The organism is Helicobacter valdiviensis, assembly GCF_003245365.1.
Taxonomy (GTDB): Bacteria; Campylobacterota; Campylobacteria; order Campylobacterales; family Helicobacteraceae; genus Helicobacter_D; species Helicobacter_D valdiviensis.
In genome coordinates, this window is record NZ_NBIU01000005.1 from 1 (window position 1) to 57,671 (window position 57,671).

A 57,671-nucleotide genomic window follows, 5' to 3' on the forward strand; every position below is an offset into this window, starting at 1 on the left:
AATATTCTAAGTAAAACCCGCTTAACTTATGCTTAAAACTATTAAAATTAGTCTTTGGAAGATAAAGCGGGTAAGGAGGCTAAAAGATTATTTTTTAGCTTTTACTTCTTATCTTTTAAAAAGGAATTTTAAACTTTGTAACCCTTTATGATAAAAGGGTTACAAAGTTTAAAAACTTTTCTTTCTTTAATCTTGTTTTAAAACAAAATCTTCTTATTTAATGCAAGTGTAAATAATATTAATATTAATAATTTTAGTCTTGTTGTTTTTTAGATTGCTTTGCTACGCTTGCAATGACAAGGTAATAATATTGGATTGCTTCGTTGCTTTGTTCTTTGTAACGACAGAGGGGAAGAGTCTTACAATGACATTCTGCTTTATCATTGCAAAGCCTTTAGACTGAAACAATCTAAGAAAACAACCAAGAGTTTAAATTAAATCCTCATATAAATCTTTCCATTGTGGAATTATATTGTTTATTAGTTCTAGTTTTCTTTTATGGTTTCTTGCTTTTAGTTGTTTTCTCTTTGTATTATATTTTAAACATCATAAATTTCATAATATCCTAGTTTGTTAATTTTATATTTATTGGCAAAGCTTTCTATTAATTTGTTTTTGTATTTGTAAATTCTTTTATTAAGTTATCTGTTATACCTATGTATAGAGTTCCATTAAAATTATTAAAGAGAATATAGACATAATATTACTTATTTAATTTTAGCTTTTTTGGGGTTTTTGGATTGTTACGGCGATTACATCGCCTTGTAATGACAGGGGGGTAACTCGCAATGAGGAGGTAATAATATTGGATTGCCACGCAAAGTTTAAAAATTTTCTTTCTTTAATCTTGTTTTTTAAATAAATTCTTCTTGTTTAGTAAAAATATAAATAGTATTAATAGTTTTTTATCTATGAAGTAGAATAATAAAATTAAGTAGAGTTATGCAATCTATGAGAATGCTTAGGGGTTTTGGTGATTCTTTTTAGATTGCTTCATCGCTAGTGCTCCTCGCAATGAAATAGGGGAACTTACAATAACAAGGGGGGGAGAGCCTTGCAATAACACTTCACTTTATTATATTGTCGTCCTCCGCTTTCTTATAATGGCACATATTGACATCTTTACTTTATTATATTAGGTAAAGCGAAATATCGCTGATTTAGAAAATCTTCTTTTAAATTCTTATCTTATAGATTTATTTAAGAAAACTCCCTTTAAGGATTTTCTTTTGGAAATATTTTGGCTAAAGCCTTAGAACAATAATAGAGTGTATTGAGTATTTTTAGTTTGCTTTAAAGTTAAAATTCTTTCTGATAAAAGAAGCTTCTTTGGTAATATTAAAGGGCAGATAAGCAGTTTGAAACACAATAAATTACTAAAAAAATATACTTACTTTTTAATAACTATATTAGAGAATGATAGCTTCACCCCCTAAAAACCTTAAGTAAAAAATATTGTAAAATTATTTCACAATAACTAAAAGAAATAAAACGATTAAAATATTAGTGTAGTTGAAAATTACAAGCTACCTTTTAGGCTAAAATTGTATAATCCTTATTAAGACTAATTAGCAGGATAATTTATGTTTCCCATTAAAAATAAACTACATTTAATCGGTAGTGTTTTAGCAATTTCAAGCAATAAAGATTATATTTTGTGTATGGATAATCTTTATAATGTTTGTGTGTTTAATAAAAATAATATGACTTTAGAAGATAATATGAAGCTTTCTAAAAGTGCAGAACCTATGCATTATTTTAGTAAAAGCGTAGCAATTTCAAATCATAATTCTAAAGTAGCAGTAGGTATTTCTAAAACCCCTAAAGCTATTGTCTTAAATGCACATAAAACAATTGCCCCTATTGCTACGCTTACTTGGCAAAAATTAGAGATTTCTACGATAATTTTTTCTAAAAATGATAGCTATTTGGCAACAGGAGGAGAAGATGGGAGAGTTCTTATTTATGAGGGGGATAGCTTCCAACTTCTTTTAAGCCTTCCTCCTTTTCCAGATTATATTTCTACAATTTGCTTTAGTGAAGATGAAAGTTTGGTGTTTGCTTCATGTTTTCATAAAAGTGCCATAATTTTTGATGTAGAGAAGAATAATTTAATATGTGAATTTGAGCTGGATTCTATTATTGAAGATGCGTTTTTTTATGAAGAGAATAAAAAGCTTTTTGGAGTGTGTAAAGATGGAAGTATTTTTATATATGATATCTTAGAAAAAAAAATAAATTTGCAAAACCAAGTTTGCAAAGTTTGGCTTACTACTACACAACGGATTAATGAGGATTATGCGATTGTGGGTGCTAAAGATGCACTTTTGAGAATAATTAGATTAAATGATGGAATGCTTATAGAAACTATTTTGCTTGACAATCCTGGAGTTAGTTCCATACATAAAGAGGAGAATTTGCTCTATGTGGGTGGGAGTGATGGTAGTTTGCAGATAGCAGATTTAGATAAAGCAAAAGATGCTATGGAAGAAGTTTTGGAGAAAAATGACTTAAAGGCTGCTATGGAATTGATTTTGAAAGAAAATATTTTTTTAAAGATTAGTAAAGATTATATTCATAAAGTAGAAACTTTATGGAAAGATACTTTAAAAGAAGCCATAGAACTGCTTGCTAAAGATAGAATGGAAGAAGCTTCCAATCTTGTCGCTCCTTTTATGCTAGATAGACACAAAAAGGAAGAGTTTGATTATTATTGGCAACAAAAGGAGAATGTTGCAAAGTTTAATGATGCAATTTTGGAAAAAAATTACCAAGAGGCTTATAAGCTTGCAGAATTACACCCTTATTTAAAAGAAAGTTTAGCCTATGCAAATATAGAAGAACTTTGGGAAAAGTCATTTGAAGTTTCTAAAAGACTTTTAGCGCAAAATGCAGAACTTAATACTCCCAAGGCTCAAGAGCTTTTACGCCCTTTTATGCAGGTTAAAGGTAAAAAGGAAACCGTAATGATGCTTTTACGCAATGTGGATAAATATGTGCAAGCTGATAAAGAATATAAAGCAAAAAATTTTGTAGAATATTTTAAACTATGCGAGAGATTTCAGTTTTTAAAAGAAACTACTCTTTTTCAAAGTGCGCTTTTTATAGGGGAACAAATTATGCAAAAAGTAGCCCTTTTGGAAGATAGTGGGGATTATGTTAGAGCACTTGAAGTTTGTAAAATTCTTTCTTCTATGCCTCCTTTTAGGCAAATTGCAAACGATAAGACAGAACGCATTAAAATTAAGCAGGAGTTTTTAAACGCTATTAAAGAGCATAAATTAGCACAAGCATTTATTTTAGCAGAAGAGCATCCAGAATTTAAGGGATTAAAAGAAGGTAAAGCACTTTATGAAAATTTTAAGAATAAAACTAAGATTGCATTGGGTTATGCTAATGCAGGAGATGGAAAGGCTACGCTAGATTGTTTAAAAGAATATTTGTATATTGATTTATGGAAAGATAAAATTGCTTCTATTTTAAAAATTGCTTATTTGAATGAGTTTTTAGCACATTCTCCTAAAAAAGAAGCTCAAAATAAAGAGGAAGAAAATATTTCTTGGGAAGAGACCTTTGGCTATTATATTGAACGCTATGGTAAGGATGAAGAGTTGAAAAAAGTGGCACAAGAGATGGGATTAGAGGCAATTATAGATAAAATTCCATTAGATGGGAATGCAAAAGGCTATTTAACTGCTATAATTGCAGATTCATTAATTTCAATAGATAACCAACCCTTACAGGAACATAAACAAGAATAAAGGTGAAAACTATGGAAACACTAAAGAAGCGTTTTCCAACCAAACAAATATATGTAGGTGGCGTAGCAATAGGTGGAGATGCACCTATTTCAGTGCAAAGTATGACTTTTTCAAAAACTGCAGATCTTAAAGCTACAAAAGAGCAGATTGATAAGTTGCAACTCGCTGGTTGTGATATCGTGCGTGTAGCTGTGAGTGATGAAGAAGATGCTCATGCACTAAAAGAGTTAAAAGAGCAAATTTCTTTGCCATTAGTGGCTGATATTCATTTTCGCTATAAGCTTGCACTTATAGCTGCACAAAGTGTAGATTGCATTAGAATAAATCCTGGAAATATAGGTTCTAAAGAAAAGATAAAAGCAGTAGTAGAAGCTTGTAAAGAGAGGAATATCCCCATACGCATAGGAGTAAATGCAGGAAGTTTAGAGAAACAATTTGAGAATAAATATGGTGCAACTCCTAAAGGAATGATAGAATCAGCACTTTATAATATTAAGCTTTTGGAAGATTTTGGCTTTAGTGAAATAAAAGTTTCTCTTAAAGCAAGTGATGTAGAACGCACTATGAGTGCTTATAGGGGTTTAAGAGAGCTTGTTAGATATCCTTTTCATTTAGGGGTTACAGAAGCAGGGGATTTAGAATCTTCTATGATTAAAAGTTCTATGGCACTTGGTGGGCTTTTGATGGAGGGGATAGGCGATACTATGCGTGTGTCTATTACAGGAGAGTTAGAAAAGGAAATAGAAGTTGCGCGTGGAATTTTGCGCTATAGCGGAAGGCAAAAAGAAGGGATTACTTATATTTCTTGCCCAACTTGTGGGAGATTGCAAGCAGATTTAGTCCCTCTTTTAAAAGAGATTAAAGCCAAAATGCCTCCTATTAAAACTCCTATGCAACTTTCTGTGATGGGTTGTGCAGTAAATGCACTAGGAGAGGCAAAACATGCAGATGTTGCCATTGCTTTTGGGAGTGGAGATGGCTTGATTATTAAAAAGGGAGAGATTATTGGTAAATATAAGCAAGAAAATTTGATTGAAGTTTTTATAGATGAGGTGGTAAAAACACAAAAGGAAATGGAAAAAAGTGAAGATTAATGAACTTGATTTAAGTGATTGGAAAAATTGTGATATAAATACAGATTCTTTATGGCTTATTTCAAGTCGTTTGTTATTGGTGCGAAAAAATTAAAGCTTGAAGGAATAGATTATGAAGCCTTATGAAAAAATAGTTCAAAATTTTAGAGATTTTGTATCCAAACATAGTAATGAAGCCTATAGAAATCTAAAAACATTTTTTGAATCTCAAAAACAAGAATTTTATGTGCAAAAAATTAACGAATTATATTTACAAGGGTTTGAAGAACAAGATTGTATCATAAAGGCAAGACAAGGCTGGGTTAGTGTTATAGGTAGAAGCTTAGAACTTGTAATTGAAATTTTGATACAAGATTTTTGCAAGGAACATAACCTAAAAATTACAAATGATAAAATTTTGAAAAGCAACAATTTAGATATTGAGTTAGATTCTGTCAAAAGAGCGTTATTGGTACATTTTGGAGAATATAGTGTTTTACCTGATGGTGATATTATTATTTATAAAATGAACTCTTATAGTCCTAAAATACTTGCAATTTTATCGGTAAAAAATTCTTTTAGAGAAAGATATACAGAAACACCTTACTGGAAACTAAAACTTATGCAATCAGAGCTTACAAAACATATAAAAGTATTTATGATTACACCTGATAATGATGATGAAATTAGTTTTAGTGACAATCCTAAAAAATCTCGTATTGTTATGGAATATGAGCTTGATTGTATATATTTAGCAAAAGATGATTTTCATAGTTCAAACAAAATAAAGGGGATAGAATCTCTGCTTGTTGATTTGGAGAAAGTATGCAAATAAGTGATATGTTAAATACCGCCCCATTTTTTACTTGCAATAATATCGTGCTTTTAAACGAAAATGTATTGCAAAAAGATTGTTTAAAGGAATCTTTTTTTGATTTAGGTATTACTTCTCCACCTTATAATGTTGGCATAGAATATGGCTCTAACAATGATACTTTAAATTATGAAGCATATTTGGAGTTTAGTAAAACTTGGCTTAGTCATTGCTATTTTTGGGCTAAAGATAGGGCAAGATTTTGCCTTAATATCCCTTTGGATAAAAATAAAGGCGGACAACAAAGTATGGGTGCAGATTTAATTAATATTGCAAAAAGTGTTGGCTGGAAATATCATAGCACTATAATTTGGAATGAGGGCAATATTTCAAGACGCACAGCATGGGGGAGTTGGCTTAGTGCTTCAGCTCCTTATGTGATAGCACCAGTAGAACTAATAGTAGTTTTGTATAAAAACGAATGGAAAAAGAAAGCTAAAGGAGAGAGCAATATAAGCAAAGATGAATTTATGGCTTGGACAAATGGATTATGGACTTTTAATGGGGAGTCTAAAAAGAGAATAGGACACCCGGCACCCTTTCCAAGAGAATTACCAAAGCGTTGCATAAAACTATTTTCTTTTATAGAAGATATTGTATTTGACCCATTTAGTGGTAGCGGAACGACACTTATTGAAGCTAATGCAAATAATCGTTTTGGGATAGGTTTAGAGATTGATAAGGAATACTGTATTTTATCTAAACAGAGAATTCAAAATCAAATACAATTGCTTTAATGAATTGCACCAAGAAGTAAATTCAAGCTCTCATCTTTTTTATTTGAAAGCATTGAAGAGACTTTAAAAGCAAAAGATAAGGTCTTAAAAGATTGTATCTTTTGTGATATTTTTGCAGGAACATCAGCGGTAGGAAAGCTATTTAGGTCAAAAGTCAAGCAAATCATCGCCAATGATAAAGAATTTTATAGTTTTGTTTTGGCAAAAAACTATATACAAAACTCAAATTTCTTATCTCGTGCTGATGAACTGATAGAAATGCTAAACCAAACACCACTAATAAAGGATAAAATTTACAAATATTACGCAATAGGTGGTGGGGAAAATAGGCAGTATTTTAGTGATTTTAATGCAATGAAAATTGATAGCATAAGAATGCAAATTAAAATTTGGAAAGAACAAAATTTTATTAATGAAGAAGAATATTATTTCTTATTGGCAAGTTTATTAGAAAGTGCAGATAAAGTCGCAAATACCGCTTCTGTTTATGGAGCTTTTTTAAAACATCTTAAAAAATCAGCCAAGAAAGAGCTTGAGTTAAGCCCTGCTAAATTTGAATGCACTCACACAAAACACATAGTTTTTAACGAAAATGCAAATGATCTCATCAAAAAAATTAAAGGCGATATTCTTTATCTTGATCCGCCCTATAATGCTAGAGAATACGGAGCAAATTATCATGTGCTTAATTCCATTGCAATGTATGATGATTTTATCCCACAAGGAAAAACGGGCTTGAGAGTCTATGAAAAATCTGCTTGGTGTAAGAAAAATTTGGTTTTTGATGCTTTAGAAGATTTGATTAAAAACGCTGATTTTAAATTCATTTTTTTAAGCTATAACGATGAAGGCTTGCTTTCTTTGGATCAAATCAAACAAATTTTTGAAAAATACGGAAAATATGATTTTAAAAGCCAAATTTATCAGCGTTTTAAAGCCGATTCTAGACGCACTCATAAACAAGATAAAACTATAGAATATTTGCATATTTTGGAGCGTTAGAGTATTTTTATTTCATTCTTAAGCAAGTTTTTTTTATAATTGTTTAAAGTTTTAAAATTAGGAGTAAAAATGAAAGTTTTAGTTATTCAAGGACCCAATCTTAATATGTTAGGGATTAGAGATCCTAGAATTTATGGAAATTATAAATTAGAGAATATCCATCAAAATATCAAAGCTCATGCAGAGCAGTTAGCTTTAGAAGTGGATTTTTATCAAAGCAATTATGAGGGAGAGATTGTAGATAAAATTCAAGAGTGTCTTGGACAATATGATGGAATTATCATCAATCCTGCTGCATATTCACACACTTCTATTGCAATTAGAGATGCAATTAGTGCTGTTGGTTTGCCTACCATTGAAGTGCATATTAGCAATATCCACGCAAGAGAAGAGTTTAGACAAAAAAGTTTAACTGCTCCTGTTTGTTCAGGAAGTATTGTGGGATTTGGGCCTTTTGGTTACCATTTAGCATTACAGGGAATTTCACAAATCTTAAATGAAATCAAGGCAATTAGAGAGGCACAAGCAAAACAAGCACAAGAACAACAATAAATGAAAGATTAAAGGGGGGTGGGATGGAAAATTTTATTATTCAAAATGAAAATGCACTGTATTATGAGATAAATTATAGTTGCGATCATGGGCTATTTTTAGCCCTTGGAGATAAGGGATATTTTTTTACCGATGGGCGTTATGAGGTAGAGGCTAAAGAAAATATAAAAAGCAATAAATATGATATTGAAGTGCAAATCACTAAAGATTTAATTAGAAGTGCAAGAAATATTCTAAAAAAATACCATAAATTAAGTGTGATTTACAATCCACAAGATTTTAGCGTTTATGATTTTGAGAAGTTAAAAGCAGATTTAAAAATCAATTTTTTAGCAAAACCTAATTTTCATCAAGAAAAGCGTATGATAAAAACAAAAGATGAAATAGAGTTGCTTCATAAAAGTCAAACTCTAAACAATGAAGCTTTTAAAAAGTTTGCAAAATATATTAGTAAAAAAGGGGAAAATGCTTTAGAGTTTTTTTTGCACTTTAAATCACAAAGTTTTCTAACCCATAAAGGTAAATATGATCTTAGTTTTAATCCTATAGTGGGGATTAATGCAAATGCTGCAAAACCCCATGCACTTCCCTCAAATGATAAGTTAAAAAAGGGAGATTTACTGCTTTTTGATGCAGGAATGAAGTATCAAAGATATTGCTCGGATAAAACAAGGACGGGTTATTTTAGTAAAAATGGACTATCTTTTAAAAAAGAGCAAAAGTTTAAAGATGCTAAAATGCAACAAATTTATGATACCGTCCTAAAAGCACAAGAAACAGCTATACAAGGAATAAAAGTTGGAATGCTTGCAAGTGAGGTAGATATGCTTGCAAGAGAAGTGATAGAAAAAGCAGGTTATGGGAAATATTTTGTCCATAGCACAGGGCATGGGATAGGGCTTGATATTCATGAATTGCCTTTTATTTCTCCAAAATCTAAGGTTGTCTTGGAAGAAGGAATGGTTTTTTCTATTGAGCCTGGGATTTATTTGCCTAAGGAATTTGGTGTAAGGATTGAGGATTTAGTGGTTGTGGAGGCAAATGGAGCTAGAATTTTAGGAGAATAATAGTATTGAAAAGCAAGAACTTTTATGCACTAAAAACCTATCACCAAAGAAAGATTAAAGAAGGTTTTATAGAGTTTAAGCCTAAGATTTTTAAAAAACCTTTTTGTAAAAAGCAAAAAATGTGGAAAAACCTTAGGAGAAGTCAGCTTTTAAGAAATCCACAGCCTTTTATGTTTTATAAAAATCCTAATACTTTTAAAAAGGCAGTTCTCCTAGGAATAGGGGGGAATGTAGGAGAAGTTTTGGTAACTTTTTGGAAACTTTTTAAGAGGTTAAAAGGTAAAAATGCTATAATGCAAGTATCGCCTTTTTTGAAAAATCCTGCGTTTGGCTATACAAAACAAGAGGATTTTTATAATACGCTATTGTGGTTAAGAACACAAAAAGGTTATGTGGATTTTTTCTCCTATATGGCGTATTTAGAGAGAGTTTTTGGGCGTAAGAGGAAGCGTGAGTTTAAAAATGCTCCAAGAACTTTGGATATTGATATTTTAAGTTTTAAAGAAAAAAGGATTAATCTAGCTCATATGCATATTCCGCATAAAGAGTGGGCTAAACGAGAGAGTATAATATTTCCACTAAAGGGTTAAAATGAAATTATTTACTTATCAGGCACAAACCTCCTCATTAGCAATAGCAGAGGCTAAGAAAGAACTAGGAGATGAATTTTCGCTCATTTCTCAAAAGAAATTGCCCGATGGGAATTATGAAATATCTGTTGCCATTGATGAGGCAGAGCTCAAAAAAATAAAGGAGCAACGCCAAAACCAAGAGGCAAAAGCAGATGCATTTGTAGCTAAAAATAATAGTATTGCAGAACGCTTAGAAATCATTGCAGCAAAGGAGTTAGAGAAAAAAAGGGCATTAGCAAATGCGCAAAATTTGCATGCAAGATTGCCAGAAGATGTTTCTTTACAGCTTTCAGATGCGGTGCGTCAGATTTCACAAATTGCAGGGGTAGAGAGTAAAATACCTGCAAAATCTCCTTATCAAGATAAGCAAATAAGCACACTAGCTCCCAAAAAAGAAGAAAAGCAAGAAGAAAATAAAAAAACTATTAAAAGAGATAAAGATGGTGGGGATTTTCGTTCTCTTAAAGGGGAAATTGATAGATTAAATGATAAATTAAAACTTATCCAAAATATGTTTTGGGAAGAGAGGGGGCCAAAGAGTGATGGGCTTATCATTCCTCATGAGTTTGCAGAAATTTATAGAATCACAAAAGCAAGTGGAATGGCAAAGGAACATTTAGAAAAAATTATGCAATTAACCTTAGAACTTATGCCTATTAAAATGCGTGAAAATTCTGTGTTAATTAAGCGTTATTTTAGAGAAGTTTTAAGAAAGATGGTTTATGCAAGGCAAGAAAATCTAAGCTCTAATGCAAAAAGTATTATGATGCTAGTGGGACCTACAGGGGTGGGGAAAACCACAACTTTAGCAAAGCTTGCAGCAAGATACTCTAAAATGCTTAATAAAAATTATAAGGTAGGTGTTATTACCCTTGATACTTATAGGATTGGTGCAGTAGATCAGTTAATGTTTTATGCTAAGAAAATGAAGCTTAGTATTGAAACTGCAGTAGATACAGAAGAGTTTGTGAGTGCGCTAGATTCTCTAAAATATTGCGATTATATTTTAATAGATACTATTGGAAGTTCCCAGCATGATAGGGCAAAATTAGAGTCTTTAAAAAGCTTTGTAAATGCAGATCCTAATGCAAAAATTGATGTAAGCTTGGTAATGAGTGCTACGACAAAATATGAGGATTTAAAAGATATTTACCATACTTTTTCTACTTTGGGTATTGATACGCTTATTTTTACTAAGCTTGATGAAACGCGTGCTTATGGGAATGTATTTTCTTTGATTTATGATACTAAAAAGCCTACAAGCTATTTTTCAATTGGGCAAGAAGTTCCTAATGATTTAAAAGTGGCGAGTAGTGATTTTTTAATTGATTGTCTTTTAGATGGGCTTGTTAAATGAAAAATCAAGCTGCAGCACTTGATAGTCTTATAAGTCAAAAAAAGGTAGATACGAAATTTATCGCTATTACAAGCGGTAAAGGGGGAGTTGGTAAATCTACTTTTAGTGCAAATTTAGGTTATAAGCTTTGGCAACTTGGCTTTAAAGTTGCTATTTTTGATGCAGATATTGGACTTGCAAATTTAGATGTAATGTTTGGGGTTAGGGTGGAAAAAAATCTTTTGCATGTGCTTAAAAATCAAGCAAGGCTAAAGGATATTTTGCTTCCCATAGAACATAATTTTTATTTAATACCAGGAGATTCAGGAAGTGATATTTTTCGCTTTAAGAGTGAATTTATGTTTGAAGCATTGATTGAAGATTCTAAAATTTTAGATGGATTTGATTTTGTGCTTATTGATACAGGAGCAGGTATTGGTGAATATACGCAAACTTTTTTGAAAAATAGTGATGATATTATTGTGCTAACTGTGCCAGATCCAGCAGCTATTACAGATGCATATGCGACGATTAAGCTTGCTTCGCATTATAAAAAGCGTGCTTTTATGATGATTAATATGGCAAAAAACGACAAAGAAGCTTTGATGATTTTTGAGAAAATTCATAAAATTGCTAGTAACAATATTAAAAACATTACTTTAGAATATTTGGGTAAGTTCTCTAAAGATCCTCTCGTTAATCGTTATACAAAAAACCGTTCTATTATTGTAAGAGAGGAGCCAAATTGTTCGTTGTCAATGGAGATTGAAGAGATTGCAAGAAGATTAGCACAAAAAATGGAACGGAATGTGCTAGTAGAAGAAGATAAAAGATTTGGTAAATTCCTCAAAAGGATTTTGGGGCATTTTTAACAAGGAATGTAAATGACGCTAAAAATGGATAATTTTTTAAGCTTTGCAATTGTTAATGGTTTTTTTATAGGGCTTTTACTCTCTTTTTTAAAATTTGATGAGCCTGAAATGATTGTAGCTTGGACGCTAATTGCCACGATTGGTTTTTATTTGATAACCCTTGTTAGTGTTTCCTTTTTTATGCACTTTTTTGATGATAAAAATAAGGCAAATGTTCATAAGTCTTCTTATAATAAGATTTTAGAAGATTATATTGAAGAATTTGATAAGCGTGAGAAAGCCACAAATAAAATTAGGAATTTCCTAAGAACGATGGAAAAAAGTGCCAAGGAAGAAGAGGAAGAGGAAGCTCTTTCTAGGAAATCTTAAGTAGGCTATGATGTTAAACAAAGAAAATCCTTATGCACAAGCTTTAAAAAATCAAAAAGATGATTTAGCAGTAGCTTATCTTCCAGCACTTAGAGCTTTGGCATATCGGCTAAAAGAGCGTTTGCCTTCTTTTATAGAAGTTGCAGATTTAATTTCTGTTGGCACAGAGGAGTTGATAAAGCTTGCAAGAAAATACGATGAGAATTTAAACGATTCTTTTTGGGGCTATGCAAAATCTAGAGTTTATGGAGCTATGCTTGATTATTTAAGAAGTTTAGATTGTCTCTCACGCTATACAAGAACTTTAGTAAAAAAAATTGATTATGAGATTTTAAAGTATTATAATGAATATCAAGAAGAGCCTACCAATGAGTATTTGAGTGAAGTTTTGGAAATAGAGATTGAAAAGATTAAAGAAGCAAGATACGCAAGCGAAATATGTGTGAATTTGCCACTTGATGAGCAGTTGAATTTTTGCCAAGATGAAAAAACTTATGATAAAATAGAAAAAGAAGAATTGGTTAAGATTATAGAACAGATTTTAAGTGCTTCAAGCAAAAATGAACAGCTTGTTGTGCAACTTTATTATTATGAAGAATTAAGTTTTAAAGAAATTGCAGAAGTTTTGGAAGTTAGCGAATCAAGAGTTTGTCAAATCCATAAAGCAATTATTAAAAAAGTAAGAGAATATCTTGCACAAAGGGGATATGATGGCTGATATTTTAAGTCAAGAAGAAATTGATGCTCTTTTAGAGGTTGTAGATGATGAAGGGAGTGATACAGAAGTTTTAGAAAAACCTCAAGTATTACAACAAAGACAAATTACGCTTTATGATTTTAAACGCCCCAATCGTGTAAGTAAGGAGCAATTGCGTGCTTTTAGGGGAATCCATGATAAGATGGCTAGAAGTCTTTCTAGTCAAATTTCTGCAATTATGCGTTCTATTGTAGAAATTCAGCTTCATAGTGTGGATCAAATGACTTATGGGGAATTTTTGATGAGTTTGCCAAGTCCTACAAGCTTTAATGTTTTTTCTATGAAGCCTCTTGATGGAACAGGAGTTTTAGAGATTAATCCAAGCATTGCTTTTCCGATGATTGATAGACTTTTAGGAGGTAAGGGGGATCCTTATGAATCTACGCGAGAATTTAGTGATATTGAGTTAAATCTCTTAGATACAATTTTACGCCAAATGATGCAGAATCTAAAAGAAGCGTGGGCGCCTATTACAGAGATTTTTCCAACTGTGGATGTAAAAGAATCTAGCCCTAATGTTGTGCAAATTGTTGCACAAAATGAAATTGTTATTATGGTTGTTATGGAGATTATCATCGGACATAGCAGTGGAATGATGAATCTTTGCTATCCAGTAATTTCATTAGAATCAGTTCTCTCGCGCCTTGCAAGTCGTGATATTATGCTAAGTGAGACAAATTCTAAGAAATCTCGTAATAAAGAATTACAAGCACTCTTAGGAGGTGCTAAAGTTAATGTTGCAGCAATGCTTGGGGAAACAAAACTAGCAGTAAGAGAGATTTTAGAGCTTGAAGTGGGTGATATTGTAAGGCTTGATAGACCTGCTGATGATACGGTAATTATTAATGTAGATGGTAGAGAGAAGTTTTTAGCAGGTATTGGGCTTCACAGATATAGAAAAACCATTGAAGTTAAAGAAATGATAAAGACTGAAAAAGACCAAGTTAAAGAAATTTTAGAAATGCTAGAAACACAACGCAAAACTAGAGCAAGTGAAATTGAAGATGAATAGGAGTGAAAAATGTTAAGTGATTTTTTAAAACTTGTTGTGCAAGAGAGTGTTGCTACTATAGAGGGGCTTTTGGGGCAAGCGCCTGATGTTGCACATTTAGCAAGCGAAGATGATAAAAGTGATAGTATTAAAGCTCCTATGGCAAGAGTGGATATAGAAGCAGATAATGGGACAAAATTAGCATTTTTTATTCCTCCACAAATTGCAAGTGCATTAGCTGATATGATGCTAGGGGGAGAAGGAGAGCAAAAAGAAGTTTTAGATGGAGATGATTTAGATGCTACAAAAGAGATTGTTTCTAATATTTTTGGGGCAATTTCTACCTCTCTTGGAGCACAAAAAGAATTACCAAAATTAAGCTTTAGTTTAAAACATATTGATTTTTTGTCTAGTGGAGATTTAGGAATAGGTTCTTTTGCACATTTTTATACTTTTGGTTTTACCTTAGGAAGTTTGCAACAGCAGATTTTTTTAGCACTTTCTCGTGAATTCATTGATACTTTAAATCCTAGTGCGACTCCTATTGAAGAACCTCAAGTTTCCCACCATCATGGAGGAGATTCTAAAATAGAGTTGAGTGGTGGGGAAATGAAAAATATGGCAATGCTACTAGATGTAAGATTGCAGGTTAAAGTGCGTATTGGACAAAAGAAAATGCTACTTAAAGATGTGATTGCTATGGATATTGGGAGCGTTGTGGAATTAAACCAACTTGCAAATGATCCTTTAGAAGTTTTAGTAGATGATAAAGTGATTGCAAAAGGTGAAGTTGTGATTGTAGATGGAAACTTTGGGATTCAAATCACAGAAATAGCACCTAAAAAAGATAGAATAGAACAGTTAATGTAACACATAAAAAAATAGGTTATAATTTAGGATAATTTTAAAGCTTAGGAAAATAGATGTATTTTTTAACAATCATTATAGATTTTTTTACAAGTTTGAATGGCATTTTTTATACTATTGCCTATCTAGTGGGAGGAATTCCTTTTGGGCTTTTATATGCAAAAATGGCGGGTGGAGTGGATATAAGAAAAGTAGGTAGTGGTAGCATAGGGGCTACAAATGTGCTAAGAGCACTTAAAGAGGCAAATCCAAAAGTGGCAAAAAAAGTAGCTATTTTAACAATGTTAAGCGATGCACTAAAAGGAGCTATCGTAATTTTAATAGCAAAGGTATTTGGACTAAGTTATGAAGCACAATGGATGTTAGCACTCTTAGCGGTTATTGGGCATTGTTATTCTCCATTTTTGGGCTTTGAGGGAGGTAAAGGCGTGGCTACCATAGTGGGCGTTATTGCTGTATTTTTACCTATTGAAGCCATTAGTGGGCTTGTAGTCTGGTTTTTAGTGGGGAAATTTTTAAAAATTTCGTCTTTAGCTTCATTGGTGGGAGTTTTGTTTGGAGTGGTTTTGAGCTTTTTTATCCATCCAGATATTCCGCATATCCATACGCACACACCACTTGTAATTGCAGCATTTATAGTGTTTTATAAGCATATTCCAAATATTGTGCGACTTATTCAAAGACAAGAGGGCAAGGTTCTCTAAAATAAAATGCAAAAGTTGGTAAAAAAGCTATTTGGAATTTTTGTCCTAAGTGTTATAGGAATCTCTTTTAGCGCTTGTATTAGGCTATTAGAGCCTATTTTATATATACCAGATACACCAAGCTTGATAGCAAACTCACTAAATTCTAAAGCTGCAGGGAGTGTGTGTGAAGGAATATATACACTTTTAGATAAGGATAAAAACCAAGAAGCTTTGCTAAAAGCCTCTAAAATTATGGGTTATAGTAAAGAAGAGTTAGAAAAAATCTTGCAAAAAGCTAATGTTAAATACCAAACCTATCACAAAGGCGTTCTAAGCTATGTAAGACTTAAATATCATCTAGCTTATTTATTAGAAAATTACCAAAAAGAGCCAGAGCTTTTAAAAAAGATTTTACAAGAGAATTATTTTTTAGAAGAAGCAGAGGCTAAAATTATTGCAAAAGAGGGTGCAATTTCTAAACAAGAAGAAGAGATTCTAAAACAAAAAGGATATTTTTTAGATGTTTTAGCACTAAATTCTAAAAATTTAAAAGAAGCTAGAGATAGCCAAGCAACCTATACGACAAGCAATCCCATTAAAAAAATGATACATTTAAAATTGAAACCAAAAGGGGAGAGCCCCTATAAGGAAAGGGAGCTTGAAATGTTATTTTTGGCTAATAGTGAAAATCTCTTAGAATTAGAAAATATAAAAAGTATAAAAATACATTTTGAGCTTCCCAATCCTAACAATATTCATCCTGAGAGTTTAATGTATGGTTTTGTAGATACAACTTCAGTTACTTGCAACATTGATAGAGACTATAATAAAATGCGCTATGAATATCCAACGCTCTTTGGTGTCCAAACCCAGCCTTTAGGGGAAGAAGAAATTTTGGTGCTTTATTTATTTTAACTTTTATGGATAGTTTTGAAATATAAATTGGTTGGTTAGATTTATCTAGTGTTGCTGGGCGTGTGTGGAAAATATGGAGAGGTTTTAGCCACCTATAGTTGTATTTGTTTTAATAATGCAGTTTTTACTCTTTTGGGCGTAAAAATTTAATGAGTTTTATAAAGAATGGCAGATATTAGCTTCTAATAATAAAAAGAAAATTTAAGATGTTGTAGTTGGATTGGTGTGTCTTATGGTAATATGTGCTGTAATTTAAAAACTTTAATTGAATAATTGCTAAATCAAAGACGATTAATAGTGCTATAAAGATATTATTTGCTATTAGATTTCCTTAATGCAGTTAAAAGTGTGAGGGCTATTGTATATTTATTTTAAAACATAAAGTTAGTATTAACAATTTATGAGTAATCACAAAAAGCAAAGCTTTATTAGCCAAGAAATGGAAGATAAATGGCCATATTAAGAATAAAGAGAGTGATAAGAAAAAAAGAGATTAAGAAGCTCATTTAGGCGTTGTGTGAGGAATTTATATGGATTAAAACTCCTTCTAAAATTGCATCAATATCTCCATCTAAAATATCATTGACATTTGTGTAAGCTAGATTGGAACGCAAATCTTTAACTTGTTGGTAGGGCGTTAGCACATAGCTTCTAATTTGATGTCCCCAGCCAATTTCGCTTTTTTCTTGGTTTGAATTTTGCTCTTCTCTTTTTTGTCTCTCTAGCTCATAAAGTTTGGATTTTAGCATTTTTAGGGCTGTGGCTTTGTTTTTGTGTTGGCTTCTATCATTTTGGCATTGCACAACGATTCCAGTGGGTGCGTGGGTAATACGGATTGCTGATTCTGTTTTATTGACATGTTGTCCTCCAGCACCCGAGGCTCGGTAGGTATCTATGCGTAAGTCTTTTTCTTCAATTTCTATATCAATATTATCATCTACTTCGGGAGTTACCATTACAGAAGCAAAGCTTGTGTGGCGGTTAGCATTTGAATCAAAGGGCGAGATTCTAACAAGGCGGTGAATCCCATTTTCTACCTTAGCATATCCATAAGCATTTTCACCTTTAATGATGAAACTTGCATCTTTAATCCCTGCTTCATCGCCTTCTTGATAGTCTAAAAGCTCTACTTTAAATCCCCTTCTTTCTCCCCAACGCAAATACATACGATAAAGCATACTAGCCCAATCTTGCGATTCTGTTCCACCCGCACCTGGAGTTATGGTAAAAATTGCATTATTAGAATCTAGCTCACCATTTAGCATTACTTCAATTTCTGCATTTCTTATTTCATGTTCTAATGCCCCTGCTTCTTCAAATAATAAAGCAAGAGTTTCTTCATCATCTTGTGAAATCTCAAAAAGCTCTTTAGCATCATCTAGTGCATTTTTAGCAGAATTGTATTTGCTAAGTTGTCGCTCAATGCGTTTTTTTTCTTTTTGTAATTCTGCTGCTTTTTTTGCATCTTCCCAAAACTCTTTTTCTTGCTCTTTTGCTTCTATTTCTTCAAATCTAGTTTGTAATTTTTGCGGTTGCATAATTTTTGTAATATTGTCTTGTTTTGTTTGAAGTTCTTTTAAAAGTTTGCTATATTCGTAATGATCCAAAAGTATTCCTTTATTTTAAAGTGTTTGCAAAATTTTGTATTTCTTGCAAGGTATTTTGTGTATTTGTATGTGTGATGCTATACAAATAATTTTCTTTTTTATAGACTTTATCATAATATTCTATTAGTAAAATTTCTGCAACTTTTTCTAAGTTGTTTGCATAGAATGCATTTTTTGCTTCTTCCCAAAAACTTTTTTTCATAAAAGGTGCAATTTTTTGCATAGAAGTTTCAAAAAATTCTTTGCTAATTTTACCATATTGTTTGATAATGCGTTTTATCCTATCTTCTAGTGGAGAGATAATAAGAATTTTTGGAGCTTTATGGTAGGTTTCATAGAGCAAGGTAGGTAAAATCAAGTTTCCTAATTTCTTGCTTTCTCCCTCAACTAACACAAAAGGTGCATTTTCTAGATTCTTTAATCTTGCAAAAAGAAGATCATAAAAATATTTCATACTAGGCTGTTTCCCTAAAACTCCTCCAAAGCTGGAACCAAAATGCTTTGCTAAGCTTTCAATATCCAAAGAATTAGCAAAAGAATGGATAATTTCACTCTTGCCACATCCTGTTTGCCCAACAAGTGTAATAAAGCGATGTTTTAATGGAGAGCTAAGATAGTTTAGCACTTCTGTGCGGTAAGCTTTATACCCTCCTTCTAATAAAACTACTTGATAGCCAATTCTTTTTAACACTTCATAAAAGGAATGGCTTCGCATTCCGCCTCTAGCACAATAGATACCAAAAGGCTTGGCAGGACTTAATAAGTCTTTGAGATTTACAAGATGGTTTGCGATGTTTTGACACACAAAACTTGCACCCATAGCTTTTGCGTTAAAAGAATTTTGCTTATAGATTGTTCCAATTTGTTCGTATTGACTATCTTGTAAAACAGGATAATTGAGTGCGTTTGGAATATGTGAATATGCAAATTCTTTAGGGGATCTTACATCAAGGATTAAACTAAGCTCTAAAGAAAGAAATTCAGCAATATTTGCTATTTTTATCAAAGAAATCTCCAAAAACTTTTTTAGTCCGCTATTTTAGCAAAATTTTTTAATAAATTTTTTCTTAATTTTTTAAATTAATTTATAAAATTAAGTTTTGTTTTGTATAATAGTAAAAAAGAATTGTATCTAAAAATTTATAAAGGAGAGTTATGGAAAATATTTATAAGCTTGAAATTATTACGCGTTCTGAAAAATTAAATGTTTTAAAAGAATCTCTTTATGCAAAAGGCATTAAAGGGATGAGTGTAAGTAATGTGATGGGTGCTGGTAATCAAAAGGGTAAAGTAGAAATTTATCGCGGAAGCGAAACGACTATTGATTTAATCCCTAAGGTAAAAATAGAGATTTTAGCTAAAGAAAGTATGTTAAATCTTATCATTGAGATTTCTAAAAAATGTTTGAATACTGGAAATATGGGTGATGGAAAGATTATTGTGCTTCCAGTTTTAAATGTAATACGCATCCGCACAGGAGAAGAGGGTGAAGATGCTATTTAATAGGAAGAAAAAATGAAATTTTTACTCATTTTTTTAGGTTTATGTAATTTTGCTTTAGGAAATAATAATGAGTTTTCTAGTAGCGATACAGTATTTTTGATTTTTTCTTCTTTATTGGTTATTTTGATGACACCTGCTTTGGGGTTATTTTATGGAGGTATGGTTAGAAAAATCAATGTTTTAAATACATTGGTTGTTTGTATTGTGGTATTCTCTTTAGTGGCGTTGCAATGGGTTGTGATTGGTTATACATTGGCTTTTGGGGAAGATAATTATGGAATAATTGGCGGATTGAATCATATTTTTGCTCTTGGAATGGATGGAAATTATATTGGGGGTGTGCCACAAAAACTTTTTATGTTTTTTCAGATGCTTTTTGCAATAGTGGGTTCGGCAATTATTACGGGTGCATTTGTGGAGAGAATGCGTTTTGGTGCACTTTTGATTTTTGTTTTATTTTGGAGTATTTTTGTCTATGATATTTTAGCGCATTGGGTTTGGGGGGGGGGTGGTTGGCTTATGCAAATAGGCTCACTTGATTTTGCAGGTGGAGGAGTAGTGCATATTGCAGCAGGTGTTGCAGGGCTTGTAGGAGCTATTATGGTGGGTAGGCGAAAGGGTGCAAGAGGTATTTTGCCTCATAGTCTTCCTTTATCTTTTATAGGTGCTGTATTTTTGTGGTTAGGTTGGCTTGGTTTTAATACAGGAAGTGCTTTAAGTGTAAATATGGTAGCTGTAAATGCTTTTATTAATAGTAATTTAGCAGTTGTAGGTGCGGTTTTATCATGGGTTATGATAGAATGGGCAAAGTTTGGAAAACCAACACTTTTAGGAAGCCTTACAGGAATTATTGCAGGGCTTGTAGCTATTACTCCTGCATGTGGGTATGTAAATGCCATTTGTGCGATTTTAATAGGGTTTTTAGCTTCTCCTATTTGTTTTTTTGCAATTAGCACATTAAAAGCAAAGATGGGTTATGATGATACGCTAGACGCTTTTGGCTTGCATGGAGTTGGAGGTATTTGGGGAGGGATTGCTACAGGGTTATTTGCAAGTAGTGAAGTGAATGGAATTATTAGGCAAGAAGGAATTAAAGAGGGGCTTTTTTATAGTGGGGATTTTACACTTTTGATGACACAGATTGTGGCAATTATAGCTTGTTTTTTACTCTCTTTACTTGTAAGCTATGGGATTTTAAAAGTCATTAGTTTTTATACGGTTTTAAGAGTGGAGGATAGTGAAGAGGAAAATGGGCTAGATCAAGCACTGCATGGAGAGAAAGCTTATCGCTAGGAGAAGATTTGCACTTCTTCTTCTAAAAGAATATTGTGTTTTTCTTGGACGCATTTTTTTGCAAGTTCTATTAAGTCTAGCACTTCTAAAAAGCTAGAGTCTCCTAGATTTACTAAAAAATTAGCATGTTTTTGGCTAAACATTAAAGATTTATTTTTGCCAAACTTTTTGCCCTTTAACCCTACGCTTTCAATTAAAAATCCCGCATAATTGTTACTTGGATTTTTAAAGCAACTCCCAAAGCTAGGTTCGCTAGGTTGGTTTTGACGCATAGAGGCAAAAAGTGGAGGCAAGTTTTCATCAAAGCCTTTATCTTTTTTAAAAATTCCTGCAAAAATGAGTGTGTTAATATTGCTTTTGCGGTATTCTAAAGAGAGTTCATCGCTTTTTACAAATTCTAATTGTGGGTTATTTTTTAAGCATAAAATTCCAAGCAAACTAGACTTAATTTCATATTCCTTTAAACCTGCATTCATTTTAATAATACCGCCTATACAACCTGGAAGCCCACGCAAAATTTCAAAACCAGCTAAATTATGCTTTTTAGCATAGGAGTAAAGCTTTCCACTTGGTGTTAGTGCTCCTACTTCTAAATACTCCCCACAATCTTTAATATAATCAAAATCCTTGCTTAAAATAATGAGATTTTTAGCTTGGGGTGAGATTAGGAGATTATTGGCTTTTCCGATAATATTAAGAGGATTTCCACTTTGTAAAAGTGTGTAATAATCTTGTGGATTAGAAATCTCATAAACTTCACAAATTCCACCTACTTTTATGCTAGAGTAGGTTTTAAAATCAATATATTTTTTTTGCATTTAAAAGATAAAAGTAGGCATCATATTAAAAATTCGTATGGTGAAGTCCATAAGCATATTTAGCATCCAAGGCATTGTGAAAATAATCACAATGATAACTGCTAAGATTTTAGGAACAAAAGTTAAAGTCATTTCATTGATTTGTGTGGTGGCTTGGAAAATACTGATAAGCAAACCCACCACTAAACCAACAAGAAGCATAGGAAGCGACAAAATAAGCGTGATTTTATAAGTTTCAATCGCTAAATTCATAAGTTGTGCTTCCACAAATTATCCTTATTGTATATTATCCCAAACCATTGTGGCTTTGCCATCTTTTTCTTCTACAGCACACATACCCATGATGTTGTATCCGCAATCTACATAATGAATCTCACCGCTCACTCCACTTGAAAGAGGAGAAAGAAGATACATAGCAGAGTTTCCTACCTCTTCAATGCTAACATTTTTGCGTAAAGGAGAATTTGCCTCATTCCATTTTAAGATAAATCTAAAATCACCAATACCGCTTGCAGCAAGAGTCCTAATAGGGCCTGCTGAAATTGCATTTACTCTAATTCCTTGTGTTCCAAGATCATGTGCTAAGTATCTTACGCTAGATTCTAAAGCAGCCTTAGCCACACCCATAACATTATAATGGGCTACATGTTTTACGCTTCCTAAATAACTCAAAGTTAAAATAGACGCATTTGGAGCTAAAACTTCTTGTAATTCTCTACATAACTCAATAAAGGAATATACAGAAATTTCCATAGCAATATTAAAAGCTTCCTTGCTAGTGTTTAAAAAGCTTCCATCTAGTGCATCTTTAGGAGCAAAAGCTACACTATGCACTAAAAAATCAAGTTTCCCAAAATCTTTTTTGATTTGTTCTTTTAGGGCGTTAAAATGCTCTTTTTTACTTACATCAAGCTCATAAACATATTGTGCATCTCCAAGCTCTTCGGCAATAGGACGCACTCTTTTTTCTATTTGCTCATTCATATAAGTTAAGCCAATAGTAGCTCCTTGATCTTTACAAGATTTTGCAATCCCATAAGCAATAGATTTATTGTTTGCTACTCCTACGATTAGTCCTTTTTTACCTTGCATTATCATTTTAAACTCCTTGTGAATTTTTTAAAATTTGGCAAAAGTTTTCTAATTTCCAACTAGCACTTCCAATGAGTGCACCATCTACATTGTTTAAGTGGATAATTTCTTGGATATTGTTTGCATTCACGCTTCCGCCATAAAGAAGTGGGATTTTACCTAATTTTTGCTTTAGATTTGTATGGATAAGCTCAATTTCTTCTAAACTAGCACTAATTCCAGTGCCAATAGCCCAAATAGGCTCATAAGCAATAATGAGTTTAGAATAATCTAAGCAAATACCATCAAGCTGTGCTAAAAGATAATCCAAAATTGCTTCTTTGCCTTTTTTTTTGATATTTAGAGGCTCACCAATGCAATAAAAAATTTCATAATCTAAAGCACTAAAATATTGAAATTTTTTAGCACACATTTGTTGATCTTCTTTAAAAATTTCGCGTCTTTCACTATGTCCTACTAAAAGGGTTTTGATTTTGAATTCCTCTAATTGCTCTTCTCCTATTTCCCCACTAAAAGATCCATTTTTTGTAAAATAGGCATTTTGAGCACCGATTTTAAAATGTTTAAAACTATTCTCTAAAAGTGCGCTAGAAGGAGGAAATATTGTAATTTGATGAGAGGTTTTTAAATTGTTTAAAAAACCTTCTAAATTAGTGCAATATTCTTTTGTGCTAAATCTTGTGTGGTTTGTCTTAAAATTACTTGCAATGATTTTCATTTGTCTCCTTTTTCTATACTCTTTAAAAATAACATTTCAATTTCTTTTTCTTCTTCTAATTCTTTAATTTTGTATTCTATTTTTGCAACTTTACTGATTTTGCCTTTAAATTCTGCCTCTTGTTTATCTAATTCTTTTTCTTTGATTTTTTCTTCTAATTTGGAAATTTTTAATTTTGATTCTTTAATAATTTTTTCATCTGTGCAGTATTTTTGATGATTTTTTAATGCGACTTTTAATCCTTCAATTTTGTTTTGTGTATTAGGATAGGATTGTAAAATTTGAATCTTGTTTTGAATGATTTTGGTTTTTTGATCGCAGAGTTCTCCAGCATTTAGCATAAATGGGATACAAGCTAGGGCGGTTAATAAATATTTATGATTTTTTTTCATGAATTTTCCTTTTGATATAAAATTATTCTTGATAATATGCATTTAATCTATAAGAGAGTATTAGTTCTCCTTTTTCTTCTTCAATATGGATAGGGAAAGAGAAACGCAATTTACCTTCTAAAGTTGAAATTTGACTTAGCGAATCATAGAGTGCGTTAATATCTTTTAGTCTGCCACTTACGATGAATTTTTGCACTTTATAAGAGTTTTCTAAAGTGGGTTCCCCATCTTTAACCACATCTACCTGCATAAAGATGGAAGAGAGTTGTTGTTTGATTTTTTGTGCAGTAGGTTTGTTTTTAAACGCATTTAGTGTAGTTTTGTGGGTTTCTTGATAGCTAAGGAGTGCTTTTTGTGCATTTTCCATTTGGGTATTGATTTGTTTTAATACAAAAATTTCGCGTCTATAGTTTGCATTATTTTCTTGAAAATCTTTTAAAGAAGGCATTACAACCCCAATAAAAAGCCCTGCTATTAAAAAGAAGTAGAAAATAAAAAAGAAAGTATTTCTAATCCAGTCAATTTGTGCAAAAAATGCTCTCATTTTTATTGCTCCCTATTAAGTTTGCTGATGGATACAAAATTATACCATCCATTTGGTAATCTATAGAAATCTGCTTTGCTTTGGTGGAAAACAGAACGCAAAGGAACTTCTAATAAAAAAGTATAGATTTGTTTAGAGGGGGTGGTGCCATAAAGAGTTAATTCTTCCTTATTCATTTCTATTTTTCTTAATGTGATTTGTTCGGGTATCATAGAAAAGAGATTATGCACACTTTCTTCTAGAAGTGCATTGTGTTTGGCAAGATAGCCTGCAAATTCTACTGTTTTTTGTTCTGTTTCTAAAGATTTTTGATAGCTTTTTATTTGCTCAATAGCTTTTTTTTGTTCTTGGAGAGTGATTTGTAATTTTGTATTCATAAAATATTCTTGCATTTTTAAAGTGCCTACAAAACCAACAATGATAAAAAGAGTTAAGAAAATATAACCCCACCAAATTTTTGTTACTCTTTTAAAAAGTGTTTTAACATTTGGTTTTGTAAAGCTATAGTTCATGCGAGCCCTTTTGTTTGAAAATATTTAAAAGATTCATACCCTAAATGTGCCAAAATTTCAGAAACATTGCAAGAGCGAATATTGATATTTAGCATGGTTACATTTTGGATATATTTTAGTGTGTCTTTATTGATATCATGAGGGTTGAAGATTACAATTTCATCTACAAATTCACTTTCATAAATTTCATTTGTATAAAACTCATTTAAGGCAAGTTGAATAAACTTTGCTGCACTGCTAACTCTAGAGAAATCATCAAAATTGCCATGCGTGTTTTGCGTTTCTTCTTCTTTTTCTTGTGGATTTTCACCCTTTAGTTCTTTGATGAGATTGTCATCTTCTAAATTTTCTAATTCATCTACTTCATCAATGCCTTTTAATTCATCTTGTAAGTCTTGCTCAACATCTATTTTTTCTAACTCATCTAAACCAGATTTAAGATTATTGCTTGTAAGATTGATTTGGCTCTCTATGTCGCTTTCAAGCACATAATAAGCACCAAAAAGCACGCCTTTTCCAAGTTTTGTAACAATCATTGTGATATGGGCTTTTTGAAACAATACATAAAGTTTGCAACCTTCTTGAAAAAGCTCTTTGCTTAAGGCATAAAGCACCATAAAAGGAGAGATAATAAAATCCACCCCTGTTTTTAAGAAACGACTCTTTGTTTCGCTAATGCCATCTTTGCCTACATAAGCATACCAATGATAGTTTTTTACATATTCTATTTCCTTGGGATTAATGCCATATTGATGAAAGCCTTCTTCGTTATCCTTGCAAATAGTTCCTTGCACAATTGAAGTTGGCAAGGTGGCAAGATAGATAAAAGGATGTTTGATTTTTGTTTTGTTGATAAATCTTACAGCTTGAATGGGAAATTGCCCAGGAGTTGTTTTATAAGATTTTTGGATTGTATCTGTGATTTTGCCATTTTTATAATATCTTAGTGTGAGAGTGCAAAGCCTACTATCAATTTCTATGCCTACAATTACTGTATAGAAAAAAGGACGAATAAGTTGGATTAATTTCATAAGCACTCCAAGCTAAAATCTTTAAGTAATGTTAATTGAAAAACCCTTAAGAATAAAGTAAATTTTTTGGGAAATTCTTTAAGGATGCATATCATGTTTATCCTTATTATTATGATCCATAGTATGCATCTTGTGGCTGGCATTTGGATTTGTTAAAAACATAATACCTTTTTGTATCATAAAAACCCCAAAAATAATGATAGCAAGTGTAGAGAAGATAAGAGCAAATTTTCTTAATGTATTGTTGTTTAGAAGAGAATTTGCCAAAAAGCCCATAATAAATAAAGCAGGAATTGTTCCAAGTCCAAAAACACCCATAATAACCCCCCCCATTAAAGGAGAAGCAAAGGCAGCTGCACCAAAAAGGTAGCTATATACAAATCCACAAGGTAACAAACCATTTAAAATTCCAAGAAAATAAAGGCTTAGTGGAGAGTTTAAAGAAAGGAATTTTTTAAAGCTTTTTTGATACCATTGCCTCTCTTGCACGGAATGTTCTATGAGGGTTAGAAACTTAATTTTTCCCAAGAGTGAGAGCGCGGCTAAAATCATCATAACGCCCGCAAGGATAAATAAAGTGGCTCTAAGATATCCATTTAAAACAAACATCTTACCTAAAAATCCTACTAAGATTCCAAGTAAAATATAGGTGCTTACGCGTCCAAGATTATAGATAAGATGTAAAAAAGCAAGCTCTATTTTGCTTTTTTGAATTTTTCCCATTTTAGCACAATAAGCCAAAACAATCCCTCCGCACATTCCAATGCAATGTCCAAAGCTTCCAACTAATGCAATGCTAAAAAGTGCTATCAAACTAAAATCGCTCATTGTTTCTCCCATACACATCCATTAGGAGTATCCATAATGGAAATTCCTCTAGTGGCTAAGTCTTGTCGTATCGCATCAGCTTTTTGATAATTTTTAGTTTTTTTTGCTTCAAGTCTTTCTTGTATAAGGTTTTCTATGTGTTCTTTTTCTTCTTGAGTAATTCCTAATTGGAAATATGTTTGGGCATCTTTTGAGCCAATTCCTAAAAGCTTTTGGATAAAAGATAGATTGCCTGTAATTAAAGGAATTTTATCGTGAAGTTTGGAATCTAAAAACTCATTAGCTTGAGAGATGAAGTCATCTACTACACTTAATGCTTTGGAGATATTTAAATCATCATTTAAAGCCCCCAAAAATGCTTCTTTGAAACTCGGGCATATTTCTTGATTGCCTGTAAAATTGATGCGTTTTTTTAAACGGTAGATTTTATCAAGACGCTTTTTGCAAGCTAGTAAATCTTCTTCGCTAAAATTTAATCCTGCTCTATAGTGTGTGCTTAAAAGATAAAAGCGTAAAATCTCACCATCATAGTGTTTGAGTGCATCTTTTATAAAAAAGCTGTTACCTAGAGATTTTGCCATTTTTTCCCCATTAATAGTAACAAATCCATTGTGAATCCAGTATTTTGCTAAGGTTTGATCGTTGGCACATCTTGTTTGTGAAGCTTCATTTTCATGGTGAGGGAAGAGTAAATCTGCACCACCTCCATGGATATCTATTGCATATTTTCCTTTGTAAGCTAAATGTGCATCAATCATAGCAGAACATTCAATATGCCAACCAGGACGCCCTTTGCCAAAAGGAGAATCATAGCCCACATCGCCTACACCTTTATAGCTTTTCCAAAGAGCGAAGTCTTTATTGTCTTCCTTTTGCTCGCTATTTTGGATTCTACTAAGGTTTTCTAAGTCTGCAATTCTTCCGCTTAAACTTCCATAAAGCTTGTCTTTATGGACAGAGAGATAAATATCGCCATTGGGAGTTTTATAGGCATATCCTTTGTCTAAAAGCTTCTGAATAAGAGAAAAGATAGCTTCTAAGCTTTGTGTGGCTTTGGGTTCTATATCAGCCCTTTCTACTAAAAGTGTTTGCATTTCATCAAGATATCTTTGTGTGTAGGTTTGTGTGATTTCTTCAATGCTTTTTCCATTTTGAAGAGATTTATTAATGATTTTATCATCAATATCTGTAAAGTTTTTAGCAAAAATAACTTTAAAACCATTCTCTCTTAAAAGTCTTCTCCATAAATCAAATACAATAGCACTGCGTGCATGCCCTAAATGCGAATCATCATAAACAGTAGGTCCGCACACATAAAATCTTACTTCTCCCTCTGTGATAGGGGAAAATTCTACTTTTTCTTTTTGAATACTATCATAAATTTTTATTTGCATAATGCTGTATTGCTCCACAATGATTTTTAGAAACTTTTATAAATAAAAGTATAGCAAAAAAGCTTTAAGGATTAATTATTTACAATAAAAGCCCATTAAAAAATATTGTTGGAGCTTATAGGAATTTTTTATCTCTCTTATTTAAAGTGCGGATATTTAAGTTTATATTCTTTAGATTTTGAAGAATGGGAAGAATTTATAATGGTGCGCTGAGCGAGACTTGAACTCGCACGGGTCGCCCCGCCACCCCCTCAAGATGGTGTGTCTACCATTCCACCACCAGCGCAAATTCCAAAAAGCACTAGGCTTTTTGGAGAAATAAGGAGTTTATTAAGCTCCTAGTCCTAAGTATTTTAGGAATGGGTTTGCATAAAGTAAAATCAAAGCAACAACAAGTGTATAAATAACTTGTGCTTCAATCATTGCTAGAGCAATAAACATAGTTGTCATTAGCTTTCCGCCAACACCTGGATTTCTAGCCATACCTGAAATTGTAGCAGCAGCTGTGCTTCCCATACCAATAGCACCACCTAAAGCAGCGATACCTAAACCAATACCAGCAGCAATTGCAGAATATGACAATAAAGTCTCTCCAATTCCATTTTCAGCAGCGAATGCAACACCAGCTAATGCTAAAAAAACTAAGAGTAATTTTTTCATCACTTAAACTCCATAAAATTTTGATTTCTCCAAAGTCTTTTCGGATCTGTCCCCTACTAAACACTCTGTTGGAAGTGGGATTATAAAATCTCTTTGCTAAAAATTCCATAAAATGAAAAATACTTTTTAAAATTTATCACTCCTTTAGCTAGAGTGTTTTATAATTTTAATTCCTGAGTGGTGCGAGATATCTTAATAAACATTAGAGGTCCAACACTTAAGTATGGCTGGTTGTATAGTCTCCTTTGTGTGTTTGGCATTCTCGCTATTAGTCTTAAAAAGATGAGAGTCTGCCCCTAAGAGGGAGCTTATGACTGGAATTTTTGGCTTTTTTTGGGGCCATAGGTTAAAAGAGACGCTCACTTGGGAGTTTTTAATTTTTGAAGTTTTTGTTTTTGGAAATTTTTTCTGCATATTTTAAAGAAAATTTTGAAAATTAAATTTTTATTTTTATATAAGTAAAGGTTGTAAATTTATGGAAATTGTAATCGTAGGAAGTGGAGCTAGAGAATATTCTATTGGGCTTGCCTTGCAACAAGAGTGTAGAATAGATGGAATTTATTTTTATCCAGGAAATGGTGCTACTTCAAAGCTTGGTAAGAATATTCAGTTTGCAAATGATAAGGAGTTTGTAGATTTTGCCATTAAGGAAAGCATTGGATTGGTAATTATTGGTCCTGAAGCACCTTTAGTAGATGGATTGGCGGATGTTTTAAGAGAAAATGGAATTTTAACTTTTGGCCCTAGTGCAAAAGCGGCAAGATTAGAGGGCTCTAAGGCTTACATGAAAGATTTTGCAAAGCGTTATGATATTCCTACAGCACGCTTTATTCAAACACAAGATTATGAAGAAGCAACTAAGTTTATAGAAGATTTGAATTTGCCTGTGGTGGTTAAGGCAGATGGCTTATGTGCGGGTAAAGGGGTAATAATTGCACAAAGCTATGAGGAAGCTAAGCTAAGCGTTAAAGAAATGCTTAATGGAAAAAGTTTTGGAGAAGCAGGGAAGAAAGTCGTTGTTGAAGAGTTTTTGGATGGATTTGAGCTTTCTGTATTTGCAATGTGTGATGGAAAGGATTTTATTGTATTGCCTCCAGCACAAGATCACAAAAGGTTGCTTAAAGGTGATGAGGGTCCAAATACAGGAGGAATGGGAGCTTATGCACCTTCTCCTTTAGCAAATGAGAGTTTAATAGAAAAGATTAAAAACAATATTATTAAACCTACGCTAGAGGGTATGGAAAAAGATGGAAATCCTTTTATAGGTGTTTTGTTTTGTGGAATTATGGTGGTAAAAGATGAGCCTTATTTACTAGAATTTAATGTGAGATTTGGAGATCCTGAATGTGAAGTCTTGATGCCGCTTTTTAAAAGGGGTTTGCTAGATTGTCTTTTGGGTTGTGCAAAGCAGGATTTAAAAAATGTGAGTTATGAATTAGAAGAGGGGTATTGTGTGGGCGTTGTTGCTGCTTCAAAAGATTATCCTTATAAGTCCTGTAAAAAAGAGCTTATTAGTATTAAAAATCAAAGCAATGAGGATTGTCATATTTCTTATGCAGGTGTTATTAAAGAAGGTATGGAGCTTTATGCTAGTGGGGGACGCATATTAGTAGCAGTAGGTAAAGGAAAAAGTGTTAGAGAGGCTACAAATAGGGCTTATGAGGCACTTAAGAGTGTAGAATTCAATGGAATGCAGTTTAGAGAAGATATTGCTTATCAAGCATTAAAATTAGAAGAGCAATGATGAGAAAAGAAAGCATAGAAGAAACTTTAGAGCGGGAAGAAATTGAAATCGCACCTCTTTATAAAAGGGTGCTTGCATATTTGGTGGATGATTTTTTATTAACACTTTTGATTTTGGGGATTTATTGGGAAGATTTTCAAACACTAAAGGATAATAAAGAAGCATTGCTTACTCTTATTTCTTCAACAACTATGATTTATTATATTATTTTTATTTTATATAATGCTATTTTTACAGCATTATATGGGGCAAGTATAGGTCATATGGTTGTTAAGGTAAAAGTTATTGAGATTGGACTTTTAGATAAGCCAAACTGGCAGCAAGCTTTTCTAAGGGCTTTTTTTAAAGCAATAAGTAGAATATTTCTCTTCTTGCCTTTTTTTCTTGTTTTTGAAAATTCTTTAAGAGCAACTTTACATGATAGAGTAGCAAAAACTTTGGTGGTTAATCTTGCAAACAATTATCGATAAAGCTTTAAAAAATACATTTAAATTTAGTCTTATTGCAACTTTAAGTCTTGCAGCTTTAGAAGCAAAGCCTAGCATTAAGCATTATGATAAAAGTAATCAAGCTGTTTTTGAATTTTTAGCCGATGATATGGAATATAATAAAGAAGAGGTTATTGGAAAGGGCTATGCAACAGTTATTAATGCAGATTATTATGTAACAGCCAATAAAGCAATTTATAATACAAAAACCTCTGAAATTACGCTCATAGGAAATGTAAATGCCTATAAGGGAAACTCGCTATTTTTAAAAGCTGAAAATGTAAAAATTAAATTAAAAGAGGATTATTCTTTTTTAAAACCCTTTTATTTGCAAGATTCACAAAGTGGTTTATGGATTAGTGCAGAAGAAGCACAACTAGATGATAATGTTTATAAAATTGATGAATCTAGCATTTCTACTTGTAGTGTCAATAATCCCATTTGGAAGCTAAAAGTAGCACAAGGGGAATATGATGTAAATAATGAGTGGCTTAGTGTTTGGCATCCTAGATTTTGTATTTATGATATGCCAGTTATGTATTTTCCCTATCTTTCATTTTCTCTTGGTTATAAGCGTAAAAGTGGCTTGCTTTATCCTATAGTAGGAAATTCAAGAGATGATGGTTTTATCTACTCGCAACCTATTTTTATTGCTCCAAAGGATAATTGGGATATGACTTTTTCTCCTCAAATCCGCACACAGCGTGGAGGAGGATTTTTTAATGAATTTAGAATGATTGATAAAAAAGATGAGATTTTATGGGCAAATTTTGGTGTTTTTGGTGATTCTAAAAGTTATCAAAATGAATATGATTTAGAAAATAGACAACATTTTGGCTTTCAATTAGAATACCAAACAAAAAACTTGTTTATAGAGCCTAAAAAAGAGAGTTATTTTAAAGAAGATGGATTGTATGCAAATATTTCACAAATTAATGACATTGATTATTTTAGACTTCAAGAAGATGAAAGAGTGCAAAATCGTACAGATTTGCAAGGAAGTTTACTAACTTCAAGATTAAATTATTTTTTAAAAAGTGATCAAGATTATATTGGGGTTTATGGGCGTTATTATACGGATTTAGAGCTAACAAGTAATGCTAACACCATGCAAACTCTTCCGCATGTGCAATACCATAGACAAATGGAAAGCATTTTTTTAGATAATCTTTATTATTCTGTAGATTATCAAATTAAAAACCATACGCGTCCTAGTGGTTATAGGGCAGTGCAGCAAGAAATCTCCCTGCCTCTTACTTACTCGCAACCTCTTATAGAAGATTATTTAAATCTTAGTGTTTCTCCTATAGTATATGCTTCAAGTGTGCAATATAGCAATATAGATAGGGGTTTGAATTTAGAAAATGGAACATATTTAAATCACTATTATGATTTTAAATTAAATTCAGATTTGATGAAAAATTATGGAGATTTTTCGCACACTCTTAGTTTGGAGAGTGAATTTATTTTGCCTGCAGCTAAACATAAAAAAGGAGATTTTACAAGCTTTTTTGAGTTGCCAGGGGATAGAAAGCAGGTTAAATTTGGTGCTAAACAATATTTTTATAACGCACAAAATGATCTTGTTCTCTCACATAAGATTCGCCAACATATCTATATGGATGATACAAAAGACAAATATGGGGAAATAGAAAATGAGATTCAATATTTTTATGATTACCGTTGGGATTTTTTAAGTAGTATTTATTACTCACACCAAAAAAATAGAATTTCAGAAGCTACCCATCAAGTTAATTATAATGATGAACTTATTAATGTTTTTTTTGGACATTATTTTAGAGAGGAATTTGCACATCAGGATTTATATAGAGGAAGATTTGGGGAAGCAAGTTATATTAATGCAGGTTTTAGTAAAGAATTTGATTATTTTAATATTTATGCAAAAATAGGTTATGATTATAAAGAAAATTATTTTAAAACTTGGCAAGTTGGTGTGGATACTAGCATTAGATGCTTTTCATTTGGAGTGAAGTATGTGAGTGAGATTTATCCTACTCTAACTACAAGAGGAGCAGAAGCTAAGGATGAGAAATATGTTCTTTTTGAAATTAAATTTATTCCGCTTTTAAGCAGCGATTTAAAAGTAGGGAATTAAGGATTAGTTTGGAATTTTTAGGCACTTCACAGCATTCAGCGCGTCGCAAGGTTTATTTTAAAAATAGAGAGGATGCACTAAGTAAGCTTTTGTCAAATATGCCTTTGAATTTTTTTGAAAAGCAAGATTGTGTAGTAGTTGGAATTTCTTTTGCAGGGATTTTATTTGCACAGCAGTTAGCACAAACCATTAAAGCACCTTTGGATTTTTTGTTCTCTGCGCCCATTTTGGCGCCTAATAATCCAGAATGTGAAATTGCAATGAGCACAGAAACGCATGATATTGTAATTAATGAAGCTTTGGTGCGATCTTTTGAAATAAGTTTGGATTATATCTATGGGGAGGCACAACGCCAATATGAAGATAAGATGTTGCCTTTAATTTACCAGTATAGAAAAGGCGATAGGTTTATTTCTTTAAAGAATAAGCGTGTTTTACTTGTAGATGAGGGTATTGATAGTGGATTGACAGCGCTTGCTGCTATTAAATCTGTCATTACACTTCAAGCAAAAACAATTTATTTTGCAGCACCGGTTGCACCTTTAGATGTGGTTCAAATTATTGAAGAAAATACAGATGGAGTTTTTTGTCTTTATCAGGATAAAAGTTTTGTAGATATTGGATATTACTATCAAGATTATCCAGAAGTGGATTTAGAAACGATTGAAAAAATCTTTGAAAATATTAATAAATAAGGAGAAAATATGGGCGAAGTAGTTTTAAGTTATGGTGAAAAATATATTTTTGATAAGTTTGCAAAGCAGAGTAGCGGAAGCGTTTATTTACAACAAGGGGATAATGTCCTTTTAGCAACTGTAAGTATTGATACTCAAGAGATTGTGGAAGAAGATTTTTTGCCCCTTACTGTGCAATATATTGAAAAGTCTTATGCGGCAGGGAAGATACCAGGTGGTTATGTAAAAAGAGAGGCAAAACCAGGAGATTTTGAGACTTTGAGTGCTAGGATTGTAGATAGATCTTTACGCCCTCTTTTTCCTAAAGATTATTGTTATCCTACACAAATTACCATTATGGTATTGAGTGCTTCTAGCGATGCAGATTTGCAAGTTTTAGCATTAAATGCTGCAAGTGCTGCACTTTTTGTATCTGAAATACCTCTTCAAAAAGCTGTAAATGGCGTGAGAATAGGAAGAATTGATGGAGAGTTTGTGTTAAATCCTAAAATGAGTGATTTGGGTGAAAGCACGCTAGATTTGTATGTAAGCGGTGTGGATGATGAACTTTTAATGATTGAAATGAGAAGTTTTGGAGGATTAAAAGTTGCCAAAGGACAAAATTTAAGCTTACTTCAGAATTTTGATGCAGAAAATGTGAAATTTAGTGCTAATGAGATAGATGAAGAAGAATTGATTTTAGCTTTAGAATTTGCTAAAAATGCTATCCAAAAGAAAAGCAAAGATATGCAAGAAAACTTTACATCTTTTGTAAAAAAACCTCTTGAATTTAGTCAGAAAAGAGAAAGTTTTAGCTCTTTAGAAATTAAAAATTTTATTAAAGAAGAGCATTTAGAGGAGTTAAGGAATATTATAGAAGTGCTTTCAAAGAGTGAGCGTAATAGTGAAATTATCGCATTTGCTAAAAAATGTGAGAAGATTTGGCTAGAAAAATATCCAAAAGAGGGCGACAATCTTGATAAAAAAGTAATGGAAAGTGTTCTAGAAATCAAACGCGAGATTATAAGAAATATGATTTTAAAAGAGAGAAAAAGAGCAGATGGTAGAGGCTTAAAGGAAGTGCGTCCTATCAGTATTGATACGAACTTTTTGCCTCAAGCACATTCTAGTGTTCTTTTTACACGCGGACAAACTCAAGCTTTAGTTGTAGCGACTTTAGGTAATGATATGGATGCGCAAAGTTATGAATTGCTAACCGATAAGAGTTCTCAAAAAGAGCGTTTTATGGTGCATTATAATTTTCCTCCTTTTTGTGTAGGGGAGGCAAGTCCCGTTTCTGCTCCTGGGCGTAGGGAATTAGGTCATGGAAATTTAGCTAAAAGAGCTTTGGAGGCAAGTCTTATTAATCCGCAAATGCAAACTATAAGACTAGTTTCAGAGATTTTAGAATCTAATGGATCTTCTTCTATGGCGACAGTATGTGGGGGTTCTCTTGCTTTAGCAGCTGCTAGAGTGGAATGCACAAGTTTGATTGCAGGGGTTGCTATGGGACTTGTGAGTGAGGGGAGTGAATATGCAGTTTTAACGGATATTATGGGATTAGAAGATCATGATGGAGATATGGATTTTAAAGTAGCAGGTTCTAAAGAAGGGATTACTGCAATGCAGATGGATATTAAGCTTGGTGGATTAGATTTAAAAATTTTAAAAGAAGCTCTAATGCAGGCAAAAGAGGCAAGAATCCATATTTTAGAGATTATGGAAGAAGCAAAAGAAAAGATTGTTTTTAATGAAGAGGTTTTGCCAAACTCTCAAATTTTTTCTATCCATCCAAGCAAAATTGTGGAAATTATCGGGCAAGCAGGCAAAACCATTAAGGAAATTATAGAGAAATTTGAAGTTGCGATTGATTTGAATAAAGAAAATGGGGAAGTTAAAGTTAGTGGTAACAAGAGCAAGGTGGATTTAGCAAAGGAACATATTATAAATATTGCAAACTCTAAAGAAGCTAAACCTAATATTCATGAGCTTTATAAAGTGGGTGATGTGTATGAAGGAAAGGTGAAGAAAATTATGGAGTTTGGCGCTTTTGTGGAGTTGCCTAATGGTTATGATGGACTTTTGCATATTTCTAAAGTGGTAAAAAATCGTGAAGAAAAAATGGAAGATTATTTGCAAGTAGGGCAAGTTGTTAAAGTAGAGGTTCTTTCTTTAAATAAAAATAAAGTAGAGTTAGTTTTGCTTTAAATGGAGAATTAATGAAAATTTAGGCAGAATCTAAAAAAAATACACAAAGGGAGAAGAATGAAGAAAATTCTTTTGGCAGGTTTGTTTTTTATAGGTGCACTTTATGCAAAAGAATGTGTTTGTTTTGAGCTAGAGGGAGAGTTCGGAGAGGAAATCAAGGCAATTTTGCAAAAATATTCTAAGAATTTAGGCTCTAAAGATATTAAAGTAGTAAGAGAAGATGCAGACTTGAGTGTGCAAGAGAAGAGTTTTGTAGATAGTCTTTTGGGAACTGGAAATGTTGCTAGCAATGATCCAACTTACAACCTAGAAAATGGTAAAAAGAAATATGAGAGAGATTGCGCAAGTTGCCATGGTAAAAATGGAGAGATTTCTGTAGCTAAAAAAGCTCCTATTAATACTTGGAAAGCTCAAGATATTGCAGATGAGATTAAAACTTATCAAAACCAAACTTTTGAAGGACAATCAAGATTTGTTAAAAATCAGATTTCACAACGCTACACTAAAAAAGATATGCTAGATATCGGACATTATATTGAAACTTTAAAATAAACTTTATAGAATTAAACCCTAATTGTAAAAATGGGGTTTAGTTAGCTTTTTAGTTTAGCAAAATCATATGCTTACTTTTTGGTATTTTGAATTTTTGACATAAAAACTTATTATAAAATAATCTTTTCTCACCAAAGAACTATTGTTAGAGAAATGCTTTGTTAGATTATCTTTTAAGAAAAAAATCTTTACAATTACTTTTTATTTTTTACTTAAAAGGATGATGATGTTTGAATGGATAGTAAGTCCAGAAATGTGGATAGCTTTAGCTACCTTAATTGCTTTAGAGATTGTTTTGGGGATTGATAATATTATTTTTATTGCAATTTTGGTGGGCAGATTACCCAAAGAACAAAGGCAAAGGGCTAGAATATTTGGGCTTAGCTTAGCAATGGCAACAAGAGTTTTATTGTTACTTTCACTTTTTTGGATTATGAAGCTAACAGAACCTTTATTTAGTGTTTTTAATCAAGAAATTTCAGGGCGTGATATTATTTTGATTTTGGGAGGATTGTTTTTGATTGCAAAATCCACTCTTGAGATTCATCATGATATAGACAATGCAGGAGAAAAAAGCGATGAAGAAACTTTAAAAGAGGGTGCCAAAAAAGGCTTTTTTGCCGTGCTTATTCAAATTGCTATTTTAGATATTGTATTTTCACTAGATTCTGTGATTACTGCTGTGGGTATGGTGAGTAATATTGAGATTATGATTATTGCTGTGATTGTGGCAGTGGGTGTTATGATGGTTGCAAGCAAGAGCATTTCAGAGTTCGTAGAGGATAATCCTACCATTAAGATTTTAGCTTTGGCGTTTTTGATATTGGTTGGGGTGACTTTAGTGGCAGAAGGCTTAGAGTTTCATATCTCAAAAGGCTATATTTATTTTGCTATGGCATTTTCTTTGGGTGTGGAATCTATTAATATTTATATTAAAAAGAAACATCTTAAAACAACACAAAATAGGGATTAAATTTGAAAACACTCACTATTATTGATACTTTTGGATTTTTGTTTAGGAGCTATTTTGCACTTCCGCCTTTAAAAAATAGTGCAGGATTTCCAACAGGATTGCTTTTTGGATTTGCTAAGCTTATAGCACAGCTCCATAGGGAATATCCAGAAGATTATTTGGTGTTTGCCCTTGATAGTGGGGGGGAGAATTTTAGAAAAAAAATTGATCCAAACTATAAAGCAAACCGTCCAGAAGCTCCAGAAGATTTAAAGCTTCAACTAGGGGTGGCTATTAAATGGGTAGAGCTTATGGGGTTTAGAAATATTAAAATTGAGGGTTATGAGGCAGATGATGTAATAGCTTCTATTAATGAAAAAGCTAATAAAATGAACATTAATGTGAGAATTATTAGCCATGATAAGGATTTGTATCAGTTAATTGATGGAGATACCTTTTTGTTTGATCCTAAAAATAAAAAAGAAATTAGAGAGGAAGAGTGTAAAGAAAAATATGGTATTTTGCCTAGACAATTTGTAGATTATCAAAGCATTGTAGGGGATAGTGCAGATAATGTTCCAGGAGTTAAGGGAATAGGTGCTAAGGGAGCTATGAATTTGTTATTAGCTTATGATAGTTTAGAAGGGATTTATGAAAATCTTAATAATATTTCTCCTAATAGAACAAAAATGCTCCTAGAGGCTTCTAGGGAGGACGCATACCGTTCAAGAGAGCTTGTTAGATTAAAAAGGGATTTATTAGAAGATTTTAGTTTGGAAAATTGTGAAATGCCAAAAGAATCTCCTTTGTATAAAATTGTTAAAGAGCTTGAAGAATACGAACTACATCAAATTTTAAAATCTCTAAAACTTAACAAAAAAACGCAAGTTACGCAAAAAGAAAACACACTAAGCAGTTTTAGTTATAGCGTGAGGCTTGTAAATCAAGACGAAGAGCTTTTAAAATTGATTGAAAAAATTACTCCCCAAACTATGGTTTCTTATGATAGTGAAACGACTTCTTTAGATGTTAGAGAAGCTAAGATTGTAGGGTTTTCTTTTAGTTTTGATGGAAATGAGGCTTATTATGCACCTATGGCACATAACTATTTAGGGGTGGAGGAGCAGATAAGCCACCAATGTGCTTTAAAATTTATAGAGGCGATTTTTTCAAAAGCCAAAAGAGTGATAGGGCATAATTTAAAATATGATTTGGAAATTTTGAGAACCAATTTTGGTTTTGTCTTAGAGGATTATTCTAAAATAGGCGATAGTATGCTCTTAGGCTGGCTTTTGCAAAGTGATGGTTTGTGTGGATTAGATCCACTGATGAAAAAATATTTTAACCACCAAATGATTTCCTATGAAGATGTTGTCTTAAAGAATGAAAATTTTTCACAAATACAAATATCTAGTGCTGCAAAATATGCTAGTGAGGATGCTGCAGCTTGCTATCAGTTGTATTGTAAATTAGAAAAACTCATTGATGATGCTAATCTTTTAAGTTTGGCACACACTTTAGAGTTCCCATTTATTCAAACACTTATTGAAATGGAGCTCAATGGAATTACACTAGATGTGTCTTATTTAAAAGGTTTAAAGATAGAATTTAGAGACAAACTTGCAATGCTCTCTCATGAAATTTATACGCTTGCAGAACGCACTTTTAATATTAATTCTCCACAACAATTAGCAGAAGTGCTTTTTGAGGATTTAAAACTAACCACTACTAAAAAAACAAAATCAGGCTTTAGCACAAAAGAAGCGGTTTTGCAATCTTTATACAAAGAACATCCTATTATTCCTAAAATTTTAGAATATAGAGAGATTTTTAAGCTTTTTAGCACTTATATTGAACCTCTTTTGCAATATGCACTTAGCAATAAAGAGCATAGAGTGTATGCTTCATTTATGCAGACGGGGACTAGCACAGGAAGACTTAGTTCTAAAAATCCCAATTTACAAAACATCCCTGTTAAAACAATGCAAGGAAGAAAAATAAGAGAAGGATTTATAGCAAGTGAAGGTTGTGTGCTTTTTAGTTTGGATTATTCACAAATTGAATTAAGACTTTTGGCACATTTTTCGCAAGATTCTGCTATGATAAAAGCTTTTATGGAAGATGAAGATATTCATTTAGAAACTGCAAAGAAGATTTTTGGTGATAGTGTGGCAAAAGAGAAGAGAAATATTGCAAAAAGTATTAATTTTGGCTTGATTTATGGAATGGGACCTAAAAAGCTTTCAGAGACGCTTAATATTACTTTTCAAGAGGCAAAAACCTATATCCAAAATTATTTCCAAAGTTTCCCAACTGTTAAGGATTTTTTGAAAAATCAAGAAGATTTTATTTTAGAAAATGGATATTCCAAAACACTTTTTGGCAGGAAGCGTAGTTTTGATTTTAATGGAGTTCAAGAATATCAAAAAGCTGCATTTTTAAGGGAAGGTATTAATGCGATTTTTCAAGGGAGTGCGGCAGATATTATCAAAAAGGCAATGAAGAAAATTGTAGAAAGCAAGTTAGAATCTAAATTGCTTTTGCAAGTGCATGATGAATTGATTTTTGAAGTGCAAAAAGATAAGGTAGAGAAAGAAGCGAAAGAAATTAGTGCTATTATGGAGGGAATAGCACAGCTTAGGGTTCCTCTAAAGTGTTCTTTGAGCGTTGGAAAACACTGGGGTGAATTAAAATAAGAAGGAGTTTTGGTTACCCACAGTATTTTTGAGAGTAGATTTTTTTGCTAGGCCATTCTAATGCACTAAGAGAGGCATTGTCTAGCTTTTTGAAATAAACACAGCCTGTATCAATAGCAGCAAAGTTTTTAGTAAGTAAAACTTGATTTTGCACATCATGTCCAAAGATATTAAAAACTCCATAATCCTTTTTACATTCCTTTTCTATATTGTGCATTTTAAGCCTATTCCAAGTAAGTTCGCTTTGCTTCTCTTCTCGTTCTTTAAAAAAAGGCAATCCAAAACCATGTGTGATAAAAGGATTGAAACCATTTTCACAAGGGTGTTCTAAAAGCAAAAAACGGGGTAAAGTTAAAAGCCAATCTAAGTGTTCGTGGATTTTATGCAATCCCCCCTTATTTTTATAGCTTTCCATTGTTTCATAGCCTCCATTGCTAATCCATATTTTGTTGTAGCCTTTTTGTGGGATTGCATGATAGTATTCAAGCATTAATTCTTCGTGATTTCCAAGCACGCAAGCATAATTGTTTTGAATAACTAAATCAATCACTTCGCAAGATTTTGTCCCTCTATCAATCAAATCACCTGTAAAAATTAGTTTGGAGTCCCATTTTTTAGGGAGTTTTTCTATTAATGCACAAAGTGTATCAAAACAGCCATGCACATCACCAATTACATAAAAAGGCTCTTTTTGCATTTTAGCTTCCTTGCTAGGTTAATTTTGCTAATTTAGAGTTATTGTATAAAAAAAATCTTTATTCTTTGATTTGGAAGTCTATTTTATGTCAAAATAAAATCTTTTTAATAAAAATGTAATAAAAGAAATTAGTAATTATTTTGCTTTTTTATAAAAAGGCTGATTGTGAGGTTTATAAATTTAGTGGGGTGGGCGATGGGAATCGAACCCACGACCCTCAGGACCACAATCTGATGCTCTAACCGACTGAGCTACGCCCACCACTTGAAAGATTTAAAAAATAAAAGATGGTCGGGGCGAAAGGATTCGAACCTTCGACCCCTTGGTCCCAAACCAAGTGCGCTAACCAGACTGCGCTACGCCCCGACAAGTAATTTTAATCAATAAAGGCGGAATTATAATCTTTTAAAACTTAATTGTCAAGCCCCCTAAAGAGAATAGGGGGGAGATTTTATTAAAAACTATTTTGTAAAAGTGAATTTAAGCGTTTTACAAAGGTATTTACATCTTTTAATTTTCCACCTTCTAAGAGTTTGGCTTCCTCTAATAAAAGATAGGCTACTTCTGCATTTTTGGCTTCGTTAGAACTCTCTAGGAGTTTTTGTAAAATGATATGGTTTGGATTGAGTTCTAAAATAGGTTTTGGTTCAGGCATATCAGCACCCATTCCCATAGCACCCATTTGTTTCATCATTTTCATCATAGCAGCATTTGGATCATCTACATCTGCCACTATACAAGAGGGGGCATCTACCAATCTTGTGCTTAAACGCACTTCTTTTACCTCTCCTTCTAGTGTTTTTGTGAAACTATCTAGTAGAGGTTGGAATTTGTTTTTTATCTCTTCGCTTAGTGTGTTAGCTCCGATTTCTTCCATCGCTTCTTTGCTGGTGATGCTTCTAAGTGGGGTTTTTTCAAATTCATGCACCATAGGCATAACAATTCCATCAATCTCATCGCTAAAGAAAAGAACTTCAATGTCTTTTTGTTTATATCCTTCAAGCAAAGGCGAATTTTTAAGTAGCTCTAAATCTTCTCCTTGTAGGTAATAAATAGATTTTTGATCCTCTTTCATTCTTTCTTTATATGTTTTAAAAGATATTTCTTTATCTTCACTTTTGCTAGAGCTAAATCTTAAGAATTCTAATAATTTTTCTTTGTTTTCAAAATCGCTATAAACACCTTCTTTTAGACATCTTCCAAATTCTTTATAGAATTTTATATATTTTTCTTCATCTTTTTGTAAAGATTCAATTTCGCTTAGAATCTTCTTGGTAGAAGCAGACTTAATAGTTGCTAAAATTTTATTTTGTTGCAAGATTTCTCTGCTTACATTTAATGGTAAATCTTCGCTATCTATAATCCCTCTTACAAAGCGTAAATAAGAAGGTAAAAGTTCTTTGTCATCATCAGTTATAAATACTCTTTTTACATAGAGCTTTACACCAGATTTATAATCTACTCTATAAAGATCAAAAGGTGCATTTTGTGGGATATAAAATAAAGTAGTATATTCTAGGCTACCTTCTACTTTTGTATGAATCCAAGATAAAGGATCAGCTCCATCATAGCTTAGAGATTTGTAAAATTCTTTATATTCCTCTTCCTTTAAATCTTTTTTGGAAACTCTCCATAGGGCAGATGCCTTGTTGATTTGTTCATTTTTTTCTTCAATAATTTCTTTTTTAGAGTCGCCCTCACCCTCTGTTTTAGTTTCTGTGTAGTGCAGAAAGATTGGGAATGGAATATGATCAGAATATTTTTTGATAATTTCTTCTATTCTCCAGCGACTTGTAAATTCTTTCTCATCTTCTTTAAGGTAGAGTTTAATCTCGCTACCATGAGAATCTTTTGTGCATTTTTCAATCTCAAACTCACCACTACCATCACTAATCCACGCATAAGCTTGTTCTTCTCCTGCTTTTTTGGTGGTTACAATAATTTTGCTAGCTACCATAAATGCTGAATAAAATCCAACACCAAATTGTCCAATCAGTGCAGAATCTTTTTTCTTATCACCACTTAATTTAGATAGGAAGTTTTTTGTTCCGCTTTTTGCAATCGTTCCTAGATTTTCAATGAGATCTTGCTCATTCATTCCTATACCACTATCGCTAATAGTGAGAATATTTTTTTCACTATCAAAGCTGATGTCAATTTTTGGGGTAAAAGAAAATGATTTTAGTTTTTCGTCCGTTAGAGTGAGGTATTGTAGTTTATCTAATGCGTCTGAAGCATTGCTTACAAGCTCACGCAAAAAGATTTCTTTATTAGAATATAAAGAATGTATCATTAAATCTAAAAGTTGATTAACTTCTGTTTGGAAAGTATGTTTTGCCATCTTAGTTCTCCTTAAAAATTTTGCAAAATTATAACAGATAAAGTTTTAAATTGCAAGAAACTTTATATTAATAGACTAAACTTTATTGATATTATTGTATATAATTATTACCTAAATCTACAAAAATAAAACATAAAAAATTTATGGAATAAAAAATGCTTGTATTTCTGTAAAATAAGGAGTTTAAAATGCGTTTAGAAAAAAATAATGTCTCATTACAACCTGCGTATAATACTGTTGATAAAAAACAAGCTTCAAATGCCTTTGCAGATTTTTTTGCCCTGCAAAATGCAATTTTAGAAAGTAAAAAACCTAAAAAAACTTTAGAGAATTTTAAGCCAGATTCCGAAGTTTTGGCAAATATTTTTGGAGGTGCAATTTATGATAGTAAAACTTCTTTTTTGCAAGATGAGAAAAAAGGGATTAAGCCAAAAGATGAGGAGCAAAACCCTTTTTCTTACCCTAGAAGTTTTGAAGTTTTAAAAGACTTGATGGAAGAAAAAATAGAAGAATATTTTGCTAAAAATCAAGATGAGAGCGATGCAAGATTGCAATTAATGTTAGCTTATAAGCAAGAATTTGAAGATTTTCCACATTTTATGGAAGAATTAAAAGAAAAAGCCACACAAAGTGCAGAATTGTTTGCTTCTTTAACGCCTGATAAATTGCAAGAACAAAAAGATATTTATTTTACAAGAGCACAAGATTTGCAAGAAAGTATTTTTGAATTTAGTGCAGGAGCGATGAAAGGACTTGATTTTATTGATAGCTTTTTTGGATTGATTGAGAAGGATCTTAGTGTTAGAGAAAAAGAACTTTTAATAGACCATGCACAGATTTTTCAGAATTATTGGTATAAGCAAACAGGTGGAGATGAGAGAAAGATTACTTTAAATAATGGAATGGTTTATGAAGGTGATGTGGGAGAAAAAGTGGGCGGTTTTAATCTAATTACTAGCAATTTACTTTATGCATATAGAGAAAAAACATTAGAAGATGACACAAAACAATGTGTTTTAGCAGTTTTTGACAAAATGGCAAAAAGTGGGGAACAACTACCAGCAAATATCCATTCTGATATTGTAGCCTCACTAGATTTTAATGATAGGGGATATAAGCTTGTAGGTGCTGTGGTGCAATAAAGTGATTAAATCACAAAGGGATAATAATTGATTTATAAAGATATTTAATTTTATTTTTTTTTTGGATTAAATGAGTATCATTATGGTAAAAATACTTAAAAAGAATGGAGTTTGAAATGTCCTCTTCACTAGAGAAGATGTCTATTTATTTTAAAAAGCGTTATGTGATGTATTTCATCACTACAATTGTGGTTTTTTGTGTTCCTTTTATTCAGATTAATGGGAATCAAATTTTTCTTTTGTCTTTTGATCATAAGCAGTTGCATTTGTTGGGGGTATCTTTTGATATGCAAGAATTGTATATGATGCCCTTTTTGTTGATTTTAATGTTTTTGTTTATCTTTTTTATTACTACGCTTGCAGGGCGTGTATGGTGTGGATGGGCTTGTCCGCAGACTATTTTTAGGGTGATTTATAGAGATTTGATTGAAACTAAGCTTCTAAAGCTTAGAAAAAGAAGAGAAAATAAACAAATAGAGCCAGATATGAGTCTTGGGATTAATAAGCTTAAAAAAGCAATTGCTCTTTTTATATGGGTGGTGCTTTCATTTTTAGCAGCTTCTAATTTTATGTGGTATTTTGTGCCACCAGCAGATTTTTTTGCTTATTTAAAAGAACCGCTAGAGCATGAATATTTATTGATTTTTCTTATTGGAATTGCTATTTTCTTAATAGCTGATATTGTGTGGATTAAAGAAAATTTTTGTATTTATATGTGTCCTTATAGTCGTGTGCAAAGCGTATTGTATGACAATGATACAATTATGACTGTTTATGATTATAAAAGAGGAGGGGCAGTTTTTGATCCTAAAGGGATTAAAATGTGGAAAAAGCCAGAGATAGCGAATGCAGAATGCACGGGTTGTGAGGCTTGTGTTAAGATATGCCCTACGCATATTGATATTAGAAAGGGAATGCAACTTGAATGTATTAATTGTCTTGAATGTGCAGATGCTTGCACAAAAGTTATGGGGAAACTTGGTAAGGAAACTTTGATTTCTTGGACAAGTCCGCAATCTATTGATACAAGAGACAAGGTAAAATACTTTAGATTTAAAACAGTAGCATATTTAGTGGTAATGCTAATTGCTTTTGTGGGACTTGTATTTATGGGTTCAGGAAAAGAAAATATGTTGCTCAATATTAATCGCGATCAGGGTTCTCTCTATACTATTAGAGATAATAAAAATGTGGAGAATGCCTATATATTTTTAGTGCAGAATACAAATCAAGAAGCTTATAAATTTTATTTTGAAATTGAGAATGAGAATATTAAAATTAAGCGTCCATTAAAGCCTTTTAAAGTAGAGCCTGGAGAAAAATCAAAACAAGTTGTTGTTTTATATACAGATACTAATTTAAGTCAAGAGGACAAAAAAGATACTGCAATTCCGATTAAAATTAGGGCTTACGCACTTGATTCTAAAGAAAAGATTGAAGTAGAAAGAACTAGCGTATTTATTTATCCACCAAAAGAAGTTATGGATAAAAAATGAGTATAGCTAGAAGAAATTATTTTTTTCTTATCGCTTTTCTTCTAACAATTCTTGCACTTTTTAAACTTTATTTGCCATTTTTGGCAAATATGCTAGTAGCATTTTTACTTTTTATTGCCACACATGTTTTATACCGCTTTTTATTGCAGAAAATTAAAAATAATTTTTTAACCTCATTTTTGCTAACTACATTACTTGTTCTTTTATGCTTTGTGCCTTTGGTGTATATGGGGATAAATTTTGCAAATTTGGCAAAAAATTTTGATTTTGGTAATTTTCAAAATTTTATTATGGATAGTCATTTAAAAATTATTACTTTTTTTAATTCAAGTTTGGAGTATTTGCCAGATGAGATTAGCTTGCAAGCTAGGGAGTGGATTGCAGCATTTGACAAGTTAGATTATGCAGAAATTTTTAAGCAAATTTTGAACTTTTTTGCAGGATTAGGAAAAAATGGCATTTCTTTTTTAAGCGATGCGGTGATTGTGGTGATATTTTTGTTTTTCTTTTATTTTTATGGCGATAGAGTGGGGAGATTTTTTTTAAGTCTTGTGCCATTTAGTGCTAATGAAGTGAAGTCTATTTATGAAGAAGTGAGTGCGGTGATTAGCATTGTTTTTTACTCTTCTATTTTGTCAATGATGTTGCAAGGAATTTTATTTGCAATTTTAATGATGTTTTATGGTTATAATGCGACTCTTTTGGGGATTTTTTATGGGTTTGCTTCTTTGGTGCCAATTGTGGGAGGAGGATTAGTGTTTATACCTATTGCTTTGTATGAACTGTATTTGGGAAATATTGCAGGGGCAATTATTATTTCTTTGTATTCTATGATTGTGATTGCAACTCTAGCAGATAATGGCTTAAAGCCTTTGATTATTGCATTTATTAATAGAAAGCTTGTTAAAACCCCTGTTATGATTAATGAAATGCTTATTTTCTTTGCAATTATTGCAGGGCTTTCTAGTTTTGGTTTTTGGGGAATTATTTTAGGCCCTGCCATTACCGCACTTTTTATAGCACTTTTAAGGCTTTATCAAAAGTATTCACTAAATTGAGCCAGAAGTGCTTTGTGGGGGAGTTTAGGTTTATGTAGATTATATTTGCTACTGTAAGCAAATATAAAACTTTTAAATGATAATTTAAAATAATTTTTGTAATGCAAAATGTGGTGTATTGCTAGGTTTTTTATCGCCACAAAGCTTTTATAAAAGGCTGAAGTAATCTATTGTTATTTTATCTTTATTGCAAGCAAATATGAAATATTTGCGCGAAAATCTCTTTTAATTTTATATAATTTTTCCTCATTGTGAGAGCCTTTAGGATTGTAGCAATCTAAGATTTATCTTTATTTTTTAGACTGCTATACTTGCTTTGCTTTATTTGTAGTGACAGAGCTATCATATTTATATTCTATTTGGATTGTTTGGATTGCCTTGTAAGTTTTATTGTTGGGTAGTGAAGTTTAAATCGCTACACTCTTATGCCTTTAAAGCTTATAAAAAGAAAGCATTATATATTTGAAATTATAAAATAAGAGAATGTGAAGAAGCAATGTATTTTGTGGGGAGTTTTTGAGCTATTATGGTGGTGCAAAGTTATTTTTAATTTCAATATCAAAGAGATATTGTGTAAAATATACAGTTTTGATATTGGATTTAAGTAGAATGCTTTGTGGAATTTGATAATTTTATATTAGCTAAGTATTTTTTGAATACATTTTTTCCAAGCACCATTTGTTTTTAAGAGTTTTTGAGAGTTATTACGCAAATTTTGACGCATTTGTAAGTGTAAAATTGTAAGAAATTTCTCTTCTAATTGTGTTTGGAGTTGTATGTGGTTTAGTTTCCACACTTCTTGAATGCTTAAAATGCAATCTTTAAAGCCTTGAATATTACAAGCTTGATTTTGTGTGATTTCTAAAGCAATTGTTGGCACTCCACAGGCTAAAAGCTCTCCTAAAGTTTGCCCCCCAGCACTTATGCAAATATCCATTTCTTGCATAAGAAGTCGCATTTGTTTTGGAGTTAGATTATAATATGTTTTGATATTTGGAGATAATGGGGTTTTGCTAATGCAGTGGAGCTCTAAATTTGCCAAAAAGCTAAATGTGCTAATTTTGGGCAAAAGTCCTAAAATATCTTCCCCACCAAGACTTAAAAGAACTTTTTTTGGATTTTTAGAAAGTGGAGGAGGCATAGAATGGAGTGCTTTTAAAAATTCTTCTTGCAAAAGCATAAAGTCTTTGCCAATCCATAATCTACAATTTGGATAAACTTTTTGGTAAATTTTCAAATCTGCCCCAAAGGAACTATTTAAAATGATACTATTTTTGGGGTAGTTTAAGCGTAAAGTATCGTCAAAAAAAATGCAATTTTTGGAATAATTTTGTGCTTTTTGGTAAGCAGTTTGTAGTAATACATATGAATCAAGCACAAGAATATCACAAGGTGTTAAATTTTTCTCTAAAGTATCGCTTTGGAAAAAGGAGGTTTTTACTCCAAAGTGTTCTAGGAGCGATTGTAGGGCTTTTGTCCTGCTAATATGCCCAAATCCTACTCCATTACTACCATCAGCAAATAATAAAGCCTTAGCCATAGATTTTTTTAAGATTGTTTAGATTGCTAGAAGCATTTAATAAAAGCATATCTGCTAAAATTAAAGCTAACATAGATTGGCATACAATGCTACCTCTAATGGCAATGCAAGGATCATGTCTTCCTTTGATATTGCAAATACAAGCTTCGCCTTTGGTATTTTGCGTGTTCTGTGGTAAGAAAATACTAGGTGTTGGTTTAAAATGCACTTTGATAAGTATTTCTTCCCCATTGCTAATACCTCCTAAAATTCCACCGCTATTGTTACTAATAAAGCCTTTGCTATCCATAGTGTCATTATAGGATTTGCCATCATATTGACTACTTTTAGCACCTAGCCCAATTTCTACAGCCTTTACGCCATTTAGTCCCATAAATGCTTCACCTATCGCAGAATCTAATTTATGATAAAGAGGTTCTCCAAGTCCTGTGGGTAGATTGCTAGCACTAATTAGCACACTCCCACCTATACTATTGTGGGATTTTCTAATTTCTTCTAATAAGTCTTTTTGCAAAGGTTCTTTTTCTTTGTCTAAAGAAAAAATCTCGCTTTGCATAGCATAGGAATAATCAATATTTTTAGCTTCAATATTTCCTATACTATAAATACCGCCTTGGATTTTAATATCAAACTCTTTTAAAAGCATACTAGCAAAAGCACCTGCAGCTACTCTAGCAGCACTCTCTCTAGCACTTGCTCTCCCGCCTCCTCTATAATCTCTAATACCATATTTATGAAAATAAGTAAAATCTGCATGAGAAGGGCGAAAAATATCTTTAATATTGTCATAATCACTGCTTTTATTTTGGGAATTTTTAATAAAAAAGCCTATAGGAGTTCCAGTGCTAAAGCCTTCAAAAACGCCACTTAAAATTTGCACCTCATCTTCTTCTTTGCGTTGTGTGGAATAACGATTTAAGCCACCTTTGCGTCTTTGCATATGTTCTTTTAAGAGTTCTAAATCAATTTTAACATAAGAAGGCATTCCATCAATCACACCTCCTATTCCTTCCCCATGGCTTTCACCAAATGTGGTTAGTCTAAATCTTTCTCCAAATGTATTCAATGTTTTTCCTTTAAAGCTTCTAATGCAATTTTGGCACAATTTTGTTGGGCTTCTTTTTTGCTTTTGCCTTTAGAAGTTGCATATTCTTTACCATTTATCCAAACGCTCATTACAAACTCTTTATTGTGATCAGGACCTTTAGAATCTAGCATAATGTATTCAGGGGTGTTGCCAAAAATTGCTTGTGTGAGTTCTTGCAAAGCAGTTTTGTGATCATAAAAGAGTGCTTTTAAATCTATGGTAGGATAGACTTCTTTTAAGAGCCTATGAGTGATTTCTTGTGCAACTTTTAAGCCACTTTCTAAATAAATTGCACCAATGGTAGCTTCAAATGCGTTGGATAAGATTGAAGCTTTTTTGCGTCCCTCATTAGATTCTTCAGAATGGGATATGAAGAGGTATTTTCCAATTTGTAAATAATTAGCAAGTTTTGCAAAGGCTTTTTCATTAACCATAGAAGCACGCATTTTAGACAGCTCACCTTCTTTTGCATTGGGAAATTTTTTATATAAAAACTCTCCTATAATTAAATCTAATACCGCATCTCCTAAAAATTCCAATCTTTCATTATTGTGAGATTTTTTAGTGCTTTTATGTGTGAGAGCTTCTTTTAAAAGCTCTTGATTTTTAAATTGGTAATGTAAAATTTGTTCAAATTTCTTTAGTTGTTCCATAACCCATCCTTGCATTTTTGATTTTAAGTGCCTCTTGTTTTGCTATTTTATCACACTTTTCATTTTCTATATGTCCGCTATGGCCTTTTACCCACATAATTTCAATTTTGTGAGGTTTTGAAACTTCAATAAATTCACGCCAAAGATCAGGATTTTTAACATTTTTAAAATCTTTTTTAATCCAGTTTGGAAGCCATTTTGAAAGTCCATCTAAAACATAAGTAGAATCGCTTACTACTTTAACATAACAAGGCTCTTTTAAAGCTTTAAGAGAATTAATAAGGGCTTTTAATTCCATTTGATTATTGGTTGCATTACTTTCTCCACCGCTTATGATTTTTTCTTTGTCTTTGTAGCGTAAGATTCCACACCATCCACCATCTCCAGGATTTCCCAAAGAGGATCCATCACAAAAAAGAGTAACCCATTTCATGCTTTTTCTCTTTTAGAAAATTACGCACATGCATACTAAGGAGTTTTCCACAATGCGGACAGCGTTCAAAAAACAAAGGGCTAGAACCCTTACACTCTTGACAAAAATAATGGAATGCTAAATCTCCTTGAAAATTTTGTTTTTCTTTTAAAAGGCAAAGGACTTCTAGCTCAAAAGTTGCTTTTTTATTGGGTGTTAGAGCAAAATATCCTTTTGCTTCGTAAATGGAATTTAAAAGATTATGGGTTTGTGGAATTTTGGGTAAATCTTGTAAAGGTATATTCCATAAAATATCCAAAATATCCAAAATATCTTCCTCTTTTAAGTTAAAAACAATTTCCCAAAATTCTCGCGGATAGAAATCTTTTAAAAAGCTTAAGATTAATCTTAAAAGTTGTGGTTCTTGCTTTAGGAGCATAAGAAGTTTTTTAAGTGGAGAGTTTAGATTTTTGGCTTGTAAAATAAGGATTTTGCTTTTTAAATATGCACTTTGAAGCTTTGTGTCTCCTTTAAGTTCTTCAAGACAATCTGTGCTATTTAAGGCTTCTTGGTATTCTCCTAGTTCCTCTTGGATTTTAATAAGTTTTTCTAAAATATTTCCCATACGCGGATAATAGCGTAAGATTTCTAGGAAAATTTCCTTAGATCTTTTTAGGAAGCCTGCCTTATAGTAAGCTTCTCCTAAATACTCTAAAATAGGCACTTTGTCTAAGGGGTTTTTGGTGTATTCTAAAAGAGTGGTATAAAGGCGTATGGCTTTTTCATAATTGCCACTTTTTTGATACATATTTGCCATAAAGAGGATAGAAGAAGTAGGATTAGAACTTAAGGCTAAAAATTCCTTAGCCTCTTCATCAAAACCTACATAATCGTAATTTTGCATAAATTTAATAAGGGCACTTTTGCGTTTTTTGCTTGCAAAGTAGTTCCAATAATAACCAATTAAACTAGCAATACCTACTAAGAAAATAAAAACAATAATGCCAAACAAAGGATCTCTATAATCAATTTCCCAAAACAAATGCTTACCTATAAAACCAAAATTTTGTCTATATTATAGCAAAGAAATTCCATAACAGTAATGGTATAAATTAGCAATTTAGCAATATTTATGTAAAATGCTTTTAATTTTAAGGTATAGAGTTTTTAAGGAAAAGGCGTGATTACACAAGCAAGTATTGAAGAAGTAAAGAATCAAATTGATATAATAGATATTGTTTCGCATTATATTGAAATTAAAAAGATGGGTGCTACTTATAAGGCTTGTTGCCCTTTTCATGATGAGAAAACTCCAAGTTTTGTGATTAATCAAAATAAGGGTTATTATCATTGTTTTGGCTGCGGTGCTAGTGGAGATGGTATTACTTTTGTTATGGAATATGAGAAGCTAAGCTATCCAGAAGCAATTGAAAAATTAGCACAGATGTATAATATTTCTTTAAGCTATACGCAAAGCACGCAAAAACAGAGCGATACGAGAATTTTTGAAATTATGCAAAGATTTTATCGGCAATCTTTAAAAAATGATGTGATAGATTATCTTCTAAATAGAGGACTTAGTAGGGAGATTATAGAAAGTTTTGAGTTAGGCTATGCACCTAGCAATTTTGAAATTATGTCTTTTATGAATGCGAATGCGCTTAATTTGCAAGAAGCCTGTGATTATGGGATTTTAGGGGTGGATAGCGAGAATAATCTTAAAAGATATTATGCAAGATTAACCCAAAGGGTAATTTTTCCTATCCGTTCTGCACAAAATAAAATCATAGGTTTTGGAGGAAGAACACTAGGTGATCATCAAGCAAAATATATTAATTCCCCCCAAACAAAAGTTTTTAATAAATCTAAAGTTCTTTATGGATATGAAAAGGCAAAGGACAGCATTTTCAAACAAGAAGAAATTATCATTAGCGAGGGTTATTTGGATGTGATTATGTTGCACCAAGCAGGTTTTACAAACGCAGTAGCAACACTGGGAACTTCACTGACAAAAGAACATCTTCCACTTTTAAGCAAAGGAAATCCAAGAGTTATTGTAGCTTATGATGGGGATAAAGCAGGATATAATGCGGCCTTTAGGGCGGCTACTTTATTATCTTTGGCTAATAAAGAAGGGGGGGTAGTGTTTTTTGAAGGGGGGCTTGATCCAGCCGATATGGTAAAGGAGGGTAAAATTGCAGAGCTAAAAAATATCTTTTCTAGCCCCTTGCCTTTTATTCCTTTTGTTTTAAATGAGATTGCTTCTAAATATGATTTACACAATCCTCTTAAAAAAGATCAATGCTTAAAAGAAGAGTTGGAATATTTAAAACAGCTTCCTATTGTGGTTCAAGAAGAATATAGAGATTTTTTAGCCTCACTTTTAAAATTGCCAAGACAGCTTATAAAGACAAAAGGAAGCTATATAAAAGAAGCTAGACAAGAAGAAAATTTAAGCGGTGCTGGAGGGGATTTTTATACTCTAGCAGAAAAAATTATTATTAAAAGTATCTTAGAAGATAGCTCTCTTATGGATTTGGCATTAAATTATTTGCAAGAAGATATGTTTATAAGCCAAAAAGAAGCATTTGTAGCACTTATGCACAATAACTTATCCCATTCACTTTTGGTAGGGATTTTGCTGGATAATAAAATCTTATCCTTACCCAAAGAGGGTTTAAAAAAACAGATAATTATGCTATTATATCGCTATTACGAGGGGCAGAAGAATGCCTTAAGTAATCAAACAAAAATGACTTTAAGAGAGAAATCTTATCTTTTAAGAAAATATCAAAATTATTTAGAAAAATTAAAAAAAGGAGAACTCGTTATATATGAGAGCACTAGCACTTTTTAGTGGTGGATTAGATAGTTTATTATCCATAAAGATTATAAAAGATTTAGGCATTGATGTAAAGGCTATCCATTTTAATATCGGTTTTGGTTCTAGGAAAGATAAAAGTGAGATTTTAAGAAAAACTTTAGCGCAAATTGATGTAGAATTAAAAATCGTAGATATTAAAAAACAGTTTTTTGATGAGGTATTATTTACTCCAAAATATGGTTATGGTAAGTATTTTAATCCTTGTATTGATTGCCATGCTAATATGTTTTCTCATGCTTTAGCTATGTTAGAAGAAGAGGGAGCAAGTTTTGTAATTAGTGGAGAGGTATTAGGACAAAGACCCAAAAGTCAAAGGGCGGAAGCTCTAGGGCAAGTAGAGAGATTAAGTGGTGGAAATGGATTGATATTGCGTCCTATGAGTGCTAAGCTATTGCCTCCAACAATTCCTGAAGAAAAAGGTTGGGTGGATAGAGAAAAGCTTTTAGATATTCATGGAAGAGGGCGTGATAGGCAATTAGCACTTGTAAAATCTTATGGCATTGAATATTATGAAAAGCCAGGTGGGGGATGTTTGCTAACAGATACAAGTATTGCAAATAAGATTAAGGATTTAAAAGCACATAGAGAAGTTGTTTTTGAGGATATGGAAATGGTAAAGTATGGGCGTTATTTTATTTTACCAGAGGGTGCTAGATGTGTAGTTGCAAGAAATCAAGAAGAAAATGAGAAGTTAAGCAAACCTCACCCAAAAATGAGTATAATAGAACTACTTGACTGCTTAGGACCTGTTGGTTTAGTAGAAAGTAATGCAAGTAAAAATGATAAAGAATTAGCTATTGCCCTAACTTTAGTCTATGGAAAAACAAATGCTAATGAAAATTATCAAGTAAATTTTGAAAATGAAGTTTTAACAAGAATGCCTTTTTCAAGTAAGGAGGAGGCTTTAAAGTTTGCGTTAAAGGAGGCATAAATGAAAGAAGAATATCAAAAAATAGTTACCAATCGTTACTCTTGCAGAGAGTTTAAGCAAGAAGCAATTTCTAAGGAAGATTTAGAATATATCCTAGAGGCTGGGAGAAACGCACCTAGCTCTTTGGGGCTAGAGCCTTGGAAATTTGTAGTCGTGCAAAATGATGCAAAAAAGAAAGAGATTTCACAAATTGCTTATAATCAGCCTCATGTAGCTAATAATGGAGCTTTAATTATACTTTTGACGCGTTTAGATTTTGCAGAATATTTTGAGCCTAAGCTTAGAGCTAGAAATATGCCACTAGAAGAAATCCAAAAAAGGCTTGATACTTATAAGCCATTTTTAGAAGGTATGAATGAAACTCAAAAATATGCTTATGCAAAAGAGCAAACGCATTTGGCTTTGATGAATCTAGCAAATGCAGCAAGTGCATTGGGACTTGGTTCTTGCATAATAGGCGGATTTGATAACGCAAAGCTAGATACTTATTTAAAGCTAGATACAAAAAAATATAAAAGTTCTGTAATGCTTGTAATTGGTAAGAAGAAAAATGAGGAGATTCCCCCAAAACTTCGCTTTGCTTTTGATGAGGTTGTGGAATTTTTAGAATAATAAAATTCGTGAAGACAATTTATTTTTTAGATAAAGGGTTTGTTATAAGGCGGTATAGGATTAAAAGCCTTATAACAAGCAAAATTTTATCTTAAAGGATAGTTTGTAAGATTTAAAATGATAAATTAGTTCTTAAGCCTTAATATCTATACTTTTACTTTCAGAACTATTTAACCCCATTTGAGAAAGAATTTTATTAAATTCTCCTATATCTCCCTTAAATTTCATACCAAAAAGAATTTCTAATTCATCGCTTTTGCCAAATTTAGTTTCTAGTAGTTTTCTTAAAAGTGCATTTCTTGTATTGTCTTCTTTGTAGGTTTCGCTTTTACTTTCTGCCTGTATCGGCTTAAATGGCTTTTCTTTGTCTTCTTCTAAAGTTTCTTTATTATTTGTGCTTTTTGCAGGATTATTATAATCTATCCCTTTTGCTTTTTCTGCTTCTTCTAGTGATTTTACAAACTCATCGTGTCTTTGTTTAAAATCAAGATATTTAGTTTTAAATTCTTCTAGGCTCATATTAGAGTTAATCATTTCTTGATATTCTTTGTCTAAATCCATTGCAAGTCTTGAAAGTTCGGTATTTCCTATATTATCACTTCTTCTAATAAAGTGTTTTATTGAAAGTTGCTCTTGAATGAAATCCCAATTTCCATTAAGAGTATCTTTTTCAAAAGCACTTTGAATTCTATTATTATTCATAAAATCAATAAAATCATTAAGCTGATTATTATTGATGTTGTTATCAAGTCCTAAAAGTTTTCCAAGCAATTTTGTTTCACCTTCAATGAGACTTTTACCAAGACCCCATATAGATGTATTGTTTGCAAAAGCCATAAGAACCCCACCTTTGCTAACACTGCTATCGTTATTTAAATAAGGGTTTTTGTCTATATGTGCTACTTGAGAATTAGAATGAAAGATACTATCTTTATCAATAGGAACAAATTGAAAACCTAAACCCAATCCAAGCTCTTTTGTTGTATTGAAAGTTAAACGCAAATAACCATCTGTGCTATAATTTTTTATTATAGTCTTTATATGTAATAAAATCTGTAACTTGAAGTGTGTTTTTATCTATTTTGTAAGCATAAGGTATATTTGCTAATTCTTCAGTAGAAAAGCTAGAATTTGAAGTTTGCGGAACAAGTTGGGAAAAAATTTTATAGGCATTTCCTAAAGTTTTTGCAATATCTACTTTGTAGTGTGTTGAGAGAATATCATTATTATTTTGAGTAAAATTTACAAAACTTTCCGCACTTTTAGCATAGATTTTATAATCTTTTGGCAATCCTGCAGCTTCGTTAAAATCGCTTGTAAAAAAGCCATCTTTATCTACTCCATAGCCTAAAATTTTATTTACTGCTTGTGATTTATCACTTACAAGGTTTGAAGTTTCATTTACAGTATTAGATGATTTTGTATTTGGAGTATTATTGCTAAAAGTATTTGTATATTTGTAGCTTGAATAAGAATTTATATTATTAATCATCTTTACCACCTTGTAAATAAAGTTTTATTTACAAGATAAATTGGCAAATGATTGCTTAACTTTAATGCTAGAAAATTAAACTTGCATACTTAAAAAGCAATTTTAACTAAACATATTCTTAAATGCTGTTGCATCAAAGTTTTCAAAATCGTAATTTTGAGAATTTGGTGCAATAGGCATACTTGCTTTTTCAATAAGTTCGCTCATTTTAGAAAGATTTTTACTAATCTCATCATGTTTATTAGAAAAATTTTCTACCAAATCTCCCTCTATCTGACTAGGCAATGGAAGAGAGAGAGAAATATTCTCACCTGCTAAGGACATGCTAAGCTCTCTACCAAAAAGCGATTCCCCTTTGAATTGTGCAGCTTTTGCGGTGTTATCTAGCTCTTGTGTGGAGCTTGTGCCAAGTTTTGCTTGATTGCTTAGTGCATTTAGCGTAATATCTGCAATTTGCATTGCACCTACCATTTCATTAGCACCTTTGATATCATTGCTAAAGCGTCTAATTTCAAGATCTCTTTGGGAAAGAGTTGGCAATTCTTGCAATTCTTGCAATTCTTGCAATTCTTGCAATTCCTGTGATTGTTGTGATTGTTGTGATTGTGTTATACTTTGTTCTTGTGGTTTTTGAATATTTTGCGATCCTTGCGGTGCAAATGCGTTTCCTATCCCATAGGGATTAACTGATGAAAGCATAAAAACTCCTTTTATTTATGTTTATGAGGAGTTAAAGCATTTTGTGTTCCAAAATTAATTTTTTTGGATTTTTTCTTCTAGGATTTGTATTTGTTTGGCTTGATTTTTTTGTAAAATAAGGAGATTGTCAGTTGCTGTGATTTGGTTTAGTAAAACCCAAAGACTAAGTGTGGCAAAGATAATAGTAATTACACAAGAAATAAGTGCTATTTTTACTGCATTATGGCTTGTTTTTTTGCAAAGTTGGAGTTCTTTTTGTAATTCTTCCATAAAATGTTCCTAAAAATTTTTGATGATTATAAGGAAAAATAAAT

Annotated in this window: 56 protein-coding genes and 3 tRNA genes; 32 read left to right on the forward strand and 27 right to left on the reverse strand. The window is 32.1% G+C overall.

The window, feature by feature from the left end:
* The first annotated feature begins 1,583 nt into the window (after positions 1–1,583).
* The 16 genes from B6S12_RS02690 to B6S12_RS02770 all read left to right on the forward strand — a co-directional run bounded on the left by B6S12_RS02690 (position 1,584) and on the right by B6S12_RS02770 (position 16,491).
* Entirely contained in the window at positions 1,584–3,761 is a 2,178-nt protein-coding gene (locus B6S12_RS02690; RefSeq protein ID WP_111229285.1) for a WD40 repeat domain-containing protein, read from the forward strand.
* An 11-nt stretch (positions 3,762–3,772) separates the two neighbouring features.
* Entirely contained in the window at positions 3,773–4,855 is a 1,083-nt protein-coding gene (ispG, locus tag B6S12_RS02695; protein WP_111229286.1) for a flavodoxin-dependent (E)-4-hydroxy-3-methylbut-2-enyl-diphosphate synthase, read from the forward strand.
* A 112-nt stretch (positions 4,856–4,967) separates the two neighbouring features.
* Entirely contained in the window at positions 4,968–5,669 is a 702-nt protein-coding gene (locus B6S12_RS02705; protein WP_111229287.1) for a BsaWI family type II restriction enzyme, read from the forward strand.
* Positions 5,660–6,445 (forward strand): DNA-methyltransferase, encoded by a 786-nt coding sequence (locus tag B6S12_RS02710; protein ID WP_245892494.1) that lies wholly within the window; start codon positions 5,660–5,662, stop codon positions 6,443–6,445. Before B6S12_RS02705 ends, B6S12_RS02710 begins: the two co-directional genes overlap by 10 nt.
* Positions 6,446–6,448: 3 nt before the next feature.
* Positions 6,449–7,447 (forward strand): DNA adenine methylase, encoded by a 999-nt coding sequence (locus B6S12_RS02715; RefSeq protein WP_111229288.1) that lies wholly within the window; start codon positions 6,449–6,451, stop codon positions 7,445–7,447.
* 69 nt (positions 7,448–7,516) lie between these two features.
* On the forward strand, positions 7,517–7,999 hold the full coding sequence (gene aroQ / locus B6S12_RS02720; protein ID WP_111229289.1) for a type II 3-dehydroquinate dehydratase: 483 nt from the start codon (positions 7,517–7,519) through the stop codon (positions 7,997–7,999).
* Between the two features lie 23 nt (positions 8,000–8,022).
* Entirely contained in the window at positions 8,023–9,066 is a 1,044-nt protein-coding gene (locus B6S12_RS02725; RefSeq protein ID WP_111229290.1) for a M24 family metallopeptidase, read from the forward strand.
* A 5-nt stretch (positions 9,067–9,071) separates the two neighbouring features.
* On the forward strand, positions 9,072–9,656 hold the full coding sequence (gene folK / locus B6S12_RS02730) for a 2-amino-4-hydroxy-6-hydroxymethyldihydropteridine diphosphokinase (protein ID WP_245892495.1): 585 nt from the start codon (positions 9,072–9,074) through the stop codon (positions 9,654–9,656).
* A gap of 1 nt (position 9,657) precedes the next feature.
* Positions 9,658–11,055, forward strand: coding sequence for a flagellar biosynthesis GTPase FlhF (gene flhF, locus B6S12_RS02735; protein WP_111229291.1), 1,398 nt, complete (start codon positions 9,658–9,660; stop codon positions 11,053–11,055).
* Complete coding sequence (locus tag B6S12_RS02740) at positions 11,052–11,906, forward strand: MinD/ParA family protein (RefSeq protein ID WP_111229292.1); 855 nt, start codon at positions 11,052–11,054, stop codon at positions 11,904–11,906. Before flhF ends, B6S12_RS02740 begins: the two co-directional genes overlap by 4 nt.
* Before the next feature lie 12 nt (positions 11,907–11,918).
* Positions 11,919–12,275: a hypothetical protein gene (locus B6S12_RS02745; protein ID WP_111229293.1), complete on the forward strand. Its 357-nt coding sequence runs from the start codon at positions 11,919–11,921 to the stop codon at positions 12,273–12,275.
* Between the two features lie 7 nt (positions 12,276–12,282).
* Positions 12,283–12,993, forward strand: a complete 711-nt coding sequence (locus B6S12_RS02750) for an RNA polymerase sigma factor FliA (RefSeq protein WP_425454652.1) — start codon at positions 12,283–12,285, stop codon at positions 12,991–12,993.
* Positions 12,986–14,044: a flagellar motor switch protein FliM gene (gene fliM, locus B6S12_RS02755; protein WP_111229295.1), complete on the forward strand. Its 1,059-nt coding sequence runs from the start codon at positions 12,986–12,988 to the stop codon at positions 14,042–14,044. The genes B6S12_RS02750 and fliM overlap by 8 nt, the downstream gene beginning before the upstream one ends.
* A gap of 9 nt (positions 14,045–14,053) precedes the next feature.
* Complete coding sequence (gene fliY / locus B6S12_RS02760) at positions 14,054–14,893, forward strand: flagellar motor switch protein FliY (protein WP_111229296.1); 840 nt, start codon at positions 14,054–14,056, stop codon at positions 14,891–14,893.
* A gap of 53 nt (positions 14,894–14,946) precedes the next feature.
* The gene (gene plsY / locus B6S12_RS02765) at positions 14,947–15,594 is read left to right on the forward strand and encodes a glycerol-3-phosphate 1-O-acyltransferase PlsY (RefSeq protein WP_111229297.1); all 648 of its coding nucleotides are present in this window, start codon (positions 14,947–14,949) and stop codon (positions 15,592–15,594) included.
* A 6-nt stretch (positions 15,595–15,600) separates the two neighbouring features.
* Complete coding sequence (locus B6S12_RS02770; protein WP_111229298.1) at positions 15,601–16,491, forward strand: hypothetical protein; 891 nt, start codon at positions 15,601–15,603, stop codon at positions 16,489–16,491.
* Between the two features lie 506 nt (positions 16,492–16,997).
* Here the strand turns inward: B6S12_RS02770 and prfB are convergent.
* The gene (gene prfB, locus B6S12_RS02775) at positions 16,998–18,098 is read right to left on the reverse strand and encodes a peptide chain release factor 2 (protein ID WP_111229299.1); all 1,101 of its coding nucleotides are present in this window, start codon (positions 18,096–18,098) and stop codon (positions 16,998–17,000) included.
* Between the two features lie 10 nt (positions 18,099–18,108).
* Complete coding sequence (gene mnmH / locus B6S12_RS02780; protein WP_111229300.1) at positions 18,109–19,104, reverse strand: tRNA 2-selenouridine(34) synthase MnmH; 996 nt, start codon at positions 19,102–19,104, stop codon at positions 18,109–18,111.
* Between the two features lie 149 nt (positions 19,105–19,253).
* On the opposite strand from mnmH, the gene B6S12_RS02785 reads away from it, so the two are divergent.
* Both B6S12_RS02785 and B6S12_RS02790 read left to right on the forward strand, forming a co-directional pair.
* On the forward strand, positions 19,254–19,601 hold the full coding sequence (locus B6S12_RS02785) for a P-II family nitrogen regulator (RefSeq protein WP_111229301.1): 348 nt from the start codon (positions 19,254–19,256) through the stop codon (positions 19,599–19,601).
* Positions 19,602–19,613: 12 nt separating this feature from the next.
* Positions 19,614–20,894 carry an ammonium transporter gene (locus B6S12_RS02790; protein WP_111229302.1) on the forward strand — a complete coding sequence of 427 codons (1,281 nt, stop codon included), beginning with the start codon at positions 19,614–19,616 and terminating at the stop codon, positions 20,892–20,894.
* On the opposite strand, the gene B6S12_RS02795 is transcribed toward B6S12_RS02790, so the two are convergent.
* The 12 genes from B6S12_RS02795 to B6S12_RS02850 all read right to left on the reverse strand — a co-directional run bounded on the left by B6S12_RS02795 (position 20,891) and on the right by B6S12_RS02850 (position 28,883).
* Positions 20,891–21,712 carry a UDP-N-acetylmuramate dehydrogenase gene (locus B6S12_RS02795; RefSeq protein WP_111229303.1) on the reverse strand — a complete coding sequence of 274 codons (822 nt, stop codon included), beginning with the start codon at positions 21,710–21,712 and terminating at the stop codon, positions 20,891–20,893. The genes B6S12_RS02790 and B6S12_RS02795 overlap by 4 nt on opposite strands.
* Entirely contained in the window at positions 21,713–21,979 is a 267-nt protein-coding gene (gene fliQ, locus B6S12_RS02800; RefSeq protein ID WP_111229304.1) for a flagellar biosynthesis protein FliQ, read from the reverse strand.
* A gap of 9 nt (positions 21,980–21,988) precedes the next feature.
* Positions 21,989–22,810, reverse strand: a complete 822-nt coding sequence (fabI, locus tag B6S12_RS02805) for an enoyl-ACP reductase FabI (protein WP_111229305.1) — start codon at positions 22,808–22,810, stop codon at positions 21,989–21,991.
* 1 nt (position 22,811) lies between these two features.
* Complete coding sequence (locus B6S12_RS02810) at positions 22,812–23,522, reverse strand: triose-phosphate isomerase (protein ID WP_111229306.1); 711 nt, start codon at positions 23,520–23,522, stop codon at positions 22,812–22,814.
* Positions 23,519–23,914: a DUF1090 family protein gene (locus B6S12_RS02815; RefSeq protein ID WP_181450932.1), complete on the reverse strand. Its 396-nt coding sequence runs from the start codon at positions 23,912–23,914 to the stop codon at positions 23,519–23,521. Before B6S12_RS02815 ends, B6S12_RS02810 begins: the two co-directional genes overlap by 4 nt.
* 22 nt (positions 23,915–23,936) lie before the next feature.
* Positions 23,937–24,458, reverse strand: coding sequence for a hypothetical protein (locus B6S12_RS02820; protein WP_111229308.1), 522 nt, complete (start codon positions 24,456–24,458; stop codon positions 23,937–23,939).
* Between the two features lie 2 nt (positions 24,459–24,460).
* Positions 24,461–24,970: a hypothetical protein gene (locus tag B6S12_RS02825; RefSeq protein WP_111229309.1), complete on the reverse strand. Its 510-nt coding sequence runs from the start codon at positions 24,968–24,970 to the stop codon at positions 24,461–24,463.
* A complete protein-coding gene (locus tag B6S12_RS02830; RefSeq protein ID WP_111229310.1) occupies positions 24,967–26,001 on the reverse strand; it encodes a hypothetical protein in 1,035 nt (344 codons plus the stop codon). The genes B6S12_RS02825 and B6S12_RS02830 overlap by 4 nt, the downstream gene beginning before the upstream one ends.
* Positions 26,002–26,079: 78 nt before the next feature.
* Complete coding sequence (locus B6S12_RS02835) at positions 26,080–26,829, reverse strand: sulfite exporter TauE/SafE family protein (protein WP_111229379.1); 750 nt, start codon at positions 26,827–26,829, stop codon at positions 26,080–26,082.
* Positions 26,826–28,223, reverse strand: coding sequence for a cysteine--tRNA ligase (cysS, locus tag B6S12_RS02840; RefSeq protein WP_111229311.1), 1,398 nt, complete (start codon positions 28,221–28,223; stop codon positions 26,826–26,828). Before cysS ends, B6S12_RS02835 begins: the two co-directional genes overlap by 4 nt.
* Positions 28,224–28,425: 202 nt before the next feature.
* Positions 28,426–28,509, reverse strand: a tRNA-Leu gene (locus B6S12_RS02845).
* Positions 28,510–28,553: 44 nt separating this feature from the next.
* On the reverse strand, positions 28,554–28,883 hold the full coding sequence (locus tag B6S12_RS02850; RefSeq protein WP_111229312.1) for a F0F1 ATP synthase subunit C: 330 nt from the start codon (positions 28,881–28,883) through the stop codon (positions 28,554–28,556).
* Between the two features lie 475 nt (positions 28,884–29,358).
* Here B6S12_RS02850 and purD point away from each other — a divergent pair, with 475 nt between their 5' ends.
* From purD to polA, 8 genes are all read left to right on the forward strand, one after another.
* Positions 29,359–30,627 (forward strand): phosphoribosylamine--glycine ligase, encoded by a 1,269-nt coding sequence (purD, locus tag B6S12_RS02855; protein WP_111229313.1) that lies wholly within the window; start codon positions 29,359–29,361, stop codon positions 30,625–30,627.
* The gene (locus tag B6S12_RS02860) at positions 30,624–31,097 is read left to right on the forward strand and encodes an RDD family protein (RefSeq protein ID WP_111229314.1); all 474 of its coding nucleotides are present in this window, start codon (positions 30,624–30,626) and stop codon (positions 31,095–31,097) included. The genes purD and B6S12_RS02860 overlap by 4 nt, the downstream gene beginning before the upstream one ends.
* On the forward strand, positions 31,078–33,231 hold the full coding sequence (locus B6S12_RS02865) for an LPS-assembly protein LptD (RefSeq protein WP_111229315.1): 2,154 nt from the start codon (positions 31,078–31,080) through the stop codon (positions 33,229–33,231). Before B6S12_RS02860 ends, B6S12_RS02865 begins: the two co-directional genes overlap by 20 nt.
* 8 nt (positions 33,232–33,239) lie before the next feature.
* A complete protein-coding gene (locus B6S12_RS02870; protein WP_111229316.1) occupies positions 33,240–33,926 on the forward strand; it encodes a phosphoribosyltransferase in 687 nt (228 codons plus the stop codon).
* 9 nt (positions 33,927–33,935) lie between these two features.
* Positions 33,936–36,113: a polyribonucleotide nucleotidyltransferase gene (locus tag B6S12_RS02875; protein WP_111229317.1), complete on the forward strand. Its 2,178-nt coding sequence runs from the start codon at positions 33,936–33,938 to the stop codon at positions 36,111–36,113.
* A 57-nt stretch (positions 36,114–36,170) separates the two neighbouring features.
* Complete coding sequence (locus B6S12_RS02880) at positions 36,171–36,665, forward strand: c-type cytochrome (RefSeq protein ID WP_111229318.1); 495 nt, start codon at positions 36,171–36,173, stop codon at positions 36,663–36,665.
* A 226-nt stretch (positions 36,666–36,891) separates the two neighbouring features.
* Positions 36,892–37,638 (forward strand): TerC family protein, encoded by a 747-nt coding sequence (locus B6S12_RS02885; protein ID WP_111229319.1) that lies wholly within the window; start codon positions 36,892–36,894, stop codon positions 37,636–37,638.
* Positions 37,639–37,640: 2 nt separating this feature from the next.
* Positions 37,641–40,313 (forward strand): DNA polymerase I, encoded by a 2,673-nt coding sequence (polA, locus tag B6S12_RS02890; protein WP_111229320.1) that lies wholly within the window; start codon positions 37,641–37,643, stop codon positions 40,311–40,313.
* A gap of 13 nt (positions 40,314–40,326) precedes the next feature.
* Here the strand turns inward: polA and B6S12_RS02895 are convergent, their stop codons facing one another.
* From B6S12_RS02895 to htpG, 4 genes are all read right to left on the reverse strand, one after another.
* Complete coding sequence (locus tag B6S12_RS02895; RefSeq protein ID WP_111229321.1) at positions 40,327–41,010, reverse strand: metallophosphoesterase; 684 nt, start codon at positions 41,008–41,010, stop codon at positions 40,327–40,329.
* Positions 41,011–41,194: 184 nt separating this feature from the next.
* Positions 41,195–41,271, reverse strand: a tRNA-His gene (locus tag B6S12_RS02900).
* 27 nt (positions 41,272–41,298) lie between these two features.
* Positions 41,299–41,376 (reverse strand) — tRNA-Pro (locus B6S12_RS02905).
* 88 nt (positions 41,377–41,464) lie between these two features.
* The gene (htpG, locus tag B6S12_RS02910) at positions 41,465–43,351 is read right to left on the reverse strand and encodes a molecular chaperone HtpG (RefSeq protein ID WP_111229322.1); all 1,887 of its coding nucleotides are present in this window, start codon (positions 43,349–43,351) and stop codon (positions 41,465–41,467) included.
* 188 nt (positions 43,352–43,539) lie between these two features.
* On the opposite strand from htpG, the gene B6S12_RS02915 reads away from it, so the two are divergent.
* From B6S12_RS02915 to B6S12_RS02925, 3 genes are all read left to right on the forward strand, one after another.
* On the forward strand, positions 43,540–44,493 hold the full coding sequence (locus B6S12_RS02915) for a hypothetical protein (RefSeq protein ID WP_111229323.1): 954 nt from the start codon (positions 43,540–43,542) through the stop codon (positions 44,491–44,493).
* Positions 44,494–44,609: 116 nt separating this feature from the next.
* Positions 44,610–45,989: a cytochrome c oxidase accessory protein CcoG gene (gene ccoG / locus B6S12_RS02920; RefSeq protein ID WP_111229324.1), complete on the forward strand. Its 1,380-nt coding sequence runs from the start codon at positions 44,610–44,612 to the stop codon at positions 45,987–45,989.
* Positions 45,986–47,047 carry an AI-2E family transporter gene (locus B6S12_RS02925; protein ID WP_111229325.1) on the forward strand — a complete coding sequence of 354 codons (1,062 nt, stop codon included), beginning with the start codon at positions 45,986–45,988 and terminating at the stop codon, positions 47,045–47,047. The genes ccoG and B6S12_RS02925 overlap by 4 nt, the downstream gene beginning before the upstream one ends.
* Positions 47,048–47,684: 637 nt before the next feature.
* Here B6S12_RS02925 and B6S12_RS02930 read toward each other — a convergent pair.
* From B6S12_RS02930 to B6S12_RS02950, 5 genes are read right to left on the reverse strand one after another with little or no spacing between them, the layout of a single operon-like run.
* Complete coding sequence (locus B6S12_RS02930; protein ID WP_111229326.1) at positions 47,685–48,587, reverse strand: hypothetical protein; 903 nt, start codon at positions 48,585–48,587, stop codon at positions 47,685–47,687.
* Positions 48,580–49,653 (reverse strand): chorismate synthase, encoded by a 1,074-nt coding sequence (gene aroC, locus B6S12_RS02935; protein WP_111229327.1) that lies wholly within the window; start codon positions 49,651–49,653, stop codon positions 48,580–48,582. Before aroC ends, B6S12_RS02930 begins: the two co-directional genes overlap by 8 nt.
* Complete coding sequence (gene rnc / locus B6S12_RS02940) at positions 49,650–50,327, reverse strand: ribonuclease III (RefSeq protein ID WP_111229328.1); 678 nt, start codon at positions 50,325–50,327, stop codon at positions 49,650–49,652. The genes aroC and rnc overlap by 4 nt, the downstream gene beginning before the upstream one ends.
* The gene (gene rnhA / locus B6S12_RS02945; RefSeq protein WP_111229329.1) at positions 50,305–50,760 is read right to left on the reverse strand and encodes a ribonuclease HI; all 456 of its coding nucleotides are present in this window, start codon (positions 50,758–50,760) and stop codon (positions 50,305–50,307) included. Before rnhA ends, rnc begins: the two co-directional genes overlap by 23 nt.
* Complete coding sequence (locus tag B6S12_RS02950) at positions 50,735–51,781, reverse strand: tetratricopeptide repeat protein (RefSeq protein ID WP_111229330.1); 1,047 nt, start codon at positions 51,779–51,781, stop codon at positions 50,735–50,737. The genes rnhA and B6S12_RS02950 overlap by 26 nt, the downstream gene beginning before the upstream one ends.
* A gap of 138 nt (positions 51,782–51,919) precedes the next feature.
* On the opposite strand from B6S12_RS02950, the gene dnaG reads away from it, so the two are divergent.
* Genes dnaG through B6S12_RS02965 form a run of 3 tightly spaced genes read left to right on the forward strand, consistent with a single transcriptional unit; the run spans position 51,920 to position 55,166 of the window.
* Positions 51,920–53,596, forward strand: coding sequence for a DNA primase (dnaG, locus tag B6S12_RS02955; RefSeq protein WP_111229331.1), 1,677 nt, complete (start codon positions 51,920–51,922; stop codon positions 53,594–53,596).
* Entirely contained in the window at positions 53,574–54,554 is a 981-nt protein-coding gene (locus B6S12_RS02960; RefSeq protein ID WP_111229332.1) for a 7-cyano-7-deazaguanine synthase, read from the forward strand. The genes dnaG and B6S12_RS02960 overlap by 23 nt, the downstream gene beginning before the upstream one ends.
* Positions 54,555–55,166 (forward strand): NAD(P)H-dependent oxidoreductase, encoded by a 612-nt coding sequence (locus tag B6S12_RS02965; protein ID WP_111229333.1) that lies wholly within the window; start codon positions 54,555–54,557, stop codon positions 55,164–55,166. It abuts the gene before it with no gap.
* A 132-nt stretch (positions 55,167–55,298) separates the two neighbouring features.
* Here B6S12_RS02965 and B6S12_RS11755 read toward each other — a convergent pair whose 3' ends face one another.
* The 4 genes from B6S12_RS11755 to B6S12_RS02980 form a co-directional block, all read right to left on the reverse strand.
* The gene (locus tag B6S12_RS11755; RefSeq protein ID WP_342767089.1) at positions 55,299–56,168 is read right to left on the reverse strand and encodes a hypothetical protein; all 870 of its coding nucleotides are present in this window, start codon (positions 56,166–56,168) and stop codon (positions 55,299–55,301) included.
* 13 nt (positions 56,169–56,181) lie between these two features.
* Positions 56,182–56,658 (reverse strand): Cj0814 family flagellar-dependent secreted protein, encoded by a 477-nt coding sequence (locus B6S12_RS11760; RefSeq protein ID WP_342767090.1) that lies wholly within the window; start codon positions 56,656–56,658, stop codon positions 56,182–56,184.
* 102 nt (positions 56,659–56,760) lie between these two features.
* Positions 56,761–57,357, reverse strand: a complete 597-nt coding sequence (locus tag B6S12_RS02975; RefSeq protein ID WP_111229334.1) for a flagellar FLiS export co-chaperone — start codon at positions 57,355–57,357, stop codon at positions 56,761–56,763.
* Positions 57,358–57,411: 54 nt separating this feature from the next.
* A complete protein-coding gene (locus B6S12_RS02980; RefSeq protein WP_111229335.1) occupies positions 57,412–57,627 on the reverse strand; it encodes a DUF5408 family protein in 216 nt (71 codons plus the stop codon).
* Between the last annotated feature and the right edge of the window lie 44 nt (positions 57,628–57,671).

Bases quoted from the DNA above. Each gene is read 5' to 3' on its own strand.
- B6S12_RS02690 (WP_111229285.1), top strand. From the start codon at position 1,584: ATGTTTCCCATTAAAAATAAACTACATTTAATCGGTAGTGTTTTAGCA.
- ispG (WP_111229286.1), top strand. From the start codon at position 3,773: ATGGAAACACTAAAGAAGCGTTTTCCAACCAAACAAATATATGTAGGT.
- B6S12_RS02705 (WP_111229287.1), top strand. From the start codon at position 4,968: ATGAAGCCTTATGAAAAAATAGTTCAAAATTTTAGAGATTTTGTATCC.
- B6S12_RS02710 (WP_245892494.1), top strand. From the start codon at position 5,660: ATGCAAATAAGTGATATGTTAAATACCGCCCCATTTTTTACTTGCAAT.
- aroQ (WP_111229289.1), top strand. From the start codon at position 7,517: ATGAAAGTTTTAGTTATTCAAGGACCCAATCTTAATATGTTAGGGATT.
- B6S12_RS02725 (WP_111229290.1), top strand. From the start codon at position 8,023: ATGGAAAATTTTATTATTCAAAATGAAAATGCACTGTATTATGAGATA.
- flhF (WP_111229291.1), top strand. From the start codon at position 9,658: ATGAAATTATTTACTTATCAGGCACAAACCTCCTCATTAGCAATAGCA.
- B6S12_RS02740 (WP_111229292.1), top strand. From the start codon at position 11,052: ATGAAAAATCAAGCTGCAGCACTTGATAGTCTTATAAGTCAAAAAAAG.
- B6S12_RS02745 (WP_111229293.1), top strand. From the start codon at position 11,919: ATGACGCTAAAAATGGATAATTTTTTAAGCTTTGCAATTGTTAATGGT.
- B6S12_RS02750 (WP_425454652.1), top strand. From the start codon at position 12,283: ATGATGTTAAACAAAGAAAATCCTTATGCACAAGCTTTAAAAAATCAA.
- fliM (WP_111229295.1), top strand. From the start codon at position 12,986: ATGGCTGATATTTTAAGTCAAGAAGAAATTGATGCTCTTTTAGAGGTT.
- fliY (WP_111229296.1), top strand. From the start codon at position 14,054: ATGTTAAGTGATTTTTTAAAACTTGTTGTGCAAGAGAGTGTTGCTACT.
- plsY (WP_111229297.1), top strand. From the start codon at position 14,947: ATGTATTTTTTAACAATCATTATAGATTTTTTTACAAGTTTGAATGGC.
- B6S12_RS02770 (WP_111229298.1), top strand. From the start codon at position 15,601: ATGCAAAAGTTGGTAAAAAAGCTATTTGGAATTTTTGTCCTAAGTGTT.
- B6S12_RS02785 (WP_111229301.1), top strand. From the start codon at position 19,254: ATGGAAAATATTTATAAGCTTGAAATTATTACGCGTTCTGAAAAATTA.
- B6S12_RS02790 (WP_111229302.1), top strand. From the start codon at position 19,614: ATGAAATTTTTACTCATTTTTTTAGGTTTATGTAATTTTGCTTTAGGA.
- B6S12_RS02795 (WP_111229303.1), bottom strand. From the start codon at position 21,712: ATGCAAAAAAAATATATTGATTTTAAAACCTACTCTAGCATAAAAGTA.
- fabI (WP_111229305.1), bottom strand. From the start codon at position 22,810: ATGATAATGCAAGGTAAAAAAGGACTAATCGTAGGAGTAGCAAACAAT.
- B6S12_RS02810 (WP_111229306.1), bottom strand. From the start codon at position 23,522: ATGAAAATCATTGCAAGTAATTTTAAGACAAACCACACAAGATTTAGC.
- B6S12_RS02815 (WP_181450932.1), bottom strand. From the start codon at position 23,914: ATGAAAAAAAATCATAAATATTTATTAACCGCCCTAGCTTGTATCCCA.
- B6S12_RS02820 (WP_111229308.1), bottom strand. From the start codon at position 24,458: ATGAGAGCATTTTTTGCACAAATTGACTGGATTAGAAATACTTTCTTT.
- B6S12_RS02825 (WP_111229309.1), bottom strand. From the start codon at position 24,970: ATGAACTATAGCTTTACAAAACCAAATGTTAAAACACTTTTTAAAAGA.
- B6S12_RS02830 (WP_111229310.1), bottom strand. From the start codon at position 26,001: ATGAAATTAATCCAACTTATTCGTCCTTTTTTCTATACAGTAATTGTA.
- B6S12_RS02835 (WP_111229379.1), bottom strand. From the start codon at position 26,829: ATGAGCGATTTTAGTTTGATAGCACTTTTTAGCATTGCATTAGTTGGA.
- cysS (WP_111229311.1), bottom strand. From the start codon at position 28,223: ATGCAAATAAAAATTTATGATAGTATTCAAAAAGAAAAAGTAGAATTT.
- B6S12_RS02850 (WP_111229312.1), bottom strand. From the start codon at position 28,883: ATGAAAAAATTACTCTTAGTTTTTTTAGCATTAGCTGGTGTTGCATTC.
- purD (WP_111229313.1), top strand. From the start codon at position 29,359: ATGGAAATTGTAATCGTAGGAAGTGGAGCTAGAGAATATTCTATTGGG.
- B6S12_RS02860 (WP_111229314.1), top strand. From the start codon at position 30,624: ATGATGAGAAAAGAAAGCATAGAAGAAACTTTAGAGCGGGAAGAAATT.
- B6S12_RS02875 (WP_111229317.1), top strand. From the start codon at position 33,936: ATGGGCGAAGTAGTTTTAAGTTATGGTGAAAAATATATTTTTGATAAG.
- B6S12_RS02880 (WP_111229318.1), top strand. From the start codon at position 36,171: ATGAAGAAAATTCTTTTGGCAGGTTTGTTTTTTATAGGTGCACTTTAT.
- B6S12_RS02885 (WP_111229319.1), top strand. From the start codon at position 36,892: ATGTTTGAATGGATAGTAAGTCCAGAAATGTGGATAGCTTTAGCTACC.
- B6S12_RS02895 (WP_111229321.1), bottom strand. From the start codon at position 41,010: ATGCAAAAAGAGCCTTTTTATGTAATTGGTGATGTGCATGGCTGTTTT.
- htpG (WP_111229322.1), bottom strand. From the start codon at position 43,351: ATGGCAAAACATACTTTCCAAACAGAAGTTAATCAACTTTTAGATTTA.
- B6S12_RS02915 (WP_111229323.1), top strand. From the start codon at position 43,540: ATGCGTTTAGAAAAAAATAATGTCTCATTACAACCTGCGTATAATACT.
- ccoG (WP_111229324.1), top strand. From the start codon at position 44,610: ATGTCCTCTTCACTAGAGAAGATGTCTATTTATTTTAAAAAGCGTTAT.
- B6S12_RS02925 (WP_111229325.1), top strand. From the start codon at position 45,986: ATGAGTATAGCTAGAAGAAATTATTTTTTTCTTATCGCTTTTCTTCTA.
- B6S12_RS02930 (WP_111229326.1), bottom strand. From the start codon at position 48,587: ATGGCTAAGGCTTTATTATTTGCTGATGGTAGTAATGGAGTAGGATTT.
- rnc (WP_111229328.1), bottom strand. From the start codon at position 50,327: ATGGAACAACTAAAGAAATTTGAACAAATTTTACATTACCAATTTAAA.
- rnhA (WP_111229329.1), bottom strand. From the start codon at position 50,760: ATGAAATGGGTTACTCTTTTTTGTGATGGATCCTCTTTGGGAAATCCT.
- B6S12_RS02960 (WP_111229332.1), top strand. From the start codon at position 53,574: ATGAGAGCACTAGCACTTTTTAGTGGTGGATTAGATAGTTTATTATCC.
- B6S12_RS02965 (WP_111229333.1), top strand. From the start codon at position 54,555: ATGAAAGAAGAATATCAAAAAATAGTTACCAATCGTTACTCTTGCAGA.
- B6S12_RS11760 (WP_342767090.1), bottom strand. From the start codon at position 56,658: ATGATTAATAATATAAATTCTTATTCAAGCTACAAATATACAAATACT.
- B6S12_RS02975 (WP_111229334.1), bottom strand. From the start codon at position 57,357: ATGCTTTCATCAGTTAATCCCTATGGGATAGGAAACGCATTTGCACCG.
- B6S12_RS02980 (WP_111229335.1), bottom strand. From the start codon at position 57,627: ATGGAAGAATTACAAAAAGAACTCCAACTTTGCAAAAAAACAAGCCAT.